Origin of the sequence: Epibacterium sp. MM17-32 (assembly GCF_022348205.1) — a bacterium.
Taxonomy (GTDB): Bacteria; Pseudomonadota; Alphaproteobacteria; order Rhodobacterales; family Rhodobacteraceae; genus Epibacterium.
Genome location: NZ_JAKRFC010000020.1, coordinates 1 through 57,671, shown reverse-complemented (window position 1 = coordinate 57,671; position 57,671 = coordinate 1). Strand labels below are relative to the sequence as shown.

Here is a 57,671-nt window from a genome sequence, read left to right as displayed (position 1 = left end):
ATGGTATAAAGCGCCAGCTCCGACAGCTCATACAACACCAGCTTGCTGGGGCGGCAGGCCAGGATCTGGCGGCAGAGTTCCGAGCCGATCGACCCACCGGCCCCGGACACCAGCACCACCCGGTCGGCATAGGACTGGGCGCAGGCCTGGAGCGGCACATCGCAGGCATCGCGGCTGAGGAACCGCTGCGGCGGCACCGGCGTCAGCTTGTCCACCAGCGCCTCCTCGCCGATCAACTGGGCAAAGGAGGGCAGCGCCTGCACCTCCAGCCCCAGCTTCTGCATGCGCTGGATGATCTGTGTCTGTTTCGGCTGGCTGTGAGAGGGCATCGCCAGCAGCACGCGTTTGATGTTGCGCCCTTTGACCACCTCGGCGATCCGGGTCGGGGCATAGACCGGCAAGCCAACCAGCGTCAGCCCCTGGAGCGATTTGTTGTCGTCGACAAAGGCGACCGGGTCGATCCCGTCATGGGCCTTGAGCGCCTGCGCCAGCTGGGTGCCGGTATTGCCGGCGCCATAGATCAGCACCCGCGCCCGCGGCCGCGCCCGGCGGTAGAGCGCCAGCACCATCTGCAACATCACCGCCCGCGCCGCCACCATCATCAGCAGGTAGCTGAGGCCAAAGACCACATGCACCCCCAACGGCAAGTCCGGGCCGAACAGCGCGCAGAACCCGGCCTCCGCCGCCGCCACCACGGTGGCCAGAAGCGCGGTGAGGCTCACCGCGTGGCGTTCATAGGCGATCAGCTGCACCTGCGGCAGCCCCAGCCAATAGGACAGCCCCGCCGCCAGCAGCAGGATATAGGGCAGCACCGGCAGCATCTGCCCCAGCAGCACCAGGGGAGAGACCGGCATGTCTTGCAGCACCAGGGCAAACAGCAACGCAACCGGAAGCAGCAGCAAGTCCAGCGTCAGAAAGATCGTGGCCTTGTTCTGACGCGTCAGCCGCTCCACGAGTTTCAACATGTTCGTCACCTCAAATCGCGGGCGTCCCACGCCCGTCTTCAATCGCGTTCCTGATCCAATACACGGGTCGAAATCATCACATCCCCCTCACGGTTTTATGCGCGCGGCGGCGCCCGCGCCATAGGTTTCCCACGGAATAAATCCAGAAATACGATGTTTTCGCCCGTTCTGTCGTTAACGCATCCCGATATCGGCAGAGTTGCGCCGGTACTGCCCGAGAAACAGGCACGCGCGCGGGGTGCTCGACGCGACCGCCCGCGCGGATGCGGCAGGGACTGGCGCGGAGACCGCCGGACAGGTAGGTCAGCATCCCTTACGCATTGTTTCGCGCACGAAACAATAGGTCAGCACTACTTACCCAATGTTTCGCACGCGAAACAATAGGTCAATATTATTGACCTATATTGCTACCCCTGGACCACATCGCGCCAAGGGGCCTCCCAGACTCAAAACAGGCGCCCCGGAGGACGCCTGCCTGTCTCGAACAAAGAGGGCACCGGCAGGATCAGCGTTGGGCAAACCAATCTTGCAGGGCCTGCACCAGATCCGGGGTGACGCCATCGCCGCGCAGTTCGATCTTCCGGGTCTCTTCCGTGAAGGTCAACGTCACCCCGGGGGCTGCGTCCAGCGAAACGCGGTTTTGCGCAGGACGGGACGGGCCCGGGGGAGAGGAGGCCTCGGAGGATGGTTCAGAGGGAGATTGCGCGGGCGTCGGGGCAGGGGAGGGCAGGGGATCAGAGTCTAAATACTCATTTAGTCTCGCATCCCAAGCCGCAATATGCCCATGCAAAACCGCCAGCTCTTCAGAGACATGCTGGCAATCCGAGGCAATCAGATTGCCGGCCAGCTCGCGGCCAAAGCGGGGGTTCTCCTCCAGATGGCGGGCGATGGCGAGGCCCAGTTTTTCGGGGATCGCGGTCGGGTAGCGCAGCACATCATCCAGCGCCTCCACCAGCGTCACAAAGCTTGCGATCTTGGAACGCTTGGCGCGGGGGACATTCTGAAACAGCCCCAAAAGCGCCTTGCGCTGATCCGGATAGACCCCCTCTGCCAGCGCCTGCACCGCGATGCGTGCGCGTTCATAATGGCTGAGGTTCACCCGGATCTCGTTTTCCTCGACCATCGCGAGATAGGCGTCCGCCGCGCTTTCGGGGCGCACCACCAGCGCTTTGACAGTGGCGAATTTAGGGTCTGAAGTCTCGTCATAGAGTCTGCGCAGCGCCGTCAGACGCCGCCAGCCGGAAATCAGCCCATGGGTTTTCTCGCCATGGGCGTCTTCGCGTTTGACCACCTCGATCGGGGTGTGCTGACCACGGGCCCGGAGCGACTCCATGAGGCCCAGCATGTCGTCCTCGCCCTGCTCGATGCGGTCGCGCACAAGGTAGGTCTCGTCAATGGCCGACAGCGGCAGCTCTTCGATCATCAGCCCCTTGGTGCGGGCCTGCTCCAGAACACCGGAGAGTTCTTCGAGCGCGGCGGAGGCAGAGGTATCAGAAGCCACCTGCGCAATGGGCGCCGCCCCCATCGAGAGCGGGCCGGGGGCCGCGGCGGAGCTTTTGTCACTGCCGCTCAGATAGGTGGGCTGGGCCGGGGTCAGCCGTTTGCGTTTTGCCATTCTCGTCGTCCTTCCTCATCCCGCCACTCGGAGCCCCAGGCCCAGAGTATCGCAGTCCCATCCTAATGCCGCCTCAGGAGGCCGCGCGCTCGGCCTGCAACGCCAGTTCCTCGCGGCGCCAGACGCCGTTGAGCAACCGCTTGAACGCCGCATAGGTCTCATCAAACGTCTCGCGCCCCCGGGCATAGGTCTCGCGGTTGAAGTCGCGGTAATCCGCCTCGTAGATGCCATTGACCTGCTCGCCCGCCTGACCGATCAACGCGGTGTAATCCTGCCGGTGCGGCGACAGGGTCGGGCCCATATAGGCCTGCACCAGCCCCGCCAGCTCGCCCTGTTGCGCGCCATCGTAGCGGGTGATCACCGCCCGCACCGCATCCCATTCAAAGCCGATCTCGGGCCGCCCCAGAGCACGGGCGGCGAGGTTCTCGCCCTCCTCGATGGAGGCAAAGGTGGAATGCAGCATGTCAAAGAACCGCCCCGTACTGTCGAACTCCAGAAACGACGCGCCCATCGGCACGAGCAGAATGTCGGCGGCCGAAAGCCCGTTGATGGTGAGGTAGCCAAGCGCCGGGGGCGTGTCGATAAAGACCACATCGTATTGATCGAGCACCCCGTCGGCCTCCAGCCGGTCGGTGAGCGCATCCCACAGTTTCCACGCGCGTGCCGCCATCCGCCAGACCGGGATCTGGAACTCGGCCCAATACAAATTCAGCTGCGCGCCAATCAGATCAATGTTGGGCCAATGGGTCGGCTGGATCACATCCGCCGCCGTCATCTCCATCGCGGCGGTGAGGCTCTCGTCCAGCGGCTGCGGTGCGTCGCCCCGATCCAGACGGCGCTGGTTTTCCACCCGCAGATGTTCGCCGTAGTGACGCGCCAGCAGCGGGAATGCGGTCTTCCACTCATCCTCGACCTTGCCGCCAAAGATTGAGGTCATCGAACCTTGGGAATCCAGATCGATCACCAGCACCTTGTAGCCATCCAGCGCCGCCGACATCGCCAGATGCGCGGCGGTCGAGGTCTTGCCAACGCCGCCTTTGAAGTTCGCAACCGCCACCAGTTTGGCGGCCAACCCCTCGGGGCGATAGGGCAGGTAGTTCTTGGCCTTTGATCCTTGCGCGGCAAAAAACGCGCGCAGTCGCAGCACCTCATCCAAAGTGAACCACTTGGCGCCGCCTTCGGTTTCCGACCGCCCCTGCGGCAGATCCGGATTGGCTTTGAGCACCCTGCGAAAATGGGCCTGCGCCACCGGGATCAGATAGCGGGTGATTTCCCAGGTGGAGAACAGACGCAGGTGCTTTGTCCCCTCTTCATTGAGACCGCGGCTGGCGAGATCGGCACGTCCCCGGGCGCAGCCTTCGGCAATCTCGGCAAAGCGGGCAGTGTCGGTGGGCTGGTCCAGCTCCGCCATCGCCGCATCGGGATCAATGTTGAAATAGGGGGGCAGGGCGGTGCCTGCCTTGCTGTGGATATCCTTGGCCATCCTGCGTCCTGCCTCATGTTGGAACAGAGGATGCCCTGCCCGGGTTTGCCCGGATCACCACCCTCGATGTATCGCCTTTTTCACAAGATAGCAGAAAAGGCAGCAGGTGGAAGCATTATGATGACATTGCCATTATTTTCTAAGCAAATCCGTGACTTGCAACAGGCGATATCGCTGGTGTCGGAGATCTGAACAGGAGGGGTGAAAAAAACATGTCCTGTTATTATTGTGTTATTTCTAGTTAAGGCAGAGCAGGGGCATCTGCAAAGTCCTTTTTTTACTGGGCTTTGGCGGTGAAATTCTGAGACGAGCGACTCTGAAACCCCGATGAAATGACTCTGAACCCCCGATCTGCTGACTCTGAACCCCCGTTGTGCGGGGCTGTGGATAACCCTAGGGTGGGTGTAATCAAAACCACGAATGCGAATCCGGCGGCACAGCGGGACGCACATCGTGGAACAGGCAGAGCAGTGAGACTGAATACATGACCAGCGCGGTGAGCGGGGCCGGGGGCTATCCACCCGAAGGGCAGGGGGCATATTTCCTCTGTGACATCTTCGATGCGATGCCGAAGAATGATCTGGCATCGATGGAGCATCCGTTGTTTTCGCTCAGTACGCGGCCTGACCGGCGCATTCTGAACTACGAGCACAACGGCGCCGAAATCACCGTGACGCCGAGCGTCAAGGGGCTGGCGACGATCCACGACAAGGACATCCTGATCTTTTGTGTGAGCCAGCTGATGGCGGCGCTCAATGCGGGCCGTCAGGTGAGCCGCACGCTGCATCTGACGGCGCATGATCTCTTGATGGCCTGCAACCGCGAGACCTCGGGCGATGCCTACCGGCGGCTGCGCGAGGCGTTTGAGCGGTTGGCGGGCACCCGGATCACCACCAATATCATCACCGGCGGACAGGAAATCACCTCGGGCTTTGGCCTCATCGAGAGCTGGGAGATTGTGCGCAAATCCCGGGGCGGGCGCATGGTCTCGGTGGCGGTGACGCTGTCGGACTGGCTGTTTCGGGCGGTGCTGTCGAAATCGGTGCTGACGCTCAGCCGCGATTATTTCCGCCTGCGCAAACCGCTGGAACGGCGCATCTACGAGCTGGCGCGCAAGCACTGCGGACGTCAGGACAGCTGGCAGATCTCGGTGGAGACGCTCCTGAAGAAATCCGGCTCCGCCAGTCCGCGCCGGGTCTTTCGCAAGATGATCCGCGACATGATCGAAAACCAGCCCTTGCCCGATTACGAGATGGCAGAGCTGGAGGGCGACATCATCCGTTTTGCCCAGAAGGACAAGCTGCTGGAGACACCGCCGCCGGTGGTCTCCGAAGCGGCCCGCGACGAGGCGCGTCGCCTGCTGCCGGGGGCGGATGTCTACGCGCTGGAGGCTGACTGGCGCGCGGTCTGGGCCCGCTCGGGGGGGCCACGTCTGAGAAAGCCGGATGCGGCCTTCCTGGGCTGGGTGCGCAAACGGGCAGGTGCCTGAGCGGGCGGGTTTTGAGGGGCGCGCCGATGGCCAGGCGCCGTTGCGGAGGTCACCTTTTAGTGGGGCCCGCCGGGGGCCGCCGCCGCGCGGGAAACGCCATGTCCCGGGGCTGCATGTGGTTTTCGGCTGTCTGTTGTGCAGCTAAGGTGCAAGCGCCGCAGAGCGGCCAATCGCATCGAGAGAGAGCAGGGGAGCAACCGCAATGAAACTGCTGTTTGTGCATCAGAACATGCCGGGTCAGTATCGCGAGCTGGTGAAATGGCTTGTCGCGCAGGGCGGGCATGAGCTGGTGTTCCTGAGCCAGCGGGGCGATGTGAAGATCGCGGGCGTGCGCACGGTGGTCTATGCGCCCTTCCACACGCCGGCAAAGGAGGCCTTTGGCCTGGCCCGGGACTGGGAAGCGGCGGCGGGGGCGGGCTTTGGCGCCGTGCAGGCGATGCAGAAATACGAGGCCGAGACCGGCTTTCGCCCCGACATCATCCTCGGCCATACCGGCTGGGGGGAGTTGTCCTTCTTCAAGGATCTGTGGCCGGATGTGCCGATCCTCGGCTTCTTTGAATATTACTACAATATGGAAGGCGGCATGGTCGGCTTTGACCCCGAACAGCCCGCCGGGGCCCATGCGCCCTATTTCAACCGCGCCCGCAACGTGGTGCCCTGCCTCAACCGCGAGGTGGTGGATCTGGGCCATGTGCCGACCTACTGGCAGCGCGACCGCTTTCCGGCCTCGTTCCATGACATGATGTATGTCTGCCACGATGGCATCCGGGCGGACCGGTTGCAGGCCAATCCGGATGCGCAGATCGCGCTGGGGCGTCTGGGCCATCCGCTGTCGCGCGGCGATGAGGTGGTGACCTATGTGGCCCGCAACATGGAGCGCGCGCGCGGGTTTCACATCATGATGCGGGCGCTGCCGGAGATCCAGGCGGCGCGGCCCAATGCGCGTATCCTGATGATCGGCGGCAACGAGGTCTCCTACGGGCGCGAGAGCGACCACCCCGGCGGCCTGCGCGGCGAGATGGAGGCCGAGGTCGGTGACCGCGTCGACTGGAGCCGGGTGCACTTTCTGGGCCGGGTGCCCTACGGCGATTTGTGCCGCATCATCCAGCTGTCGCGCTGCCACGTCTATCTGACCATGCCCTTTGTCCTCAGCTGGTCGCTTCTGGAGGCGATGGCGATGGAGGCCACCATCGTGGCCGCCGATGTGGCGCCGGTGCGTGAGGCGATCACCCATGGGGACACCGGCCTGCTGGTGGATTTCTTCGACCCGGAGGCGCTGGCCGCGCAGGTGGTGGAGGTGCTGGCCCGCCCGGCGGAACATGCGGAGCTGGGCGCGCGGGCCCGGGCGCGGGTGCTGCGGGACTATGATTTCCTGACCCGCTGCCTGCCGGAGCATCTGCGCCAGATCAACCGGCTGGTCAGCACCGCGCCGCCGATCCGGATCGACTCGGGCTGAGCACGCCCCGACAGGGGGCCGCGCCGCCAGGAACAGGCCGCGCGGCCTGCTTCAGCCATCCACGGCGGCGGCGATGATCTGGTCGATCGTCCCGTCCGCCATCATCGCCGTCAGGGCGCGGTCCAAATCGGCGGCAAATCCTTCGGCCTCGGTGCCCTGCCAGCTGCCGCGAAAGCCGATCATGCTGTCTTCGACCGAGGTATCGAGCACCTGGGTGATGCCGCTGAGCCCAAGTGCTCCCATGGCGATCTGTGCCGTCAGCTGCTCCTGCACGTAGCAATCGATACGGCCGGCGGCGAGTTTCTTCAGGTTGAGATCGGTGGTCGGCGCCTCCTGAAGCGAGATCAGGCCGCTGGCGACCAGGTCAAAAAACTCCGGTCCCGGGGTGCCGAAACCGGCGTTGTTGCCGAATGTGAGCCCCTTGAAGTCCTGCGGGTAGGACCAGTCGGCTTCGGCCACGCCATCGCGGCAGTAGACGGAGACGTTCTCGGTGAAAGGCGCCACCGAATAGGTGCCGATCCAGGGGCGGCTGTCGGGCTTGTGGTAGGTGCCGACCAGGCCATGGGCCTGCCCGCTTTCGACCAGGTTCACGGCGCGCGACCACGGCACCGCCTCCAGAACGACGTCATAGTCGCCCTCGACACGGGTCAGGGCTTCGGTGATCACCTCCGCCCAGATGCCGGTGGGGCGTTTGCCGTCCTTGGTCATATAGGGGGCATAGGCCTCGTCCTGGACCAGGCGGATGGTCTCGGCAAAGGCGGGGGCGGAAAACAGGGAGAGGGCACAGGCGGCGGTGGCCAGGAGCGTGCGACGGGACATGGGTGTTCCTTTCTGCTGCAAGGGGGCTGTCCCGGTTGGCCTAGCAGGCGCGCATTAAGGCCCGCTGAAAATTTTATGCCCAGTTTATGGTCGGGGATCGGGCCAGTTCTGTTGCCCGGGGCCGCTTTGCCGGGGCGGGCAGCACTGGTCTTTCGCCTGTGTGCCGCCTACACAGGAGCCAGATGATGCTCCTTCCTCCATCCCCAGTGCCCGGAGACCGCCACATGACTCCCCGACAGATGACCCTCGACGAGACCCTGGGCGAAATGGCCCGCGTGCTGACGGTGGAGGCGGCCGCGCTGACCCGGATGGCGGGCGACGTGGGCGACGCGCAGCTCAAGGCGATCGAAATCCTCGAGGCCATGGAAGGCCGCGTGATTGTGTCGGGTGTCGGCAAATCCGGCCATATCGGCAACAAGATCGCCGCCACCCTGGCCTCGACGGGGACGCCGGCGCAATTTGTACATGCCACCGAGGCCAGCCACGGCGATCTCGGCATGGTGACGCCGCGCGATGTCTGCCTGGTGATCTCCAATTCCGGCGAGACGTCTGAACTGGCCGATATCGTCACCTACAGCCGCCGCTTTGCGATCCCGCTGATTGCCATCACCCGCAAGGCCGACAGCACCCTCGCGACCCAGGCCGATGTGGTGCTGCTGCTGCCCGACGCGCCCGAGGCCTGCGGCATCGGCATGGCGCCCACCACCTCGACCACGGCGACGCTGGCGATGGGCGATGCGCTGGCGGTGGCCCTGATGAAGCGGCGCGGCTTTGAGCGCGAGGATTTCAAGGTCTTCCACCCCGGCGGCAAGCTGGGCGCGCAATTGATGCTGGTGGACGGGTTGATGCACACGGGCGAGGCCTTGCCGCTGGTGGCGCCGGACACCCCGATGTCCGAGGCGCTTTTGACCATGACCGCCAAGGGCTTTGGCCTGGCCGGTCTGGTCGAGGGGGGGCGGCTGACCGGCATCATCACCGACGGCGATTTGCGCCGCAACATGGACGGGCTGATGGCGCGCACCGCGGGCGAAGTGGCCACCCGCGGCCCCAAGGTGATCCGCCGCGGCTCGCTCGCCTCCGAAGCGCTGCACGAGATGAACAGCCGCAAGATCTCGGCCTTGTTCGTGCTGGATGACGCGGACCGGGTGGCGGGGCTGCTGCACATCCACGACTGCCTGCGCGCGGGCCTGGGCTGAGCGGCGGCGGGCGCCTCTGTCCTGTGCCTGTCAGGCGAAGGCGACGGGGCGCGGGGTCGCAGGTGGGCGGATCGGTCGGACCTTGAGGCCGGGATGACCGTCGCCGCCGTGGCGCGGCGCTACAACACATCTCACCAGGCCGTTCTGCGCATCCGCGACGCAAGGAAACACCCTGATCTCTTTTTGCCGAATGCGGTGTGTCACACGGCAATGCGAGCCGGCGAGCCCGCAATAGACCTCTTTGGGCGCTGTTTTGCTGACAGCTGATATCGGGATTGAGGTTTGCCGTCTCTGGTTCCATATTGTGCACGCATTGGTTGATTTATTTAAGGCGTCTGATGATGCAGGCGGAAGATGATTACTGGCTTGATCTGGGCCGCGCAGCGGATGCGGCTCCAGGCGTTCTCCCCAGCGCAGGCGGAGAAGAAATCTGCGGAGTTGAGCCGCTGGGGGATCAATTCGGTGTCTGGCCTCAGAAGACCGTGCCGGATACTCTGCAAACCCCGTTGTTCGGCCCTCTTGCGGACGGCTGCGAAACGGGGACGGGCTGTTTCGCCATTCTGGACGGAGCCAAAATCGCGAACCTGCCGGACGTTCTAATGGCCTCGGGTTTGCCGCACCGATGCCTGTTCCAGGGGGACGCTTTTGACACCTTGGGTGATGCCGCGCCGTGGATTGTGCAGCTTGACGCTGGCAGCAGCCTGACCCGGCAGCTGTTCACCACAGGGGCGGAACCAACGCAGTTCTGGGATCGTGAGCCGGGGCTTTATCTGCGGTCGCCACAGGACCTTGATGCGCTGTGGCAGCACTTCAGGACCTTTACCCGCGTGCGTAACAGTCAGGGCGACTGGGTCTTTTTCCGCTTTTGGGAGCCGCATGTCGCCCAGGCCTGCCTGGAGGCCGGATATCTGCGTTATTTCCACGGTTCCGAGCAGCAGATGACCGCGACCGTGATCTGCTGCAACGTGCTGGAGCAGTGCACATTGCATCACGCCCCGGAGCATCCCGGCACCGCGCCCGCCTGCCAGCTCAGTCACGCACAGGAACAGGCGATGGCCCAGGCGGGCGCGCGGCGGCGGCGGATCGAGATGGCCCTGGCCCTACGCCGCTCGTTTCCCGAGCAAACCGCCGGCCGGTCCCGCGACGATCTGCACAGCATGGTCGCGCAGGTCGCCCAGCGAATGGGCGCCTACGGCATTCGCAAGCTGCGCAGCATTCATGTTCTGGCCAGCTGGCAGCTGTTCTTCGGTGAGCGCTTTGAACAGCGTGATCCGGCCGGCCAGCTGATCCAAATTCTTGCAGGCCATTTGGACGAAGACGCCAAGCTGGCCCAGCTGGAGCGCCGCATGGATGCGCTGCATGAGACAGGAGCGCTTTGATGGCAGATGGCAGCCCCAAAACCCCGGCACCCAGCGCAGTTGCTGCCCAGGCCCGGGCGGGCGCGCCTGCGGCGCAGGGCGACATGGACCGCATCTGCCTGCCTTGCGCGGGTCTGATCCGGGTTGAAGCCTGTTACCGGGATGCCTGGACCACACCGCTGACCAATGCCTGTGTGCGGGTCGAGGACAGCACGGGCGTTGTTGTGGACGGGGCGGTCCGCACGGAACCCCTGATCGCCCATGGCCTGAAAGACGGGGACGCGCCGACCGCCCCGCTGGCCACAATGGGAACCACCCCGCCCATCGAGGTGGCACAGGGGGTTTCGGAGGTCACGCTGGTGCCGCAGGGGGCCGGAGAGGCTGACGCCGGTATGGGCGACCTGGGCGCGGCACTGGCTGGGTTCCGGGACGATGCGCTGATGAAGTTGCAGCCCTATGTGCTGGAATGGGAAGCCAGGGGCCTCCTCTCCATCCCCGAGGCGCGGTTCCGGGGTGTCGGCAAGGGGCTGTCCGCCTGGTACCAGGGCGAGGCCGATTTCTGGGGTGGTGTCAGCGACCGCGCCATTGCAGCCTATCAAAACGCCCAGAACTGGCATGACGCCTATGTGGCCCGCCAAAGCCCGTTTGAACAGGGCATGATGCAATACGGCGGCCCCTTCGGCGCGATTGCGGTTTACGGGACATCCTTGGTCGAAACTGCCGCCGAAACTGTTTCGGACTGGATCAGCGGCGCGGATGATCTGGCCGCCTACATCGCCACCATCATGGCGGCGATGCGCGATCTGGCCTCGGGCACCGTGGATCTGATGGAGGCGGCGCTCGACAGCCTGCGTGCCCTCCCAGGCGAGACGGGGCGGCTGTTCGCGCAGCTCATCGACAACGGTCAGGACTGGATCGAGCGGCTGGTGCTGATCGCCAGCGAGACCAACGCCTTTGAATACGTCTTCCACGTCTTCATGGCGGTGGCGATGAACATGACGCCCAATTTCTGGGCCGAGATGGCGGGGGTGGTCAGCGGCTTCATCCTGCCGGAGGTGCTGATCGAGATCATCCTGGCGGTCATCGCGGCCCTTACCGGCGGCGGCGGCATCGCGCTGCTGGCAGGCCGCCTGGCCACCTTTGTGGCCAAGCTGCGCGGCCTGGCTGTCAAAGCCAAAAGCCTCGGCATTCTGGCTAGCATCGTCGAGGCCTTCGGCAAGGCCATCACCGCCCTGGGAAAAATCGGCAAGGGCCTGCACGACGAGATCGAAGCCTTCACCCGCGCCGGCGCCAACGGCGTGGCCCGTATCCGTCACCGGGTGAACCAGTACAAGGTGGAGATCGACCCCAACACCCTGGGCATGAACGGCGGCAACATCAGAATTACCCGTAAACGCAGGGCCGGGCTAACGGACGAAAAAATAAAAGAAATTGTAGGCACTCCAAAAGGTCAGAGGCCTGATCCATCGACCTATATGAGCAAGGCTGAAATTGATGAGCATTTGGCCAAGTTTGACGACGGCGCAGTACGCGTGACGCCTGCGAGCGCTATCGATCAATATGGTACAGCAGGCCCTCCGGGCGGTTTTGTCATGCCAAAGTCCGAGTTTGATAACTTGGTGCAAAATTCAGGAGGGAACTTAGCGAATATTGAGAAGCGGCTTGGGTTGGACGCAGGATCATTGTCAAACGGGGAAATGGTCGCGGTGCGTATCGACCCTGAGGATTTCAATGGTCTGAGGATCCCGTCTGGGAACGAACTTGGCGCGAACAGTCATTGGTTACCAGGTGGATATACTTCCGGAGGTGCGCCAGAAGCTGTTATGGACTTCGACGGAGTCCCATTCGAAGTTATGAAGATAGGAAATCAATAATGGTTGAGTTTGGAAAAAAAATTTATCCTCCCAAGAAGGGGGCGACCGTCGAGAAAACCGATACATCAATAAAGGGCCCTCACTGGTCAATCACTCTTATCGACGGCAAATATGTTTATGAATATGTGTCTGGAAGTCACGGAGGCGGGATTAAACGGCACGTTGTTAGCAAGGAAGACTTTGAAGCGGTTCATGCAGACCGCATGACAGACTATGATTTGGCGCTAAAGTACGACTTGAGTTGAAACATTTGAATACTTCGAAACTGAAACCTAAGGCGCACTGCTGCGCCGCGTGAAGTACACGGAGCACCGTCACCGCTGCCGCGGTTTCGGCATCGATCACGATATAGTTGGGCGGACCACCAGTTCCCGTATTCCCTCCACCTTGCCGGAAACGTCATCAGGTCTGCGACTGCCGGGGCCTTCCATTTGAGTTTAGGCATGGCGCTTCCCGTCAATCAGGGTGTGGGCTTCCTGCATCACCTGATCGTGCGGTGTGTCGCTGGGCACGGGGCGGAAAGCGCCTCCTGCAGTTTTGCACGGCCCCAGGCATCATAGGCGTTGAACCGCTTCTTGTTTGCCGGAGACCCAGAAGTAAGGATACTGGGTCATGGTAAAGACGAAGCACGGAACACGTTATCCAGAGGAATTGCGCGCCAGAGCGGTGCGGATGGTTTTGGATCACGAGAGCGAATACGCGAGCAGATCGGCGTCAGTGCGGGGCATCGGTGCTGGTGTAGTCCCGGTACCATTGCACAAAGCGGGCCACGCCCTCGTCGATGCCGGTCTGCGGCACATACCCGGTAAGCCGGTGCAGCAAGGTGGCGTCGGCCCAGGTTGCGGGCACGTCGCCGGGCTGGATCGGCATCAGGTTGCGCTGCGCCACACGGCCGGTGGCCCGTTCGATGGCGGCAATATAATCGGTCAGCGGCACCGGGGTGGAGTTGCCGATATTGACCACACGGAACGGGGCCACCGGCGACAGGCTGTCCCCGGCGGGCACCTGGCCGTCCTCGGGGCGTTCGGGCACCGCGGCCATCAGGCGGCGGATCGCCTCCACCAGATCTTCCACATAGGTGAAATCCCGCTGCATGTTGCCGTGGTTGTAGACGTCGATGGGACGGCCCTCGAGGATCGCCTTGGTGAATTTGAACAGCGCCATGTCGGGCCGGCCCCAGGGTCCGTAGACGGTGAAGAAGCGGAACATGGTCACCGGCAGGTCGAACAGATGGGCATAGGAATGCGCCATATGTTCGGTTGATTTCTTGGTGGCTGCGTAAAAGGACATCTGGTGATCGGCCTTCTGGTCCTCGCGATAGGGCATCTCGGAATTGGCGCCATAGGCCGAGGAGGTGGAGGCCAGCAGCATGTGGCGGGGCGGATGCGCCCGGGCGGCCTCGAGCAGTTCGAAGGTGCCGATGAGATTGCTTTCCAGATAGGCGCGCGGATGCTCGATCGAATGGCGCACCCCGGCCTGGGCGGCCAAATGGATAACATAATCTGGATTATGGGAGGCCAGCAGATTGCCCAGCAAACCGGGCGTCTCGATCCGGCCGGTGACCGGCAGGAACTGCCCCGGCCCGGCAGCGGCGGTCTCGGCCAGCAAGGCGTGGCGCTGCTCTTTCAGGCGGACATCGTAATAGTCGCTGAAGGCATCCAGCCCGATCACCCGCGCCCCCTGCCGGAGCAGCAGCATGCTGAGGTGAAAGCCGATAAAGCCGGCCGAGCCGGTGACGAGAACGGTTTGCATGGCGGCACACTCGCAGTGGGATTGCGTTTGCCTCGTCCTAGAGGTCCGCCGGGGGCGTGACAAGCAGCGGCGGCGCGCCCCTCAGTCCGCCTCGAACAGATCGCGGGTGAAGACCTTGTCGGCGACATCGCGGATTTCGTCGGTCATCCGGTTGGCGACGATCAGATCGGCCTCCGCCTTGAAGGCGGCCAGATCGCGGATCACCCGGCTGTGGAAGAAATGCGCCTCCTCCAGCACCGGCTCGTAGACGATCACCTCGACACCCTTGGCCTTCAGCCGCTTCATGATGCCCTGGATCGAAGACTGGCGGAAATTGTCCGACCCCGCCTTCATCACCAGCCGGTGGATGCCGACCACCTTGGGGCCTTTCATCAGGATCTGATCGCTGAGGAAATCCTTGCGGGTGCGGTTGGCATCGACGATCGCCCGGATCAGGTTCTGCGGCACGTGGTTGTAATTGGCCAAGAGCTGCTTGGTGTCCTTGGGCAGGCAGTAGCCGCCATAGCCAAAGGACGGGTTGTTGTAATGGCCGCCGATGCGCGGATCGAGGCTGATGCCGTCGATGATCTGGCGGGTGTCCATGCCGCCGGCCATGGCATAGCTGTCCAGCTCGTTGAAAAACGCCACCCGCATCGCGAGATAGGTATTGGCAAAGAGCTTGATCGCCTCCGCCTCGTCGGGGTCGGTGAACAGCACCGGCACATCCGTGTCCTCGGCCCCCTCAAGCAGCAGATCGGCAAAGACGCGGGCGCGCTCGGAGCGCTCGCCGACAATGATGCGGGAGGGGTGCAGGTTGTCATAGAGCGCCCGGCCCTCGCGCAGGAACTCGGGGGAAAAGATCACCTGATCCGTCTCCAGCCGCGCCCGGAGGTCCTGCACATAGCCCACGGGAATCGTCGATTTGATGACGATGGTGGCGGCGGGGGTAATGGCGATCACCTCGGCGATCACCGCCTCGACGCTGGAGGTGTCGAAATAATTGGTCTTGGGGTCATAATTCGTCGGCGTCGCCACCACCACATAGTCCGCCCCTGCATAGGCCTCGGCGGCGGTGGTGGTCGCGCTCAGGTTCAGGCTACGGTCGGCGAGAAACGCTTCCAGCTCCGGATCGACGATCGGGCATTGGCGGGCGTTGACCATCTCCACCCGCGGGGCGGAGATATCGGTGGCCACCACCTCATGATGCTGCGCCAGCAGGACAGCATTGGACAGGCCGACGTAGCCGAGGCCAGCAACTGCGATTTTCATCTCTAGGTCCTTGCGTAAGCGTCTTCGTAGCGGACGATGTCATCCTCGCCGACATAGGCGCCGGTCTGCACCTCGATCAGCACCATCGGCACCTTGCCCGGGTTTTCCATCCGGTGCACCGCGCCGACCGGAATGTAGACGGATTGGTTCTCGGTGACCAGCTTGACCTCCTCGTCCACCGTCACCCGTGCGGTGCCCTCGACCACGATCCAGTGTTCGGAGCGGTGGAAATGGCTCTGCAGGCTGAGGCTGGCGCCCGGATGCACCAGAATGCGCTTGACCTGGAAACGGCTGCCCACCACCAGGCTCTCGAACCAGCCCCAGGGACGGTGGTCCTTGGGAAAGCTGGTGGCCTGGGGCGCGCCCTTTTCCTGCAGCGCCTGTACCGCCAGCTTGACGTCCTGGGCGCGGGACTTGTCCGCCACCAGCACCGCGTCGTTCATCGCCACCGCCATGATGCCCTCAAGCCCGATGCCGACCACCTCCAGCCGGTCGCTGTCCGAGCGCAGCAGCGTGTCGGAACAGTCGATCGCCGTGGCACCGCCGCTGGCCACCACGCCGTTTTCGTCGGGCCCCGCCTCGCGCCAGACCGCGTCCCAGCCGCCAAGGTCGGACCAGGCCGCATCAAAAGGCACCACGGAGAGGTTGCGGGCCTGTTCCATCACCGCGTAGTCGATCGAGATATCCGCCGCCGCCGACCAGGGCTCCGGCGCCAGCCGCAAAAAGCCCAGATCCACCTGCGCCTCGCGCAGCGCCGCCTCGACCGGAGCGATCAGGTCGGGGGCATGGGCCTCGAAGGCGGCAATGATGTCCTTGGCGGCAAACAGGAAGATGCCGGCGTTCCATTTGAAATTGCCCGCCGCCAGCATTTCGGCCGCGCGCAGGGCATCGGGTTTTTCGACAAACTGCTTCAGCGCCACCGCGGCGCCCTCGGCCCCCGGCGCCTCGGCCAGTTCGAGATAGCCATAGGCGGTTTCGGCATGGGTGGGCGTGATGCCGAAGGTCACCAGCTGGCCCGCGGCCACGGCCTCCAGCCCGCGGACGACAGCGGCATGAAAGGCCGCCACATCGGGCACCACGTGATCCGACGGCGCGATCAGCAGCACCGCCTCCGGATCCTGGGCCCGGGCGCGCAGGGCCGCCGCCAGCACCGCCGGCGCGGTATTGCGCCCCTCGGGTTCGATCAGGATGGCGCCGGGATCAATGCCCGCGCCCTGAAGCTGCTCGGTGACGATAAAGCGGAAGTCGGAATTGGTCAGCACCATCGGCGGCGCAAAGGACAGCCCCTCGGCCGTTCCCGCCAACCGCTTCGCCGAGGCCTGAAACAGGGTCTCCTCCCCCATCAAGGGCACAAATTGCTTCGGATAGCTCTTGCGCGACAACGGCCAAAGGCGAGTTCCTGAGCCACCACAGAGGAGAACGGGGGTAATCGACATAGGATGCCTCATTCAGTGTGCACACTCTTGTCCTAGTGGAACCACCAGATTTCACAAGCCTGCCAAGGCGCAGAGCCGTAAATCTGCACGTCTGTCTGGTTTGCGCCAGCCGGAGGGGACGAAACCGCCGCCACCTGCACGCTCTTTTGAAAAGAAGTCTCTATTTCACCAATCCCAAAGATAAAAGCCACCCTAAGGTTTTCCCGACAGGGCAGCTGCCGCTGCTTGCTGCTGCTGCAACGGCCGCGCCAAAAACCGCCCGTCGGGGCGATTTCTATCTTGGATCTTAGACAACCGGAGCGATTGCCATTAAAACACCTCATTTAGAGGCACCATGCGCTTTGGTCGGGGGATCGGAGTAAGTGGCCTAGCCTGAGCAGGCAGGCGAGTGGGAACAAAGGTGAGTCAGGAACATGTATGGACGTTTGCGCGCCGGCGTGCAGTCGGGGCTTCTGGTGCTCTGTGGTGGGCTTTGGGCCGGCAGCCCGCAGCCGGGGCAGGCCATGGGAGCTGATCCCGTTCCCGCGACACCGGCGCTGCTGGTGCAATGCCCCGCCGAAGTGCCAGAGCCGGACGCGCTCTGCGCGGCGCTTACAGCGGCGCTGGACACCGCCCTGGACGGGGCTTTCGACATCCGCAGCCGCCAGATCTCCGCCGCCGACCGGAACGCTCCGCTGCTGCTGCCGGAACAGGCCGAGGCCGCCGGCACCGTTCGTCTGGTTCTGGCCGGGATCGGTGAGGATCGGCTGAGCGGCCACCTGGAGTGGCAATCCGGCTCCACCCCGCCGCAACAGGGGCCGGAGGTGGCGCTGGATGTGATGGATGCCAGCCTCTCTGCCAGCATGTACCCAAGTTTTACCCGCGGATTGCTCACGGCAACCCCGGATCTGCCCGCAACCTGGGCGCGAACACCCTAGACGTGCCGTTCCTGTTGACAGCCCGTCATTCTTCAGCTTCCTGACCGTCAAGGTTTTCCAATCAAGAGCTTCAATATGTGTTTCCTGTGTAATGCCACCCAGACCTTTGACCCGCTGCGCCACGGCGAAGACGGGAACGGCGATTTTGCCGCCATTACCGAGGTTGCCGATGCGCCCGCCTCCATCGCGACCGGCTATTCCATGTCGGTGGGGGATACCTTCAGCGGCACGATCAGCAACAGCGGTGACGAGGATTGGGTGGCCATCACCCTGACCGCCGGAGAGACCTACCAGTTTGATCTCACCGGCGCCCCCAGTGGTGACGGGACGCTGTCGGACCCCTATTTGCGGCTCTACAATGGCAGCGGCACCCAGATCGCGGCCAATGATGACGGCGGGGTCGGCTATGAATCCCTGCTGAGCTACACGGCCACCACCAGCGGCACTTACTACCTGGTTGCGGATGCCTATGGGATCAACACCGGCACCTATACCCTGGGCGTGAGCACCCGGGAGCCGGCAGAGCCCGCCACCCTGGACGAGATGGCCGACTTCCTGACCGACGGCTACTGGCAGGGCACGTTTCGCTCCGGGCGCAGCTTCGACACTTCCGCAGACAACCAGATCTCGGTCAATATCACCGGGCTCACCGCCGCCGGGCAGCAACTGGCCCGCTGGGCTTTTGAGGCCTGGGAACGGGTCGCCAATCTGGAATTTGTGGAAACCGCATCGTCCGTTGCTGACATCTCCTTTGATGACAATGCCGACGGCGCCTTTGCCCAGTCCGTGACCAGCGGCGGCACCATCCTGTCGTCGGAAGTGAATGTCTCGACCAGCTGGTTGACCAACTCCGGCACCTCGATCAACAGCTATTCCTTCCAGACCTATGTGCATGAGATCGGCCATGCGCTGGGGCTCGGCCACCAGGGCGCCTATAATGGCAATGCCGTCTACGGCACGCATGAAACCTTCAGCAATGACAGCTGGCAGATGTCGGTGATGTCCTATTTCGACCAGGAGGAAAATTATACCACCAATGCCTCCCGCGGCTTTGTGGTCACCACCATGATGGCTGATATCGTGGCGATCCAGAACCTCTACGGGGCGCCGGATGAGAACAGCGAGACCGCGGGCGATACCACCTGGGGGGCCAATACCACGCTCACCGACAGCTATCTCTATGATATCTTCGGGGTGCTCGAAGGGCGCGACTCTCCGGACCGCGACTCTGACAACAGCATGGCGCTCACCATCTATGACGTCAGCGGCACCGACACGCTTGATCTCAGCAACAACACCACCGCCGACCGCATCGACCTGAACGATGAAAGCTTCTCCGATGTGGCCGGCCTGATCGGCAATGTGGGGATCGCCCGCGGCACCGTGGTCGAGAACCTGATCGCGGGCAGCGGCAATGACAGCATCACCGGCAATGAGGCCAGCAATCAGGTTCAGGCCGGCGCCGGGAATGATGAAATCGCAGCGGGTGCCGGCCATGATTCCATCTGGGGCGAAGCAGGCAACGATAGCATCGATGGCGGGGCCGGAGCAGACAGCCTGGTTGGCCAGAGCGGCGACGACACCTTGTTCGGCAGCAGTTCCACCGACTTGCTGCGTGGCGACGAAGGCAATGACAGCCTGACCGGCGGGACCGGTGACGACACCATCTATGGCGGCAGCGGCAACGACACCATTTTCAGCAATACGGCGCTCGACACCGTTTATGGCGGCGAGGGGCACGACTATATCTCTTCTGGTGACGGCGTCGATTATGTCGACGGTGAAGGTGGCAATGACACCATTTATGGTCGCTCCGGCTGGGACAGCCTGTTTGGCGGGGACGGGGATGACAGCCTGATCGGCAGCGAGGGCGATGACCTGTTGAATGGCGGGGACGGAAACGACTGGTTTTCCGCAGGTTCGGCATGGGACACGGTCTTTGGCAATGATGGCAATGATACGCTGTACGGCAACTTCGGCTCTGACGTGCTCTCTGGCGGTGCGGGGCAGGATATCCTCTATGGTGGCACCGGCGACGACAGCCTGCGCGGGATTGATGGCAACGACACACTCTATGGGAACCAGGGTGTTGACCGGCTGGAAGGCGGCAGCGGCAATGACCTGCTACGTGGCGGCACGCTGCGTGACACCTTTGTCTTTGATACCGGTCATGACAGTGACGAGATCAACGACTTCGAAACGCATCGTGACCGGTTGGAGCTATCGTCAGCGCTGGTTGATGGGCTGAACGACGGGCAGGATGTGCTCGACACGTTTGCCAGCATCCAGAACGGTGTGGTGGTATTTGACTTCGGAGGCGGCGATCAGATCACCCTGTCTAATCTCACCACGCTGGACGGATTGGACGACAATATTTTCATCGTCTGACTCGATGATGTGAGACACCCATTGCGTGTCAACGTTTCAACGCACAGGTGCCGCGTTGCGGTGCCTGTGACACATCGGTGTTGGGTCCATCTCATACCCGCAACCGACACATTCAAAAATTATTGACTGACCCTCGCGCCACCCATTAGCGTCCATGTCGTACAGACGTTAAGGGTCCGGAGCGGGCCCTTTTATGACGATTCATGAAGGGCCTATTGCGATGACCACCTATTCCTTGAGCGGAATCACCGTACTCTTTTCTGATGAGGAGGATGCCGTTGCAAACGGTGTCGAAACCGGTGCTGAGCTGCATTATTATCTCCCCGACGGAGCCCCCAACACCCTGCGCTACACAACCGGCACAGGCATCGATGGGGAAACCGACATCGCCAATATCAACGATCCCAGCGAGGCATTGGTATCCCTCAACGGCGGTGACTACCCGGATCTGAGCGAGGAATTCATTCTCGAGGCCACCTGGAATGACAACGGCACCACCCGGACCACCATCGTTCTCGGGGTGGACGAGCTGTATGACACCGGCAGTGGCGAGGATTACGCCAACCGTATGAGCATCTTTGTGCTGTCTGGCGATGCCTTGCCGTCCATCTCCACCGCGGCCGAATGGCTGGCGTTCGAGGACAGTATCACCAGCATCGGTTACCCGAGCGGCACCTATGCCCCGAACCAGGACATCCTGCTGTCGAACTTTTTCCCAAGCTCCAGCGAGGATGATGAGGTGCATGGCACCTCTGGGGACGACCTGATCGAAACCGGTGCGGGCAATGACAACATCTACGGCAACGGTGGTGACGACACCATCAATGGCGGCGATGACGAGGACTGGATGGTCATCAACCGCCACAATGCCACGCTTGATGGCGGAGAAGGAGGCGAGGACTTCGATGACGCCGTGATCTATGATTATGGCGATACAGATGTGTTGGTCGAGTTCGACGCCGGCAACGAGGAAGGGTCTGTTACAATTCAGGGCCGTACCGATCTCGATGATGCGGGCACCACGGAATACACCGTGACCGGCAGCAATATCGAGCGCGTTGTTCTGGACACGGATGGCGAAGCGCTCATCGAGGGCAATGACAACGACAATCGCATTCGCCTCAACGAAGTCCAGGGCGTCTTTACCTTCAACGGCGGCGGCGGCACAGATCAGGTCGACCTGCATCGCACCTGGGTCGAAGATGATGGCGGCAATCGCATCCGCGGCATCAGTCTTGAGTTCTTTTTGGAAAACACCCGTCTTGAGGGCAGCGCAGACAGTCTCACCATCTATGATGCTGATGATGATAGTCTGGTTGGGGTACTCAATGACGTGGAAGTGCTGCGGTTTAGTGATCGCACGCTCACTGTGGCAGAAGTTCTGGCCATGGATCAGGCTGGCGAAGGTGACGTCATCACAGGTAATGACAGCCGCGAAGACCTGACGGGCACCAGTGACAACGACACCATCACCGGCGGGGGGGGATACGACACCCTTGATGGTGGCGCCGGAAACGACGAGATCGACGGTGGTACCGGTGGCGACAACATCAATGGCGGCTTCGGAGATGATACAATCCACGGCGGCACGTCCACCGACCTCATCTACGGTGATGAAGGCAACGACAGCGTCACAGCCGGCACCGGCGATGACACCGTCTACGGCGGTGACGGCAATGACACCATTTTCAGCAATACCTCTCTCGACACCGTCTATGGCGGTGCCGGGGATGACTACATCTCCTCGGGCGATGGCGTAGACTATGTCGAAGGGGGCGAGGGCAACGACACTGTCTACGGCCGCTCTGGCTGGGATACCCTGTTTGGCGGCGATGGGGATGACAGCATGTACGGCAGCGAGGGCGACGACGAGCTCTCCGGCGGCACCGGCAACGACTGGATTTCTGCCGGATCAGCCTGGGATACGGTCTATGGCAATTCCGGTGACGATACGCTGTACGGCAACTTCGGCTCCGACGTGCTCTCCGGAGGGCTCGGCGAGGACGAAATCTATGGCGGCACCGGCGATGACACGATGCTGGGCGGTGCCGATGACGACACGATCTATGGCATGCAGGGCGTTGACCGCCTAGAGGGCGGCACCGGCAACGACCTGCTGCGTGGCGGCACTCTTGTCGATACCTTCGTCTTCGACACTGGCCATGACGCCGATGAAATCAACGATTTCGAAACCTTCAACGACCGCCTCGAGCTGTCTTCGGCACTCGTCGATGGGCTCACCGAGGCACAGGATGTCATCGACACTTTCGCCAGCATCGAAAACGGCGTTGTTGTCTTCGACTTCGGCGAGGGCGATGCCATCACCATCTCGAACCTGAGCAGCCTCGCCGGCCTAGCGGACAACATCGATATCGTCTGACCCTCCTCACGGGCTGACCATCGGACACGGGCGGTGCTGGACACCGCCCGTTTTGTATCTTCACGACAATGCAAATTGCCTCAAGCCGAGGTCAGGTCGAGGCGCCGCCCGAGAGGTAGAAGCGGAAGGCCACAAGGATGTGATAGAAGGTCGAGGCAGGCATGTTCTCCGACAGGAGCTCCCCTGCGGCAGAACGCTTGTCATACCAGCCCCCCGCCACCGGCGTGTCGAGGTATTGATCCCACATCAGGGCCAGGACCGCCTCGGGGCTCGGAGCCCCGACTGGAGCCTCGCCCCGTCGCGCCATGGCGACAGCCGCTTTCAGCAACTCGGTCTGCGGCCACATCCGGCGGGCCTCAGACGCCGGGTCGGCGCGGTCCGGCAACAGGCCGGTGGCATCGCGCCGCGCCAGTACCGCGCCATAAAGCGTTGCTATCTTCACATCGGCGCAGCGCCCTGTAACCTGCTCGTAGCGGTCGATCAGATAAACCCATTCTGCCATATGACCCGGCTCTACCGCCTGTTCATCAGCCCCCAGCGGGCTCCAGTCCTCGGTAAAATACTCCAGTATCCGGCCATCTTCGGAGAGGAAGGCATCGCGGAACAGGCCCAGGCATTCCTCCGCCATGTCACGAAAGCGGCCTTCGCCGGTGGCAGCAAACAGCGCGGTTGCGGTTTCGAACATATGCATATGCGGATTCTGGCGGCGCGGCAGGTCACGGGCGGCGTTCTCATACCAGCCGCGCGGCGCTTTCAGCTTGGCCAGTTCCGCTTCGAGCCGGTCGAGATCGGCGGCAACATCCGCGCCCATGGCAATCAGCGCCGAAGCCGCCAGCAGCATGAAGGCAAGATCATAGAGATCATGCGGCGCGGTCAGGATCGACGTATCGGGCGCCAGGCGCGCCGCGAGATTGCCGCTGTCCGCATCAAAACCGTGATCCATGGCAAAGCGGAACAGCCTAAGCGCCAGGGCCTGATGCGCGGGGTCTTCGGACATGGCAAAGCAATAGGCCTGACGCACCTGCACCCGCAAACGGCGCTGCATGTCGGCGCAGGGAGCGCCGTCGTGATCGAGCGCCTCCCAGACGGTACCGGTGGCAACATCCACCCCGGCGCCGGTCCACAGCGGTAAAGCTGCGTTTCTCAGCCAGGCTGTGATCCGGTCGCTCATCTCCACCAGAATACCCGCCTCTTGGCTTGCCGTACAACAGCGCTGCCTTTGCGTAGAGCTTTTAATGCCGTGATCGGATAGAGACCGGCCCAAGCCGCCCAATCCACAGGCGGTGCCGTGCGGGGCGCATCCAGCGATGTCCCTCCCCGATTTGGTGCCAGACTGGCAACATCATTCAGCAAGACATTGTCGGTTACGCGCATCAACCTTACGTCACCGCGTTCGGACAGCAGCCGCAGAATCGCATGATCAAGGTCAAGGTCATGAAGATGCTGATCCAGTCCGCGCACCCCCATGTCCTGCCCCATCAGCGCCCTGTAGTGGGGCCCAGGCTCGAACGGATACCGCCGAAGAGCAGCATAAAAGTCCATTCCAGCCAGGATAATTTCCTCGGCCCCCAGACCATGGGCCATCAGCACCGCATAGATTCCCGTTGTGGGGTGGCGTTTGTGCCGGGCGATCAGCCCCTGTACGTCCTGCGCGAGGGCCGCATCCCGATAGCGCATCGGCAAGAAGCACTCCCCAAAACGCCGGCGCCCGGCCCGAATGACCCGCTGGTTATGGCTGCTCCAGTTGCGCAGCTCATAATCTGCACGACAGCGATAGAAGGTTTCGAACATGAAAGGCGCCACTCGCGGGTCGCCGCCCATGAAGGCCAAGTCCACGCGCCGCCCCAGATGAAAGCGCTGTTCGAAAAAGAAATTGTTGGTCCGTATGAAAAAGTCATCCGGCAGGATGGCTCCTGGCGGCAGATGAGCCAAAGAGGCTCCGTTTCCCGCCACGACAACCGGACGATCACGCACCTGCATAAACTTTGCCAACCTAATCCAAAGACCCTGATGCCAAAAGCACATCTGCCATGGCCCGCAGCGCGCCTTTGCCACCGGGCTGCGGCAGTATCCAATCCGCTATCCCCAGGATAGCGGAATGCGCATCTGACGGGCAGGCCGACAGGCCTGCATGTTCCATTGCCCCACCGTCATTGAGGTCATTGCCGACATAGAGGAGATCGCCCCAATCTAGGTCACGGGCAGCGAGCCAGCTCTCGAGCGCGGCCACCTTGTCGTCGACACTGTGATGCACTTCGAGTTGCAGCTTCTCGGCGCGTTTCAGCACCACCGAATTGCGCTCTTTCGACAGGATCATCATCTGGTAACGCCCACTGTCGCGCAACGCGGCAATGCCCATGCCGTCCCCGCGCGACGTGCGTACACTTTCGACGCCATTCTGATCGGTGATCACCAGATTGTCGGTATGAACCCCGTCGAAATCCATCACGATAGCCTTGACCGCCGCTAGCCGTGCCCGCGCGATCTCGCTGCGCCCGCCGGCCTGGGCGATCTGCGAACAGAGGGCAAAATCCTGCAAGCTGTCGATCTCGATCGGCGGATGATCGACGGGATAGAGCGCAACCGAGCCGCAGAAGCGCTGGCCTGTCTCCAGGAACGGCGCAAGCTGCACACAGTAGATCGCGCCGCTCTCGCAATATTGCGGCGGCAGGTCCTGACGTCGTTTCCGCTGTTCGCGTTCGTTGTGGTTGAGACCGACCCCGCGCCCCTCGGCATCGAGCCCCCAGAGGAAGGAGTGATCCTCGGTGACCGATAGCGCACAGTCGGTTTCTCGTGCCGCCATCTCGGCAAGGCAGCCGTCAATATCACTGCCGGTGATGAAGGGCGAAGTACACTGCAGGAACACCAGCTTGTCGAGCGCGGGCAGATCTTCGCGCACCAGCGGCACCGCATGCAGCCAACCGGCCTCAGAGCTGGCGGTGTCCCCCGACAATGCCGCCGGGCGGTCGATGATGCGCGCGCCATGCAGAGCGGCCTCGGCGGCAATCTCTGCATCATCGGTCGAGACATAGACCGCCGCAACCCCTGAGGCTGCGCGCCCGGCGCGGACCGCACGCCCGATCAGCGACACCCCACCCACGGGGCGCAAGTTCTTGCCGGTAACCCCTTTGGAGCCACCACGGGCCAGAATGATACAGGCCGTGTCGGCAGCAGGTTCGGACATGAAATCTTTCCGTGAATGTATTCCGAGTTGTCTTTGCTCACGCGCCCTCTCTGATCGGGGACCGCATACCCAAGGTGGCGCGCATGCCATGTAGCCTCTTCATTTACAAAGCTCGTCTACTTGTGTAAATCCCGCAAAAGAAGTGAGACAGATGTGCCCTAGAGATGATTGCAAAACTGAAGCAAACAGAGTTTGGCAAGATATTGTATCGTCTGTTGCGCAACTCTCCTGATGTATGGGCGCGCATTTTTTCGGCAGTGTTCCAGAATGACGTTATCCGATTGGCCCATCTGTACCCGGCCAACCGTCGCCACAACAAAAAGCAGATCGAAACCTTGGCTCGTTTCGAAACCTTGGTCGAAAGAACCAGATGACACTTCTTCCCACTCGCGACGGGATCGAAGCCCTGAGTCCGGCTGCCCCGCTTCCCTATGATGACCGTCCGGTCCTGCTGCTGTTCAGCGATGACTCCACCCTGTTTTTCGCGCGGCGCATGCGTGCGTGCCTCCAGGCATCAAATCCGGATCAGAAGGTCGAGATGGGGTGGGTGGTTGCAGAGAACGCGCTCTCCTATCGGCAGATGGCACAACTCCTGCCGGAAGGGCCCGACCTGGCCCTGCACGGCAAATCAGCCTTTGAGGATCTCTTTCTGGCGCAGAGCCATAAAGCGATCCTGACCAGCCGTGTCTATAATGCGCTTGGTGGCCAGCTCCGGCGTACTGTAATGCATGTGACTGCTGACCGCCCTTGCGTCATTGCCTTTCTTGGCGGTCTCGATTTCTTTCCGGAAAATGGCTATTATCACCGCCGCCACTGCGATGGTGTTTTCCTCTTTCCGCACTCCGAGTTGCAGGTTTTTGAACAACAGGCCAGTACCTGGCCAAACCGTATGTGGCAGGAAGTCGGCTTTGGTCACCCGGCTTTTTTAACCCCCGAGCCATTGCCTGCAAACGCACTGGAGACCCGGCGTGATATCTATTTCTTCACCCAGGCCCTGTCACCATCCACGCGCCGCGGACGCATGCATATGCTGCAAGCGATGGCCGCACTCGCGCGTGCAAACCCGGATCACACCGTCTGGGTCAAATTGCGTCACCTGCCGGACGAAAACCAACAACACCTGCACCTAGAAAAACACGACTACCCCAGCCTGATGGCGGCGTTGCCCAACAGGCCCGACAATCTGAAAATCACCGCTTGTACCATGGACGAGGCACTGAGCACCGCCGCCCTCGGCATTACCTGCACCTCGACTGCGGCCATTGATGTGGTGCGCTCCGGTGTGCCCTGCATGGTGCATCTGGATTTCGTCGATAGCTACCTCGATCCGCTGGTCGCCCCCATGCGCAAACTGTGGTCCGAAAGTGGGCTAATCACCTCGCTGGAAGATATGCTCCACCGGCGCACCCAGCCGCCCAACCCGCAATGGGTTGAACATATGTTTTGTCCACGGGATCTCGGAACGCGGGTGCTCGAAGTCGTTAAAAAGTTCAAGGACCGCCCGTTTCAGGCTCCCTACTTCCCACCGTCTCATATGGACCGACACCGCTAAGAAAGGCTGTTGATTGGTCGGGCGGATGCAGCCCGGACGCGGTATTTTCCATTTGCGGCATCTCAGACACTCCACGCGTGCAAGCAGAAACGCACAGTATTGCAGCAAGGAACAGGCTATCATGCATATCGCACTCATTCCGGCTCGTGGTGGTAGCAAACGCATCCCGCGCAAGAACATCCGCAGCTTTGCCGGGCGCCCGATGATTGGCTGGCCCATTGAGGCCGCCCTGTCCAGCGGGCTGTTTGATCATGTGGTGGTTTCAACCGATGATCCCGACATTGCCGAGGTGGCCCGGGCGGCCGGGGCAGAGGTGCCTTTTATGCGCACGCCCGAATTGGCAGATGATTTCACCCCAGCCCGGGATGTGATTATCGACGGGATCGAGCGGATGGAAGCCCTGAGCGGACAGCGCGTTGACCGGCTGTGCTGCCTCTTTGCCACCGCGGCCTTTGTGCAGGCCGATGATTTGCAGAAAACCCATGCGCTTTTGGATGATCTGCCGCAGGACGGCTTTGTCTTTGCCGCCGCCAGCTATCCGCATCCGGTGCATCGCGCCATGGTACACAGCCCGCAAAGCGGCATCGAAATGCTGTTTCCCGAACATGCCCGCACCCGAACGCAGGATCTGCCGGAGGCCTTTCATGACGCAGGCATGTTCTATTGGGGACGACGCGATACGTTTGTGGCCCGCACGCCGATGTTCAATCCCGCCTCGCATCCTTATGTGATGCCACGCGACCGGGCGCTGGACATCGACACCCCGCAGGACTGGAGTTTTGCCGAGGCGCTGTTCCGGTCCCGCCAGCCCTGATCTGCCGCGCTTTGGTCAGTTTGCGCGACTTAAGCGTCTTTCAGTTTGGCGAGAAATGCACGGTAGTGTTTATTGCCCGGCTCACGCCGCAGCGCCGCTTCGGCATAGGCGCGCGCTTTGCTCTCAAGCCCATTGGCTTTTGCAAGCAGCGCCAGATTGTAATGGGCACGGGCATTGCCGGGATTTTGCGTTAGTATGCGCATCGACAGCTGTGCTGACCGCTCAAGCGCGCCTGCACGCCGCCATGCTGTCGCCAGCAGAATCCGAGCTTCGGGATCGGTGGGCGGGTCGGAAATCGCAGCAGAGGTCAAAGGAGCCACGGCCCCCGCATAATCCCCGAGCTTGATCCGCGCACGTCCCAGCAGCACTTCCGCCGCCTCCCCATGGGGGGCATGTTCCAGCGCGACCTCTGCCTGGTCTGCCACCCGCTGCCATTCACCGCGCTCAACCGCCTTTTGGGCGGCATAGATGGCCGAAACATAGGCTCTATTATGGGCCAAGTTCCCCCGATCCGGTGCCACCGGCAACGCCGCGCCTGCAATAAAGCTGCGCAGAAGGGGCCCCAGCCGCCCCTCCCGTGACAGATGAGGCGGCACAAAATGCCCACATCCAACCAGCGAAATCACCTCGGCGCCTGCACATTCGGTCAGCAAAGACGCCGCATAGAGATCAACCGGGTCACGCTCTCCGATCACAAAGGTCACCTGCGCCTCACTCTCGTTCAGCACCTCGCGCAAATCGGCGCAGGCCACAGGGTGCGATCCGGTGAAATGGGCCCGGCTGCGGCTGGCCTCATCGCAGAAGATCACATCTGAAGAAAACGCCAGCACCCTTGCACCCAGCGCAGCGCCATAACGCATCGCGCCCCATCCTCCCATGGATGTGCCCACGCAACAGATCTTGCTGACCCCAAGCACCTCGGCCCAGCTGCGAAATACCTCGACACAGGCCTCAAAAGTCTCGCCCAGGTTCGGGATTCCGTATTGGTACCAGTCGTTCACCCCGTTGTTCACAAAGATCACATGCTCTGGAAGCTCCCGGCCCAGCTGGAAGAAATTGAAACTGTAATCCCCCAGATCTTTGGCTCCAAAGAAGATCACTAGCGTATCTGACGCCGCCTCTTCCCGTGGCAGGATGTGAAAACTGGCCGATGAGAGGGGCGTCGGATATGGTTTTGGTGCATTCACGATTGCGGCTTTGATCCTGTATGAGGCGCGCCCTGCAACCGGGCACGCGATATTTATATGTCAGCCATACCCTATACTGCTCTCTCCAGTTTCAGAGACGATATATGAATGTCAGGATAAAAAATCGCAATTAGCTGTCTGGGGCGTCGAGTAAATCCCAGCTCATTGGGGTGCCGCGTTTGACATCCCGGCCCACCCGGCGGCCCAGCAGCACCTCATAATGACGCGGCGCAAGGCCCAGCCCCGGACGAATGCGACGCAGGTTCTGCGCAGTGAGCTCATCGCCGGCTTTCAGATCCTCGGCAATATAAAGGGAACGGCGCTTTTTACGCCCCGCCTGCTCCGAGGCCGTGCCCCCGAACCAGATCTGCCCCATCGCCTGCGCCGCGCGGCGGCATTCGGTCACCAGCGCGGTGAACTCGTCAGGCTCCAGTGAAAACGCACTGTCCACCCCCCCTTCCGAGCGATCGAGAATGAAGTGTTTCTCAATCACCGATCCGCCAAGCGCAGTCGCGGCCACCGCAACCCCATTGCCCATGGTATGATCAGACAGGCCAAAATTGACGCCAAAGGTCTGACCGATCACTGGCATGGTCACCAGATTGGTGTTCTCCGGGCTGGCGGGATAGGAGGAGGTACATTTCAGCAGCGACAGATTGGTGCAGCCCGCCTCGCGCGCGGCTTCGACCGCCTCACCGATTTCGACCACGCTGGCCATGCCGGTGGAAATAATCATCGGCTTACCGGTCTGCGCCACGCGCCGGATCAGCGGCAGGTCAATCGCCTCAAAGGAGGCGATCTTGTAAAGCGGCGCATCAAGGCTTTCGAGCAGGTCCACCGCATCCTCGGAAAACGGCGTGGACATAAACAACAGCCCATGTTCCTTGGCCCGGTCCGCAATCGGCTTGTGCCATTCGGCGGGGGTATGGGCCTCTTGATAGAGATCATAGAGCGTGCGCCCGTACCACAGCGACTTGGGGTCGGTGATGGTGAATTCCCCGTCCGACAGATCCAGCGTCATGCTGTCGGCGGTAAAGGTCTGGATCTTGATCGCATCGGCCCCGGTGGCGGCAGCGGCATCCACAATGTCCAGCGCCCGGTCGAGCGACTGGTTATGATTGCCGGACATCTCCGCGATGATGAAGGGGCTGCCGTCATTGGCAATACCGTGGGTCTTGCTGAGTTCTTCGCGCAGTGTGAGCATCTTGTGTCCTTAATCTGTGTCTGACCGCAAACCCGCATCCCGGGTGCGGCGAAAATCTTCCAGCCCCGCCCGCAGGTCGAAAGCCGGTTGCCAGCCAAGATCCAGAGCGGCCCTATCGAGGGCCATCATGGTCTCGGGCATTGGCTGGTCGCTGTCGGTTGCGTAACGGATGTTGCCGTCATTGCCAAAGACGTCATTCACCGTCTCGGCAATTTCACCCACCGCAAGGGCACGGCCACCGCCGATGTTATAGGCCCCTTCTGCCTTCGACGAGAGCGCCGCCAGAATGGCAGAAACCGCATCGCGCACATAAAGCTGATCAATACGGTAATCGGCGTTTCCGGTCAGCGTGATCGTCTCTCCCGCAAGGGCCTGATCGACGAATTTCATCAACGCCGGCGTGCCTTTTTCCCCATGCCCATAGACCGCAGCAAAGCGCAGCGCCACCGAGGACGGCCCTGCCCTGCGTGTCAGCATTTCCAGATGCGCCTCCGCCATCAGCTTGGACAGCGCATAGGCATTGACCGGCCGCAAAGGCGCCGTCTCGACATAGGGCAACCCCGACGCTGGCGAATAAAGCGCAATGGTCGAGGCCAGCACGATGCGCTCGACCCCTTGTGTCTGGGCCGCCGCCACAAGATCCGCGATCCCTGCAACATTAGAAGGCCAGAACGGTGCCACATCCATCGGCGCATCCTCCCGCGTCATGCGACGGCCCGCCAGATGCACCACCGCATCGGCACCTTCCAACGCCCGGGTCAGACTGTCCCGACTGTAGTCGGTCTGGCGCGCATCCGGCGCCGCGGCCGCGCCACGTCCCAGACGCAGTACCCGATGGCCCGCCGCCTCCAGCGCCGGACAGAGGTAACGACCGATAAAACCCGAAGCTCCGGTGACAGCGACAGTCCGGCTCATGTGACCTCCCGAATGTAATAACCCACAACCTCAAGCGTGCCATTCACAGCGCGCACATCCTCACCGGAGGCATAGCGGTATTCGTGATAGACCGCACCTTCGGGGATCGGGAACGCCTGCGGATCAAACGGCTTGCCCGGTGGCATCTGTTGGAACATCAGCTCTTGCAGAGGTGCTGCGCGATGTCCTTCACCGCCATGAGCAAGCATCGCTGGCTGGCCCTCTCCCGTGAGGCAATCCATGGTCATTGCGATCAGATCGGCCCCTTCGGCCGCGCGGATCAGGCGCCACATGTGACAGCCATCCAGCCGGGGCGCGATTTCCACCACCCGTGGGCCCTGCGCGGTCACGATCATCTGGAAATACAGCACCCCATCGCGCCTCCCCAGCGCCGCGGTGATCCCATCGACCAGCGCCAGCGCCGCACGCTGATTGTCCTCGCTGACATCCCGGCAGGGCACCAGATGCCCCCGTGGCACCCCCAGCGCATGGGGGCCGTGCACCAGCCTTTCGGACAGCACCTTCATCTTGATCTCGCCCCCGCACACCATGACGTTGCAGGAGATTTCAACCCCATCGAGGAACCCCTCGACGATCGCCTGGCTGCTGCGCGAAAACCCAACGGCGGCCTCAATGGCCGGAGCCAGATCCTCGGCCCGGTCCACCCGCACCACCCCGCGCTGACCCTGCGCATCGGTGGGTTTGACCATGCAGGGGAAATGCTCCCATCCAAGCGCCTCGGACGCCTGCCCCACTTTGACAAAGGGCACCGGCCCCAGATCGTGCGCGGCAAGAAAGCTGCGCAGCGCCGCCTTGTCGTCCAGCAGTTCAATAAAGGCGCTGTCGTAGAAATGCGGCAGGCCCACACGTTCCGACAGGGCCACCACCGATTTCATCGCCACATCGGATGAGATCGAATAGATCAGGTCCGGACGGTGGCGTTCAACCACCACCTCCAGCGCTTCAAGATCGACGATATTGACTGCCTCCACCACATCGCAGAACGCCTGACCAGGCTCGCCCGCAACCGGCGATGCGCCGATCACCCGCCAGCCGCGATCCTTCATATGTCGGATCAGATCGGCCTGGCCTGCATTGGTGCCAAGCACGAGGATGGTTTTTTGTGCACTCATAGCCTGTCTCTTTTCCGTTCCAGCAGCGCTTCGACCAGCCGCTGCGTTCCTTTTCCATCCACCAATTCACGGCCCCGTGCCGCCATGTCGCGTCGCCGGTCTGTATCCTCAATCAGCGAGGAAACCGCCGCATAGAGCTGTGCATCCTCCACCGTGCCGACAAGCCCCAGAAACAGCGCCCCGGCCAGCGCCTGCCAGCCCAGACAGGGCCGTTCCTGATTGGGTGCCAGACCGACAAAGACCATGGGCAGCCCGCAGATGGCCGCCTCATAGCTCATGGTGCCCCCCCCGATCAGGGCCAGATCACAATCGCGCATCAATGCGGTCATGTCAGGTGGGTTGACGTGAAATTCCGCCTGCCCTGCGGGCAATTGCGCCACGCTGCGCGCGATGTCGTCGCGCTGGGGGTTGGCCCCCCCGGAGACGATAACCAGCGTGACAGACGGCCCCAACCGCCCGGCCAGCACCCGCAACGCCTGCGCGATGGCGCCGCGATCGTCGCCTCCGCCAAAGGCCACCAGCACCCGGCGCACCTCTCGCCCATCCACACGGGGAGGGCTGTCAGCCCCCGCCAGCGCCGCAAAGGCCGGGCGCAAAACCGCATAGGAGGGGCCAAACAGCGTACGGGTGCGCTCTGGCGTTTCAAGCCAGGGCAGGTAATCTTCGCGCCGCTCAAAGGGGCTGGCATTGACCAGCAGATCGGGCTGGAACATCCATGGATTGGAGGCATCAAATTGCTGCAGCCACCGCAGACCGGCCCGGCGCAGCATCGCCTGATAGGGTGGATCGATCCGGTAGTCGTCCATCACCACATGCCGCGCCCCTTCTGTGTCACACAGAGCCAGCACCCGCGCGGCGTCCTCTTCAGAGCTGCCGCGCCTTTCCACGTCGCACCAGCGATCAAAGAGCATCTCATCTTGCGGTTGGCGCAGGCTCTCGGGCGGCCCCAAAAGCACCGTGCGCCAGCCAATCTCTTTGAGGTAACGCGCCATCTCCCGGCACCGCATCAAATGCCCGATGCCGACGCTGGCTGAAACGTTACAGCGAAAAAGAACCGTGCCGCTCATCGGTGTTTTCTCTTCAAGTGATCAGCCACAGATCCGGATTTGCCGGGCAGAAGAAAATGCAGACATTCTCCCCTGCCTTGAAGCTCAGTCTTTCAACAAGCTGAAAGGAGTAGGAATGCGGCCAGCCAGCTCACCATCAGCAACCGCTTTACAAATACGATCCTCATAGGTGTTATAAATCAGGTGGAGATGCTCCGGGCGCCAGTCTGCGCCAATCCAGATCTTTCCTGATGTTTTCTGTGGCTGGCCAAGCGGCAGGTCACCCTCAAGCGTCTTGGCCAACAAGGCGGGGATTTCATCAGCATAGGCCCTGACCGTACGTGCCGCCAGATCGTGCAACCCATCATCGGCATGCATTTCAAGAGCCGCATTCTGGTGAATAATAGCACCGCCATCAATATGGGACGTCGTCTCGTGCATCGTGACGCCGGTCATCTGCGGCTCCAGCATGTAGCTCGGCCAGAAGTGTGTCGTGACCCCCCGATATTGGGGAGAAAACCCGCCATGAGTGTTCCAAAATGTGCAACCGCTTGCCTGTATCAGCGCATCAGACAGCTTATGACAACCATAGGACAAAACCAACCGAGGGTCTGCCTGCTTGATAAACTCCAAGGTGGCTTGATCGTTCAATGTGTCAGGTGTAACCGATAGATTCGGCACATCCGAAGGTGTGGTAGGTTGTCCAAAAAAGCGCTCTTCAGCCTCCTCACGACGCTGGAAGTGCAGATTGAACAACCGTGTCAGCTCAGGCGTGAGGCCTGCAGGCGCTTCTGGCATGAAAGGTTTGCGTTTTTCGATGATCCACCCGGAGAGCAAACCGCATTCCGCCAGCTTTGTCGCGAGGTATCTATGTCGGGGGTGATCCCCCGTAATAACTACCATCTTCATGTTATGAAGCCCTTTCGGTTACGATGATATCTTGTGCACGCAATTCTTGCAGAATGGGCAAAATGGCATCCGCGCCACAGCCGATATGTGCGGCGATCTGATTTATATCCTTGGTCCCATCCGCAAGTGACAGGATCATGAGAAGTCGATTCAATGTCTGGCGCTGATCCACCGCTGCATCATTGGAACTACTGCGATTCATCGGCGAGTTCATGGTCGGATACAACCCTCGCCGCCCCAATTGGGGCTCGCCAAAGGGTTGGGTGCTACGCAACAACAGACCATCATAGTCGAACACCTGCATGAACTCCGCCAGCGTATCAGCGGCGCGTTCCACTTGCTCGATGCGCATCAGACGCTTGTCATCCGCAGAGGTGTGATATTCCACGAATTGCCCATAAACGGTGCGCGCTGCCTGAATGACCGGAAAATTGAACCCAGGCGAGCAGAATTGCCGCTCATCCGACCCGGAGGTTGGCGTGAAAGGGCGAATTTCGAACTGATCTGGATAAGTTTCAGCAAAGCGACGGGCCAATCGGTCGATACTGCTGGGTTCTTCCAGCCAGTCCCGCCGCGACATCTTGAAACTGAGCGTGTCACGATGCCCGCCCAGACATGTCAGCACCAGTCCGCCCCGGATCTTTTGCGCCAGATCCTGTCCAAAACGGGACAGGAACGCAATCGAGCCCAGCGTCTCCGGGCAAAGCAGGAACAGATAGGTATAATTGCGCCGCGGCAACGCCTTGAGATGTTCATACATGCGCAACAGACCCAGCGGTCCGGACAATTCGTTATTGGCCATGCTCGGATGACACAGATAAGAGCTGATCAGCACCACCTCATCGCTGTCTCCGGGCAGTTCGCAAGTGGCGAAATTCACCTCACCGTCATAATGTGACGTGCGGATATCGACGGTGTACTCTCCCTCCTTGAGCGCCATTCTCTGACGGTGGGGCAGACAAAACCCCCAGCGCGGGTTGTAATAGCTTGTCACATAGGGAATGGCATCGGGCAGATGCGGCAGCGAATGCAAATGCGGCTGCAACTCTTCCAGTGACATCTTGCCTTGATAAGGACAGGAGTAGTTGACCAGATGTAGGTTGTGATCGGCAAAATCACATACCACCTCCCCCTCTGGTCCGATCAGGCGCGCACTTTGTACGGACCATTCCGGTGGCACGGTCCAATCCAGCACCGGTGTGCCGCTGGCAATTCCATGGATTTGTAGCGGCATAACTTCTGCAAACATCTCAAGGCTTTCACGCAGCCCCGGCCCCGTGATGCTGCGACACAGGGGAAAGAGCCTGTCATAAAGCGTCGAGAGATCTGTAAACATGTGGGTAACCCCTTAGTGCAAATGTCAAAGCGACGCGGCTGCCATGACCGGAGCCGCCCCTGGCTCGGATCGCTCTCCCAATGCCCGCCCGATCAGCTCGGCCACAGCCGGTGACTGACCGGCGCGGTAGCTGTCCAGATCTTCCTTGAACCAATAGGGCGGATAGAGAACCTTGTTGGTGACCGGACGCGCGTGAAAGCGATAGGACTGGGTGAAGTTGTCATTGGCCATATAGTCCAGCCAGACTGCAGCCCGCTCAACCAGATCGGGCGCCACTTCGACCGTTTTTTCAAAGCGCAGGCAGGCCTCGAATTCTTCCCGGTTGGCAGGCTGAAAATGACCGATCGGATAATCGATGGGTGCATAATGCCCTGCCAAAACGCACGGGATACCCAAAAGCCCCAGCTCAACCGTGGTGGTGCCATTGTAGATCAGCCCCAGATCCATACGATCTTTCATGTCATGGATATCGAACCAGCGATGGCCGAGAAAGACGGCATTATCCCCCAACGGCTCATCAATCAGATCCCGGAAATACTCCGTTGGAAAGGTCGCGATCTGATTGTTCAACTCATGCGGATGCGGCTTGATCAGCAGCAGCGTGTCAGTGCCTTGGACCGCTCTAACACAGTGATTGATCCAGTCCTTCATATCCGCATGTGCAGGCCCTCCATCAAAAGGCACGCCACTATCGCAAACAACCTTTCCAAACGCACAAACGACTTTACCGCCCCGGGCCCGCCAAGAACGGATCCGCTGATCCAGTTCATCCGCCTCAACAGGTCGCCCCGAAGTTCCCTCAGTCGACCGCTTCACCTTTGTAATCGGAGCAAAGCGCTGTAATATTTCAGGAATTTCAGCCTGTTTTTCGTGATAATATTTCTCGAAGTTCTCTGGCAGAGGAAAACTCGCAGAGCGTACATGTGGATTTTCGGTCATGTTCCTCAAAACAAAACGTTGAGAAACATTCGTCGAAAAGTTGGTGAAGTAATTCTGATAGCCATTTGCTGCTGCTAAGTAGAAAAAACTCTCTGCATCCCCATGCTTATCACAAAAAAACCGGAACAAAGCATCTGGAAGCCGGTAGCTAAACAAGGAAATGCATGCTGTTTTCCGTCCAGACTGGCGCTGATGCGCACGTGCATATTGCAACACCCGTGCCATCGATCGGGTCCAATCCGCCAGCCCGCCCAGATAGCGCTGCAACTCGGGGCAGTCGTAATTAATGGAATAGCGGCGCCGGTTGATGGCCGCATCTTCCCAAACCGGATGCGACAGATCGATATCGCCCCAGCGGAGCAAGCCAGACCGGATATCCACGTGGAAATCGGTCACATCCGGCATCACCTCGCGGGCTTTCTTGCGCAGTCGGATCGTCGGGCTGATCGCCCCGTTCATCACGTCGATCGATGCATCCCCGGTCAGTTCCCGCGGCAACAGCCCCTCCACAAGCGGCACCACCGCCCAGCCACGTTTTTTGAATTCCAGCAGCACCATAAGCGGATAGCGGCGCAGGTGGTCGATATTGCGCGGCGCAATAAGCACCACCCCTTTGGGGTCGCGCGGCTGTGGCACGCTGGTAAAGATCTTCGCCGTCTCGATCAGGAAGCGAAGTTCTCCAGCCCGCTTGATCAGGCTGTAGTTGGTGTATCCATTCAACGCACTCGGGTTGGACAAGATTTGCCCATGCACTTCTCCGACGATCTCCAGCGCTTCCTTGAAACGCCCCTGCCGCTGCAGAATATTGGCGTAGTAAAGCAGCCCGTGCCGCCGCCGCATGGATTTGGGCAGAGCTGCAAAAAACGCATCTGCCTTGTCATAGGCCCGCGCAATCATCGCCCAGCGGAAATAGAACTGCATGTCGCGGTTGATCTTGGGGGGCAATCGCTCAAGCTTGCCGGCGATCTGTGCCGCGCAGTCAATATAGCCGTCACTACGGGCGATCGCCGCTGGCGCAGGCCACAATGCCGGCAACAGTTCATCCCGTTCGGACAAGCCCTTCAACTGCGCGATGATACGGGCTTCTGTGTCCACAATGCCCAGCCTCCTCGCGAGGTTGAGCCAACTGCACAGCGCCAAAACCGTCGCGACCATATCCTTCTGCAGAGCATCCTCGGAAAACAGGTTTTCCAGCTCCGGAGCCAGATCGTGCAAGCGGGTCCGCGCCAAGTCATAGCTGGACGTATAATCCGGCACGTGGCGAATGCCCGTCCGCATCATGTCTTCCACTGCCTGCAATTTCCCCCCCAGAGCGCGCGCTGCGGCAAACTCAGCGTCGCATATCTTCAGGTACCCTTCCCGGTCCCGACCTTGCAGGGCGTATTCCTTGAAGGACAAAAATTGCTTTTCCGCCTTCGAATCCGTTTCGATATCAGAGGCTGTGACGACCTGTCCCGAGACGTTCGGCGCCTTGGCGGAAAAAATGCGCCGATAGGCACCGCCCTCATCAGCCCAATCCATTTGCTCCCTGGCGATCTGATCGACCGCCCGCCAGGTGCTTTGCAGCAGTTTGAACCGACGTGACACCAACGCTTCCGGAGCATCAAACGGATGTGCAATTGCATGTACCAGAGACCGGTTGGCCGCATGGTAATTGTTGTCCATCGCACGACACAGCGCGATCAGATGGGTGAGGAAGGCGCTTTCCTTGAAGCGTTTCCGTGCCTTCAGCGCACACCGCAACAGGCGCTTGCGGCCAGGCTCACTCACAAGTTGCTGCGCAATCAGGCGCCCGGCCTGATACTGTCCCGCACGATAAGTACGCTCGAGTTCTGCCATGATTTCGAGGATCGCGACAAAGTCCTTGCGCTTGACATGTTTGGGCAGCAGCTCTCGCAACCGCCGAGCCCGCAGTTCGGCTCCGCGGTCGTATTCACCACGGCTTTCGTGAACCTTGGCCCGCGTATGCAGCACACGTGGGTCCTTGGGGTAGAAAAAGGTGGGGATCGACAGGCCGTGCAGTGCAGCGCCGGTCCAGCCGCATCTCAGACAAAGGCGGCTCAGCTTCAGAGGCAATTTTAGAAAGATTTTACGCCCAAGCCTGCTGTTCTTGAGCCGATTATAACTCCACCTAGAAATTGTTTTGCTCCTCTTCGCCGCGGCGCGCATTCCGCAGACTTGAAATATTCAAAATACGTCCCCACCAAGGGCTGATCACAGCACCCGGCCCCTTGTAAAAAGCCCCGCGCAGCTTGCCTAAGTCTGCTGAAAGCGCTCCTGTTCGCAGCGATTGACATATCTCAATCTGAACAAACAGGGCAAGTAATCCCGCCGTTAAGCGCCAATCCGCCGGAGGATTACATAAACACATCATGCAGACGCTCAATCACCGTTGCCTGATCATCCTCTGTCAAAGAGGCATACATCGGAATGGTAAGCATGCGGCTGTAATATGCCTCTGCATTCGGGCAATGCCCCGGCTCGAATCCAAGCCCCTGATACCAGGGCTGCAAGTAGACCGGGATATAAAGCACATTGACCCCGATCCCCAGCTGCCGCAGGCGATCAAAGGCGGCGGCGCGGTCCATCGGCGCATCATCGCCCACCAGCACCGGGTAAAGATGCAGGCCGGAGCGCTGATAGTCGGCCTGATGCGGCAGTTTCAGCGGCAACTCCGCCAAGGCCCAATCATAGGTCTCGCGGCGGGTATGACGGGCATCAATATAGCTGTCGAGCCGGGTCAGCTGGCTGCGGCCAAGCGCGGCCTGCATATCGGTGATGCGATAGTTATAGCCCAGCATGGTCTGCTGATAATACCACGGCCCGTCGCTCTCGCCCTGCATCCGCGCAGGGTCACGGGTGATCCCATGGGTGCGCAGCATCTGCATCCGCGCTGCCAGCTCATCATCATTGGTCATCGCCATGCCACCTTCGGCGGTGGTGATGATCTTGACCGGGTGAAAAGAGAAAATCGTGATGTCGGAATGGGCGCAATTGCCAACCGGCGCATCCCGATAGCGCCCGCCAACCGCATGGCTGGCATCCTCAACCACTGCAAACCCATAGCGCTCCCGCAGGGCTCCCAGCCGCTGCATGTCGCAGGACTGCCCGGCAAAATGCACCGGGACGACAACCTTCGGCAGCCGTCCGGCTTTGTCGGCCTCCACGAGCTTTTCTTCCAGCCGATCCAGGCACATATTATATGTGTCGGGATCAATATCGATAAAATCGACATCGGCACCGCAATAAAGCGCCGCATTGGAGGTCGCCACAAATGTATTGGGCGAGGTCCACAGCAGATCGCCCTGCCCCAGTCCCAGCGCCATATAGGCCACATGCAAAGCCGAGGTTGCGGAATTCATCGCAACCCCGTGCTTGACGTTGCAATAGCGCGCCAGATCCGCCTCGAAGGCCGCGATTTCGGGACCTTGAGTGATAAAATCACTCGTAAGCACCTCTCGCACCGCGGCCAGATCCGCCTCGGAGATGTCCTGACGGCCGTATGGGATCATAGCATGGCAGCCTTGTTGAACGCGACGATCTCATCAACAGAGAGGAAGTGCTCATTGGAGCCGGAATTATATTCAAACCCGGCCGGAACCTCTTTGCCCTCTTCCCCAAGCGCATTGGTGTTGAAAGCGTTTTCGCGGTCAAAGAATTTGATCGTGGGCTGCAGCACATAGTGATCGCCAAATTCCAGCGTCAGGTGGCTGTCATCTGCGGGGCACATGATTTCATGCAGTTTCTCACCGGGGCGAATGCCGACGATATGCTGCTCCAGTTCCGGCGCGATGGCGCGGGCCAGATCGGGGATCCGCACCGAGGGGATCTTGGGCACAAAGATCTCACCGCCATACATGCGCTCAAAGTTCTTCAGAACAAAATCCACACCCTGCTGCAGCGAGATCCAGAACCGGGTCATGCTGGCATCGGTGATCGGCAGCGAGGTCGCCCCCTGTGCCTTGAGGTTCTCAAAAAACGGCACAACAGAGCCGCGCGAACCCACCACATTGCCGTAGCGCGCAACCGAGAAGCGCGTGGGCTTGGAGCCCACCATATTGTTGGCGGCGACAAACAGCTTGTCAGAGGCCAGTTTGGTCGCCCCATAAAGATTGATCGGATTGGCCGCCTTGTCGGTCGACAGCGCCACAACCTTCTGTACGTTGTTGGCGATCGCCGCGTGGATGACGTTTTCAGCACCGTGGATATTGGTCTTGATACATTCCATCGGATTGTATTCTGCCGCCGGGACCTGTTTCAGCGCGGCGGCATGGATTACATAATCCACCCCTTCCATCGCGGACACCATCCGGTCACGGTCACGCACATCACCGATAAAGTAGCGCATTTGCGGTGCGTTGAAGGTCTGAGACATTTCAAACTGCTTCAACTCATCGCGGGAGTAGACGATAATCTTCTTCACCGAGTAACGCTCAAGAAGAGTCTTTACATACTTCTTACCGAAGCTGCCGGTGCCACCGGTGATAAAAATCGTCTTGTTGTTGAACATCTCGCCGTGCTCCTAAAGAATTTTGTGCTCGCTAGCCTGTTTGCCCGAATTTGACAACCTGCACACCACCGCAAAAACAGGACCTGTGGCACGCCTGCCGAACCGGTCTGTCGCGACATCATTCCATATCACTTCTGGCGCTCCGGCCACACGAACCGCCACATCGCACGGGCGCTTCCGAGGTTTCTACGATGCCGCACCGCATAGGCCAGCCGCACGGCCAGCGCGCCCCCCCTGAAAACGCGCCATATCACCGCCTGGCGCGCCCGCATAACGTCCGGATCGTCCCATTTATCCCCGGTACTGGCATGCGGATGTGCCCCAGTCTCGACCGGAAATGCCTGCCCCTTTCCCCCGGCGCGTAGCAGATCGCAGACAAAAATGTAGTCTTCCCCCAGACCATATGTCGCACCAAGGCCAAACTCCGAGTCGAACTGCACTCCAAGCGCCTGCACCCGCCCTTTATGTACCATGAACTCCGGGGCGCAGATCCGACCGCTGTTGAAACGCGTCAGAACAGTCGCACGAGCGCCCCGCGGCAATCGTCCAACACGCCAGCCGGCCGCCAAAACCAGGTCAGGATCATCAGAAAAACGATCACGCAACGCGAGAACTCCCTCCGGCACAAGAGCTACGTCATCGTCAGAAAAGAGGACCAGATCGCTTTGCGCCCGCAACAGCCCCGCATTCCGGCTATGGGACAGCCCGGAGCCTGGCAGAGGAACCACCGTCACATCGTCACGTCCCCTACAAAGCGCGGCCACGGCCTCGTGCGACGCCTCCGCTGGTGCCTGGTGCAGGACCAGATATTCCAGCCCCTGCCGAGGCGACGGCAGGACAATTCGCCCAATGCCCGCGCCCAGAGTGGAAATCGCCACCGTCACCAAGCGTAGAGATGCCTTGTCTGCAATCGCAGGCGCAGTATGCATATCTGCATCCCCCGGTTTCATTCCGCTCCCTATCCGCGCAAGAGCCGGCGCAGGAGATGACAGAACATATACCCTCCCGCGCGCCCCACAGACAGCCCCAGATGATGGCGGTACATAGACCAGGTCGCTTGCATCGCCCGTCCCCGTGCAGCCGTCAAGGACATCGGATTGACCACATGAACAGCCAAAGGATCCGTCAGCCCCAGCGCGGCATCACATCGCGACAGCAGCAAGAGCCAAAAGGCAAAGTCCTGCCGCATCCGAAGCGGTGGAAACGCCACGGTACCGAAATAGTCCCGGTCGTAGACCACCGTCAGACAGCCGATGACATTTCCATACAGCAATTGCGACCGGGTCACACGCGACGGGGGCCGTACCTGGTGTCTATGCCCCGTGCGCTGGCGCCAGAAGCCCGTGTAGGAAAAGACCGCTCCCGTCTCCTGCATGAAGGCAATCTGCCGCTGGAGCTTGTCTTCGAGCCAGAGGTCATCTGCGTCGAGAAACGCAATGTATTGCCCCTTCGCCTGGGCCAGGCCCGCATTGCGCGCGGCAGCTGCACCACTGTTCGCCGACTGGCACAATAGCCGAATCCGTGGATCTGTCCGGGCAAGCTGCGCGCAGAGTTCCGCTGATCCGTCTTGCGACCCGTCGTCAATCAGGATCAGTTCCCAATCCGCAAAGACCTGCGCCATGACCGAGGCAACCGATTGTTCCAAAGTCATTCTTGCATTGAAAACCGGCATGATGACAGAAACCGTCGGCACGCGTTCTGGCTGCATGTTAGCGCATGTCATCTGATGTCTTTTGTCGTTTGCCCGAGGTCGCCTGTGCGTTTACAAGTCTTTCATACAGAGACCCTCACCGGCCCGCAACACGGGCAACAGTATTCTCCAACGCATTGGACGACAGAACATGAACGAACACAAAATGCCCGTCAAAGTTATTGCCGAGATTGGGTGCAACCACAAAGGCGACCTGGAGATTGCCAAGGAACTGATCCGTGTGGCGGCCCATGTCTGCAAGGCGGATATTGCCAAATTCCAGAAGCGCCACAATCGTGAATTGCTGACCCCGGAGCAATATGACACCCCGCACCCGGTGCCGGAAAATGCCTATGGCAACACCTACGGCGCGCATCGCGAGTTTCTCGAACTGGACACCGACCAGCACAAGGAACTGATCCAGTGCTGCGCCGACAATGGCATCGCCTATTCCACCAGCGTCTGGGACCTGACCTCGGCCAAGGAAATGGCCGTCCTGAACCCGCCGCTGCTGAAGATCCCCTCGGCGACCAACCAGCACTATGATCTGCAAGGCTACCTCTGCGAAAACTACGCAGGCGAGATCCATGTCTCCACCGGCATGTCGACCGGCCAGGAAATCGTCGATCTGGTGAATTTCTACGCCGAGCGGGGCCGCGCCAAGGACCTCGTGGTCTATTCCTGCACCTCCGGCTATCCGGTCGCCTTTGAGGACATCTGCCTCTTTGAAATCCGCAACCTGATGGAAAAATTCGGCGCCACCGTCAAAGGGATCGGCTTCTCCGGGCACCACTTGGGCATTTCCGCCGATGTGGCGGCACTGGCCGTGGGCCGCGCCATGGAAGCCGACGGCAAGGGCAAATTCACCCATATCGAACGTCACTTCACCCTTGATCGCACCTGGAAAGGCACCGACCACGCCGCCAGCCTCGAACCCGACGGGCTGCGGCGCCTGTGCCGCGACCTGAAGAATGTCGACATGGCGTTGGCTTACAAAGGCCAGGACATCCTGCCGGTCGAACAGGTTCAACGCGACAAGCTGAAATGGGTCAAGGAGCAGCACGCTTCTGCTGCGGAGTAATCCGTAGCACCTATGCGCATAGAACAAAGTCAGGGCCGTCGGTTGTAGCCGGCAGCCCTTTTCAAATGGCGCATGTTGCAGGCCAGCTGTCGCTCCGCCTGCCCCGCGACACGAGACCGCTCTTCAAGGATCACTTGTAAAGGATATCCTTGCTGAAGCGACGCAATAACAGGATGCCAAAGAACATCGGGATCACGCCCCAGAGGCATACATAGGTCACAGAGATATAGGTCGGATCATAGCTGGCATAAAACCCGGTGCGCATCAGGCCGGTCAGATGCACCAACGGATTAAACCACAGCAACTCCTGCGCGAATCTGGGCAGGTCATCGTAGATATAAAAAACAGCAGAGATCAGCAGCAATGGGCGGGTGAGGATGTTCCAGACCGTCTTGTAGACCGGAAAGGAAAAACTTGCATACGCATTGAAGGTCCCCACGCCAGCTGCCAGCAAGACAACCAAGGCAAAGGTTTGCAGGAGAGGTTTGAAATCCATGATGACACGGATGTCCTCAATGGCAAAAACAGTTCCAAAGACAATCGCACTCACCATGAGCTGTGTCAGAACCGCAAGCACTCCCCGTGCCACAAGCGTGTCCACATAGGTCACCCGTGGATAGGCGAGCAAAGCCTGATTGAATCCGATCGCCCAGCCGACCGCACCGGACACTTCCTGAAACATCCGCAAGACCAGGAAACCGGTGGCATAGAACAAAAGAAAGCTCGTCCCGAGCGATGGCGACCGCAGCAGCATCGAAAATGCCAGGGTCAATACGGCAATCATCGCAAGCGGCTGCAAAACCGCCCACAAGTATCCTCCTGGACTACGCCCGTAGCTGGTGGACATCTCGCGCAAAATCAGCGCAACGATGGATCGCACGCCCCGGTAGCGCAGCTGAGGCCGGGCCGCCGGGCGGATCTCCTCAAGAACGGGCGCCTGTGTCATTTGAACTGGTACTTTCTTTTGTCGTGTGAAATCAGATAGGACGTTTTCAGAGCAACAGTTTGGACCATAGTCTTGGCGGACGATCAAACAAATCCCGTTTCTCCCGACAAGGCCGCGCCCACGGCGCCGGCAAAGGATGGTGCGGCCAAAGCCGCGGGGGATGCGAAAGCCCCCCCCAAGCCAAAGCCCGATCAGAAACCGGCGACGAAACCCGCGACCGCGGATAAGCCAAAGCCGAAGCCAGCCGCCAAAGCCGAAACTGCGGACAAGCCGAAACCGAAACCGGCCGCCAAAGCCGAAAACGCGGCCAAGCCAAAGCCCGATCAGAAGCCGGCGACAAAACCCGCAAGCGCGGATAAGCCAAAGCCGAAACCGGCCGCCAAAGCCGCAAATCCGGACAAGCCGAAACCGAAACCACCGGCCGATCCGATCTATGCTCCAGCGCGGGCGGCACAGACGAAGCCTCGACATTGGCTGTTGTTGCTGTCGTTCCTCATCTTCGTTTGCGCCCCATTGCTTCTGACTGCCGGCTATCTCTGGACCCGAGCTGTGGATCAATACACCTCAGAGCTCGGTTTTACAGTCCGGCGTGAGGAAGCCCCCTCCGCTGTCGACATTCTCGGTGGACTTACAAAACTGTCCAGCAACTCGTCTTCTGACAGCGACATTCTCTATGAATACATCCAGTCCCAGGAACTGGTGGAAAAGGTCGACGCCACGATCGACCTGCGGACGCGTTTCAGCCGCCATGCTGCGATCGATCCGATCTTCTCGCTGTCCAGGAACAGTTCCATCGAAGATTTGGTCGAGTATTGGCACAAGATGGTTTTGATTTCTTACGCCCCAGGCACCGGCCTTATAGAAGTGAAGGTAAAGGCCTTCACCCCGGAAGAAGCCCATGAGATCGCGCAGGTCATCTTTGCCGAGAGCTCTCGAATGATCAACGAGCTCTCCGCTATCGCCCGCGAGGATGCGATGCGCTACGCCCGGGAGGAACTGGACACTGCGGTCGAACAGCTAAAGACAGCCCGTCAGGCTCTGACGGCCTTCCGCTCACGCACCCAGATCGTGGACCCAAACGCCGACATCCAGCTGCAAATGGGCCTGCTGAACACGCTCCAACAGCAACTCGGATCCGAGCTGGTCGATTACGATCTGTTGCTGACCAGCGTGCGGGAGGATGATCCCCGTCTGCAACAATCCCAACAGCGCATCAATGCGATCCGCGAACGCATCCGCCAAGAACGCGAGAAATTCGGCGGCGGCGGCGCGGCATCCAGAGGCGACGGCGAGGACTACGCCACCCTCGTGTCGGAATTTGAACGACTCAGCGTGGACCGGGAATTCGCCGAACAGAAATACACCGGAGCCCTGCAGAACTACGACGCCGCACAGGCAGAAGCGCAGCGTCAGAGCCGCTATCTGGCAGCCTACCTGAACCCAACATTGGCACAGAGCCCGCAATACCCGCGCCGCGCCCTGCTGCTCGGGCTGACAGCGCTGTTCCTTTTGGTGGTCTGGGCAACTCTGGTGCTGATTCTCTACTCGCTTCGGGATCGCCGCTGAGGCCGACACCATGATCGTCCTGGAAAACCTCACCAAGAGCTTCATCACCCCAAACGGGCGTAAATACGTGGCCCGTGACATTAACCTTGCGATTCCAATGGGCAAAGCAATCGCCCTGCTGGGGCGAAACGGAGCCGGCAAGTCCACCATCCTGCGCATGATTTCCGGCAATATGAATCCGGACTCAGGGCGCATTCTGTCAAGCGGGTCGGTCTCTTTTCCAGTCGGATTTGCCGGCTCCTTCCACCGTGATCTGACCGGTGCGCAGAATGCCCGTTTCGTCGCGCGCATTTACGGGGTGGATACGGATGAGATGTTGGATTTCGTTGACGATTTCGCCTCTCTCGGTGGACATTTGCACATGCCAGTACGCAGCTATTCCTCGGGCATGCGTTCACGGCTCGCTTTCGGGATCTCCATGGCATTGCATTTTGACACCTACCTGGTCGACGAGGTGACCTCGGTCGGCGACAGTGCCTTTCGGCGCAAGAGTGCCGCCATTTTTAAGGCTCGCATGAAACATGCCTCGGCCATCGTGGTGACCCACTCTCTGGCCGAGGTGCGCAACCTTTGCAATGCGGGGGCCGTGCTCGAAAACGGCGAGGTCACCTACTTTGACGATGTCGAAAAAGCCATCGCCCAACATCTCTACAACATGAAGAACAGTAAATAGAATCTGCCGGTCTCCTCGACTGCGATCTCCGTTTTTCCATCGCAAAATCTGGAAACAATCCGCAACACTGTCCCTGCTTTGGCCACATATCGGACACAGCCGGCCCACCCCAGACCGTCAAGTTAGCCCTCGGGTTCAACGACAGGCCGGGGTGGGCCGACATGACGACATTCACGACAACAGGATACATCCAGACGGCAGCCAAGCTGCATGCAGCCACTGCGCCGCGGCTGGTGCTGGAGCAGGCCTCGGACCAGATCGGGATCGCCCTGCATATGGGAGCAGGCGACACCGTTCATCACTTCCGCCTTTCCGGCGAGGCCCTCCGCTATCATCAGAATGCGACGGAGAGCGCCGACGAAACCTCCTTCTCCCTCGGTATGGAGCGGGTGTCTTTGCGCAGCGATGCGCTGACTGCCCTGGTCGAGGGCAGCGGCGGCCTGTCGCGCAGCCAGGCCTTTTATGATGATGAAACCGGGTTTTCCGGGGATCGTTTCAGCCTCATGGCCACCACCGGCACCGGCCGTGAGATCCTGGTGGCGGCAGGCCTTGACCGGCCGGGGCTTGTGACCCTCGCCTGGAACAACGGCACGCCCACCCCGCTGGCCAGTCGCGGTGATACCAGCAGCACCTATCTCGGCGATGTGCAGATGATGGCGGGCGCCGCCCTGGGCGGCCAGCAATATGTCTTTGCCGCCTCGGGGCTGGAAGCGGGCATCAGCGCCTACCGCCTCGACAGCGCCGGGCGGCTCTCCCATGTGGACAGCCTCGGGGCCCGGGACGGGGTTGGTATCCATGCGCCGACCGCGCTGCTGGCAACCGAAGCCGGCGGCCAGCCGGTCCTGCTTCTGGCCGCGGCGGGCAGCAGCTCGATCTCGGTCATCGGCCTGGGCAGCACAGGTCAACTCAGCCTGCTGGATCATCAGACCGACACGCTCAGCACCCGCTTTGGGGCCGTCACAGTGATGGAGGCCATCACCCATGGCGGCCAGACCTATGTGGTGGCGGGCGGGGGCGACGACGGGCTCACACTCTTTGCCCTTCTTGAGGGCGGTCAGTTGCTGGCGCTCGACAGCCTGGCCGACAGCACCGGTCTCGGGCTCGACAATGTGAACGGGCTGGCGCTGCGGATGATGGGCGACACATTGCATGTCTTTGCCACCTCCGAAACCGAAGCAGGCCTCACGCATGCCGCTGTGCCCCTCGCCGCCACTGCCGTGCAGGCGGGCGGCAGTGGCAATGACACATTGACCGCCGACGTCAGCGGGGGCGTCCTCCTTGACGGGCACGGCGACGACCGGCTGGTGGGGGCTGCGGGTGCCGATGTCTTTGTTCTGGCAGCCGATGGCGACCACGACGAGATCCATGCCTTTGATCCGGAGGCTGATCGCATCGACCTCAGCGCCTGGAGTGGCCTCACCTCGGTGACCCAGCTGGAGATCACCTCACAAGACGATGGCGCTCAACTGCGCTATGGCTCCGAGAGCCTGCGCCTTTACACCCAGGATGGCAGCGCACTGGCGCTGGAGGATTTCCTGCGTCAGGATCTGCTCGGTCTATACCGACCGCAGCCGGAAACGGACGCACCGGTGATCATGACCGGCTCTGGTCAACTGGTCGGCGGCAGCGGCGAGGATCGTCTGACCGGGCGCAATAGCAACGACGATCTCTTTGGCCAGGACGGCGATGATCACCTGCTGGGCGGGGCCGGACGCGACACGCTCTGGGGCGGGGCCGGCCACGACAGCCTGCAAGGAGGGGACGACAGTGACCTGCTCTATGGCGAGGATGGCAATGACATGATGGAAGGCGGCGGCGGCCATGACCAGTTCTACGGCGGCTTTGGCGACGATCACCTGGTCGGCGGGACCGGGGCCGACAGCCTGATGGGCGAAGAGGGCAATGACACGCTGGAGGGCGAGAGCTCCACCGATCTCCTCTATGGCGGCGCAGGCAATGACAGCCTCTCCGGCGGTACTGGCGATGACACGCTCTATGGCGGAGAGGGGCATGACCGGCTGTTCGGCAACACCGCGCTCGACACCATCTACGGCGAGGGCGGCAACGACTATATCTCCTCCGGCGATGGCGTGGATTACGTCGAGGGCGGCAGCGGCAACGACACCATCCATGGCCGCTCCGGCTGGGACAGCCTGTTTGGTGGCGACGGCGACGATCTTCTTTATGGCAGCGCCGGTGACGATCTGCTGCACGGCGGCATTGGCAATGACTGGATCTCTGCCGGATCGGCCTGGGACAGCCTCTATGGCAACTCCGGAAATGACACGCTGTATGGCAACTTCGGCTCCGATGTGATGTCAGGCGGAGACGATGATGACGTTCTTTATGGCGGCACCGGAGACGACACGCTGCGCGGTGGCAATGACAACGACACACTCTACGGCAACCAAGGGGTCGATCATCTCGAAGGCGGTCGCGGCAACGACCTTCTGCGTGGCGGCACCTTGGCCGACACTTTCATCTTTGCACGGGGCCATGACCGGGACGAGATCGAGGACTTCGCCCTTGGTGAGGATATTCTTCAGTTGGCCACCTCGCTCCTCGACGGGCAGGACACCGGTGCCGCTGTTCTCGCAGCCTATGGCGAGGTTACGTCCGGCGGCGTGCTGCTGGATTTTGGCAGCGGAGACCAGATCCTGATGTCCAACCTCTCCCGTCTCGACGGGCTGGCATCGGATATCGAGATTTTTTGACTCCTCAGCGCCCGCGCCGGAATAGGTTGCCGATGGTCTGGAACACCAGATCAAAGTCGTAGCACATGTTCCGGTGACGCTGGTAAATCAGGTCCAGCCGCGCCTTGGCCGGCACGCAGGTGCGGGAATAGACCGCATCGGTCTCCTCGCGCGTGGCGCAGCGCTCCAGCAGCATCGCCTCGTGCTTGTGATAGGTGATCGAGGCCAGCCCGGTCACCCCCGGGCGCGACTTCAGCACCTCGGCGTAAATTTCCGGGTGCGCCTCCACATATTGCCGCAGCGGCGGGCGCGGGCCGACAAAGCTCAGGTCGCCTTTGAGGATGTTCCAGAGCTGCGGAAACTCATCCAGCCGCTTTGAGCGCAGCCAGGCGCCGGTTTTGGTGACCCGCGCCGCCTTGTCGCCGCCAGAGACGCCGCTGTCCTCGTCCACAACGGTCATGGTGCGCAGTTTCCAGAGTCTAAATGGGCGATTCACGCCTTTCATCCGCTCTGCCACGTAAAAGACCGGACGGCCTTCCTTCAGCAAGAGCCAGGCCAGAAGGCCGAGCAGGATCGGACCCAGGATCACGATCAGCAGCGTCACAAAAAACAGATCGAACAGGCGTTTGTCCCAGGTCATGGGCGGAGGGTTTCCTTCATATGTGGCTCTAACAAGGCCATTTCCGCCACCATCCGCGCCGGATCGGCCCCCGGCAGCGACATCCGTGGCGCCAGAAACCCGCTGAGGCGGGAGAGGTCAAGCGCCACCTCCGGGATTGCGCTCGGCGGCGCGGGCACTGTTGCAAAATCCCGCCCCGCCGCCTGCAACAGCGCTCCCATCTCGATCAGGCCGGGCTGGGCGATGTTCAGCACCCCGGGCAGGTCGGGAACGTCCAGGACGGCGGCGATCACATCGGCCAGTGTCAGCACCCCGATGTAGCTGCGCCTAGGGGTGCGCCCGTCGGTGAACCGGTCCAGCCGGAATCCCGGCCGCCAGCCGCCAAGGATCGCATCAAAACCTGCAATGTTGCCGATGCGCAGCACGGCAACCTCCACCCCCAACTCTGTGGCCAGGGCGCAGGCCCGCGCCTCCATCTCGGCCTTGGCCACGCCATAGGGATTGGCCGGGGTCAGCGGAGTCTCTTCCGTCAATGGCCCCTGCCCCGCGCCATAGACCGCCGACGACGACACAAGCACCACCCGCACGCCCGCCGCCGCCCCGGCCCGCACCGCCGCCTCCGCCAACCGGGTGTTGTCCGCCAGATCGCCTCCGCGCCCCGGCACGGATCCGGCCAGGCAGAGGATCTGCCCCGCGGCCTGTGCGGTGGACACCAGCACATCCGGCTGTCCAAGCGGATCACACAGACGCCACTGTGCCCCCGGTTGCCGGTGCCGTGTCTGCCAGAGCGCCGCCTCCACCCCCCAACGGTACCGCAGCACCCGCCCGATGCGGCCGGTGGCCCCGAGCACAAGGGGCGTTAGCAGGAATGTCACAGGCGCGCGGGTCATTGCTCTTGGATCCTGTTTGCAAGGGGGCAATCATTGACGATACTCCCCCCACCAGTATGGTGCCTGCAACATATTCACAAACACGCCCCGACTGCCATCGGGACAAGGACTTCATGCTGAAACTTCCGCTTCTGGTTGCCGCCCTCGCCACCGCCTTTCTCCCCGCTGCCTGTGCCCGCCTGCCCGGCGGCGCCCCTGCCAGCGAGGAAATACTGGCATCGGCCAGCGATGCGGATGCGGATTTTGCCCTCTACACGGTCAATCGGGCCTTCCTGCCCACGGTGGCGCATTGGCCGCCCACCGGCAAACAGGAAACCCTGCCCTGGATCAATGCCAGCCGGGGCCCCAAGACCCAGATCATCCGGCCAGGTGATCGTCTGTCGATGCAGATCTGGGACAACAACACCAGTTCTCTTTTGACGTCAAACGGACAGAAGATGGTGCAGTTGCAGGACGTGCGTGTGGCGGCCAACGGGTCGGTCTTCCTGCCCTATGTGGGGGATGTGAACGTCAACGGCATGACCCCGGAGCTGGCGCGCGAAAAGCTGCAGCAGGAGCTGGAAAGCATCGTGCCCTCCGCCCAGCTGCAACTCGACATGACCGAGGGGCGCAACAATTCGGTCGATCTGGTCTCCGGCGTGATCACCCCCGGCACCTATCCGATGCCGGATCGAAATTATTCGGTGATGGGGCTGATTGCTGCCGGCGGCGGCATTGCCGCCGGGCTCAACAATCCACAGATCCGCCTGATGCGCGGCGGGCAGCTTTATGGCACCTCGGTGGACAGCCTGCTCAATCATCCACAAAAGGACACGCTGCTGCGGGGCGGCGACCGGGTCTTTGTCGAGGAGGATGCGCGCTATTTCCTCTCGTTCGGGGCCACCGGTACCGAGGATCTGCATATCTTCACCAAGGATGAGGTCTCGGCGATGGATGCGCTGTCGATCTCCGGCGGGTTCCAGGACAGCAAGGCCGATCCCAAGGGGCTGCTCATTTTACGGGAATACCCGGCCTCCGCGGTGGCACCGGGTGTGCGGGGACCACGGCAGACGAGGGTGGTCTTCACCCTGGACCTGACCTCGGCGGACGGGCTGTTCTCGGCCCGCAACTTCCAGATCAACCCCGGCGACCTGGTCATGGCCACCGAAAGCCCGATCAACGACGCGCTGACGATCTCCAATCTGGTCGGCAATATCTTCGGGGTGTTCAGCCGCGCCGGTCTCTGATCGGCGCGACTTGCGCTAGCCCCAGCGTCCCACCGCCAAACAGGCCACACCGTCACCCGGTTGTGCGACCCCGGCCGCGTCATAGCTCTCCGGGGTCACGCTGCTGGTGCTGAGCGCGGTGGCAGCCAGCATGCGCGGTGCGCTCTCGGTCGACGTCAGGCTCACCACCGGGGCGGCATCAAAAGCCTGCGGAAAGCTCCAGCTGCTGCCGGCACTGCGCGCCGCCCAGCAGATCTGGGTGCCGTCGGCCAGCCGCAGCCAGTCGCCACCGCCATTGCTGCCCTGCTCCAGCACCGCCCCGGTCGGCACCCCGCCCGACAGCGCCACTGCCCCCAAGAGATTGCCCGGCCCATAGCCCCAGTCCGCCCGCATCAGCCGCCCGGCGGTGGTATCGCTGGCCGAAGCCTGCACCGCCGCCCCGCTCAGGTGCCCGCTGGCAGGATCGGCGCGCAGGGCTTCGGTCCAGGAGCTGCCATCCGGGCTGACCTTGAGGGAAAAGGCAGTCTCCCCCGCCAGCCCCATCTCCGCATGGCCGCTCCAGCCGGACTGGAACAGCAGACTGGCCGTATCGCTGGCGCTGGCCTTGTTGATCTTCAACTGATGGCCCGCGCCGACATGGGTCAGCAGCGTGGCGGGACCGGCAACCGCCAGCGGGTTCTGCGCATCCGGGCTGGTGCCCACACCAAGCCGGTCGCGCACCTCGGCCTCCACGGCGCTCCAACTGCCGCCCTGTCGCACCACCAGTTGCGCGCTGTCGCGCGCCCAGGCCCGCCAGCCCTCGGCGGCATCGAAGAACAGCCAGGCGCCATCGCTCCAGGCGGCCAGCCGCCCGCCCTGCCCGGCCCAGGCGCCGACGGGGCTGGCGCCGATGGCATAGATGTCGCCCGGCCCGGGATCCGCCGGCGGCGTCTCGCACGCCAGTTCTTCAAGCACCAGCTGCACCACCAGATCGAGCCTGTGCAGCGCGTCATTGTGAGTCACATGTTTCTGCGCCTGCGCGGGCATCAGATAGGGCAGGTCAAGACGGTCGGAACACTGGGGCGAGGTCGGAGACATGAGGCAGAATCCTTCGGTTGCAGGCAATCTGCCCCGATCCTGCAGGTTTCCTCTGAAAACGCACCCAACAGGGCGCACGCCCGATTAACCGGCCCGCTGGCCCAGGCCACAGACAGAATCACCCCAAAAAAAAACGGGCCCCCTCCGACGGGGACCCGTTTCGATTTTATTCTGCATGACAGCCTCTCGGGGAGCGACCCCGGGGGCTGCCGCAAATCAGTTGGTGGTGGTGGTGGTGGAAGTGTCGTCGTCATTGACAACAACAGCCACGACGGCCGCTGCGGCAACAGCAGCAGCAGCAATGCCCGCTGCGCCCAGACCGCCAACACCCAGACCTGCGCCCGCTGCGGCGCCTGCGCCGGCGCCTGCACCTGCTGCGCCACCGGCACCACCGGCGCCGGAACCGCCAGCAGCAGCACCCTGCTGCTGGGCAACAACACCGGTTGCGGCCATGATGGCCAGCGCGGAAACTGCGATAATGTTCTTCATGTCTTCAAAACTCCTGTGGAGATATGGGATATCCTCGCAGGGACCCTAAGTCAGGCCCCGTTTCTTTTCAACGCCCTGACTAGCATCAAGATCCTTGCTTTTTCGTTTTTATTTCGCCGTTGCCAAAAAAACGCGACATCCTGCGGCCAGATCGGCAAGGTTTTGCCCCCGGCGGCTCAGATCACGACCTGACGCAGCCGGATATAGCCCACCTCCGGCCCGGCCCATTGCCGCGACTGCCACAGACGACCACTGCGGGAATCAACCCAGTAGTCATTGACGATATGCCCGCCCTGCGGCCCGGTGCAGCGTTCCTGCACATGGCGGGTGGCATAGCGGAGCCCCACGATCTCCAACTCATGCGCGCCAAGGTCTTTCACCTCGCAGGCCAGACGCACCCGGTAGGAGGCACTGTCATCGCCGCGGAACTCATAGCTACGCTGGCCCCCGCCTGCCGGTCCCATGGGCCCCTGCCCGTCCGCCGGCACGTCGGCGGACAGCAGCGTGCCGCGCAGCCCGCGGGTGGAGATCAACAGCCCGTCGCGAAACCCGAAGGTGATATTGTCCACCGTGCGCCAGACCTCGATTCGCCCGGGCAGGTCGTCCTGGCGCGCCAGTTGCAGCGTCACGTAGTCCCGCAGATCCTCCGACTCGATCACCACCTCCAGATGTGGCTCCTCGATACTATTCAAAAGCGCCCGCGTCAGGGTGGGCGGCTGCGGCTTTTCCTTGCCCCAGGGCAGCTGCTCCCGCAGCACCTGGCCGATTTCCAGCTCCAGCGGCGTGTCTTCCGGCCCGCGGGCGCAGCCGACCAGCACGGCCAGCCCCAGCAGCGCCGCCGGGATGTGGCGCAGCAGATGTCTCATTCCCAGAACCTCGCGCGTTGTTCCTGCAGGCTCTTGCGGTGGGCACTGCGCACCTGGCCATAAAGCCGCCCCGGCACCGACACCCGCTGCCCCCCGTCCCGCTGCACCGGACGGATGGTCAGCCCGTAGGCGTTGCGGGAGGGCTGGCCGAGCAGCCAGCCAAGCGGGATCGACAGCTTGATCCCCTTGTCAAAGGAGCCCTCGCCGAAGTCCTCCGCCGAGACATCGGTCAGGGTGAAAAAGCCCCCCAGCTGCCAGCCATTGTTGAAAGTCCGGGTCAGCGACACGGTGCCGCCGATGTCACCGGCCAGATAGCGGCCCGCATCCACCTGCAGCAGGTAGTTCTTCGGCAGTTCCAGATAGGCCGAGGCATGCCCCGTCAGCACATCATAGTCCCGAAAGCCGAACCGCTGGTTGAAATCGCGCTGGCGCACATAGTTCAGCTCCGCCCCCAGGCCAAGCCGGCTGTTCGGCGGCTTCCACAGGAGTTCCCCGGACAGCCCGCCATACATGCTTTCGAAATACCCCACCGAGGCGCGCGCATAGAGGTTGCGGCCCGGCGTCCAGCGCCGCTCCGCATAGAGCTGCTCCAGCGTGGTGTCGAACTGAGCGTATTCATACTGATCGGTGCGCACCGCCGGCAGCTTCGAGCTGCCCGGACGGCCATCGGCCACATTGCCCCAGACCCGCTGCCGCAGCGCCCCGGCAAATTTCCAGCCCGGCGCCGGGCTGTAGCTGGCCTTCAGATCGACGCCGAAATCGATCCGGAAGGGCACCGACGGATCAAAATAGGAGGGCGAGGTATAGGGGGTGAAGGAAGTGGAAAACGCCGGGTAGAGCTCTTCCGAGACCAGGGCCTCGGAGGCAACCGGACCGGCATCCTTGACCGCGGCCACCGCCCAGATCGCATCCGCCGCCTCTGGCGAGAACTCCAGCGCCTCCAGGTCGGAACGGCGGATCTCCACCGCAGACAGCCCCAGGCCCCCGGAGGTGGGCACGATCCGGAAGGTCTCGACCGAGGGCGGCAGGCTGCGCGCCATCGCCCGCGCCGTGCGCCCCACCGCCAGCGATTGCGACAGGTAGCGGGTGTTGCGAATGCGGGCCTCGGCGCGGGTGCCCTCCAGCGTCACGCTTTCCAGGATCAGCCCGTCCTGCTGGAGCGCTTCGGCCAGGAGGTCGCGGGTCTTGACGCGCGCGGTACGGCTGCCGGCCCAGCTCTCGGTCCACAGCGCCTCATCCTGCGCCCAGACGCTGCGGGGCACCACCGGCGTCGGCGCCGGAAGCTGCATGCGCGTGGCCGGATGGCGCGGGTTCATCTGGATCTGGGCGGTGATGCCGAATTCCGACCCATAGAGGTAATAGGCCCCCAGCCGCAGCTGCCGGCTGGCCTGGTATTCCACCCCGAAATTGAAATCCGACTTGCGCTCGAACACACTGGCCTGTTGCGTCTCCTGCACATACGCATCCGAGGAATACTCCGCCTTCACCCCCCATTTTCCATAGGTCCATTCCACCCCGGCAAAGGGCGCGACATCGCCGCGGAACCACTGGTCAGTGGACAATTCGCCGCCGGTATCCCCGGCGGTAAAGCTGCCCCGATCACCCAGCGTGGCGATGCTGCCGCTGGAGCCGAGACGCCCCCAGCCCAACCCTGCGGTAACCTTGAGCCGCCCCGGCAGCGACTGGGGGGTCAGGTGCTTTGTCGCAACCAGATACTCCCCACTGTAAATCCCCGTGCCGGCAAAATCCTGCAACCCCACCGCAACAGCAGGGCGATAGCGCCCTTCGTCCCAGAGGCGGAACCGCACATCGAAATTGCGGTCGTAGTAATCCCCGAACCCAAAGAGATTTCGATCCTTGGTTTCCGTATAGCGAAACCCCACCATAACGCCCGGCAAGGCCTGCGCCAGCAAGTTGATCCGCGTGATACCGGCAAAACTGGCAACCGAAGGCGCAAATTGTGCATCCGGCATCATCTCGGCACTGGGCATGTCGATCAGCCCCGGCATCCCGTAGAAATTAAGGCTCGGGGTCTCCGGCCAAGCAAAGCCCTGCGGCGTGTCGGTGTCGGCCATCAGCGGTGCCGCGAGGCCACCGCCGAACGCGAGGACCATCCAGAAAGGCGCGGCGCGCTGGGGCGTCCGGGGGCTGCGGCGTGTCACGGGCGGGGGTATCCTTGGTCCGTCATCTGTCCTGTCGTCCGGCCCGTCGGTGGCACCGGTGTTTCCTGCTTACTGCCCCAGTTGCCCGCCCCGTTCAACGGGCGGGAGCCGCTTTCTGGGCCGCTGTGGCTTTTCAGGACATCTTGCGGTCCTCCTGCGGCTGCACATAGCCCTCGACCCAGCGCGCGATCACCCGCCGCGCACCGGCGCCATCGCCCGCCGCCACCACCTGGCGCAGCGCCCGCATCAGGGCGGCCACCTCGATTTCCGACAGCACCGCCTCGCGGGCGCAGAAGATCTTGGGATGGGCGGTGGTGGTCAGTTCGGTGGAGAGCGTCAGCTCCTCCTCCATCTTCTCGCCGGGGCGCAGCCCGATGATGTCGATGGCAATATCCCCGTCGGGGTTCGCCGCATCGCGCACATGATATCCGGCGGCCTCGATCACCTGGCGGGCCAGTTGCAGGATCGACACCGGCTCGCCCATGTCGAGCACAAAGACCTCGCCCCCCGTCGCCTCGGCCCCAGCCTGGAGCACCAGCTGCACCGCCTCGCGGATGGTCATGAAGTAGCGTTTGACCCGCGGATCGGTGACGGTGACCGGCCCCCCCC

General features: G+C 61.7%; 47 protein-coding genes (1 of these 47 running past the window's edge). 17 read left to right on the top strand and 30 right to left on the bottom strand.

Annotated features, from left to right (window positions below):
* The 3 genes from MHM88_RS21365 to MHM88_RS21355 form a co-directional block, all read right to left on the bottom strand.
* Nucleotides 1-965: part of a polysaccharide biosynthesis protein coding region (locus MHM88_RS21365; protein ID WP_239368844.1), annotated on the bottom strand (this coding region is incomplete at its 3' end). Its footprint begins 557 nt before the window's first position; the window shows 965 of its 1,522 annotated nt.
* Between the two features lie 505 nt (nucleotides 966-1,470).
* Entirely contained in the window at nucleotides 1,471-2,580 is a 1,110-nt protein-coding gene (locus MHM88_RS21360; protein ID WP_239368842.1) for a ParB N-terminal domain-containing protein, read from the bottom strand.
* Nucleotides 2,581-2,653: 73 nt separating this feature from the next.
* Nucleotides 2,654-4,063, bottom strand: a complete 1,410-nt coding sequence (locus tag MHM88_RS21355) for an AAA family ATPase (protein WP_239368840.1) — start codon at nucleotides 4,061-4,063, stop codon at nucleotides 2,654-2,656.
* 484 nt (nucleotides 4,064-4,547) lie between these two features.
* Here MHM88_RS21355 and MHM88_RS21350 point away from each other — a divergent pair, with 484 nt between their 5' ends.
* Nucleotides 4,548-5,552, top strand: coding sequence for a replication initiator protein A (locus MHM88_RS21350; protein ID WP_239368838.1), 1,005 nt, complete (start codon nucleotides 4,548-4,550; stop codon nucleotides 5,550-5,552).
* A gap of 202 nt (nucleotides 5,553-5,754) precedes the next feature.
* Nucleotides 5,755-7,008, top strand: a complete 1,254-nt coding sequence (locus tag MHM88_RS21345) for a glycosyltransferase family 4 protein (protein ID WP_239368836.1) — start codon at nucleotides 5,755-5,757, stop codon at nucleotides 7,006-7,008.
* A 51-nt stretch (nucleotides 7,009-7,059) separates the two neighbouring features.
* Here the strand turns inward: MHM88_RS21345 and MHM88_RS21340 are convergent, their stop codons facing one another.
* A complete protein-coding gene (locus MHM88_RS21340; RefSeq protein ID WP_239368834.1) occupies nucleotides 7,060-7,827 on the bottom strand; it encodes an ABC transporter substrate-binding protein in 768 nt (255 codons plus the stop codon).
* Nucleotides 7,828-8,051: 224 nt separating this feature from the next.
* Between MHM88_RS21340 and MHM88_RS21335 the strand changes: the two genes are divergently transcribed.
* The 4 genes from MHM88_RS21335 to MHM88_RS21320 all read left to right on the top strand — a co-directional run bounded on the left by MHM88_RS21335 (nucleotide 8,052) and on the right by MHM88_RS21320 (nucleotide 12,500).
* Nucleotides 8,052-9,023: an SIS domain-containing protein gene (locus MHM88_RS21335; protein ID WP_239368832.1), complete on the top strand. Its 972-nt coding sequence runs from the start codon at nucleotides 8,052-8,054 to the stop codon at nucleotides 9,021-9,023.
* A 275-nt stretch (nucleotides 9,024-9,298) separates the two neighbouring features.
* A complete protein-coding gene (locus MHM88_RS21330; RefSeq protein ID WP_239368830.1) occupies nucleotides 9,299-10,402 on the top strand; it encodes a DUF4123 domain-containing protein in 1,104 nt (367 codons plus the stop codon).
* 173 nt (nucleotides 10,403-10,575) lie between these two features.
* Complete coding sequence (locus MHM88_RS21325) at nucleotides 10,576-12,255, top strand: hypothetical protein (RefSeq protein WP_239368828.1); 1,680 nt, start codon at nucleotides 10,576-10,578, stop codon at nucleotides 12,253-12,255.
* Entirely contained in the window at nucleotides 12,255-12,500 is a 246-nt protein-coding gene (locus MHM88_RS21320) for a hypothetical protein (protein ID WP_239368826.1), read from the top strand. Before MHM88_RS21325 ends, MHM88_RS21320 begins: the two co-directional genes overlap by 1 nt.
* Before the next feature lie 469 nt (nucleotides 12,501-12,969).
* Here MHM88_RS21320 and MHM88_RS21315 read toward each other — a convergent pair whose 3' ends face one another.
* The 3 genes from MHM88_RS21315 to MHM88_RS21305 form a co-directional block, all read right to left on the bottom strand.
* On the bottom strand, nucleotides 12,970-14,007 hold the full coding sequence (locus MHM88_RS21315; RefSeq protein WP_239368824.1) for an NAD-dependent epimerase/dehydratase family protein: 1,038 nt from the start codon (nucleotides 14,005-14,007) through the stop codon (nucleotides 12,970-12,972).
* An 81-nt stretch (nucleotides 14,008-14,088) separates the two neighbouring features.
* Nucleotides 14,089-15,255 (bottom strand): nucleotide sugar dehydrogenase, encoded by a 1,167-nt coding sequence (locus MHM88_RS21310; RefSeq protein ID WP_239368822.1) that lies wholly within the window; start codon nucleotides 15,253-15,255, stop codon nucleotides 14,089-14,091.
* Nucleotides 15,256-15,257: 2 nt separating this feature from the next.
* Nucleotides 15,258-16,691, bottom strand: a complete 1,434-nt coding sequence (locus MHM88_RS21305) for a mannose-1-phosphate guanylyltransferase/mannose-6-phosphate isomerase (protein ID WP_239368820.1) — start codon at nucleotides 16,689-16,691, stop codon at nucleotides 15,258-15,260.
* 413 nt (nucleotides 16,692-17,104) lie between these two features.
* On the opposite strand from MHM88_RS21305, the gene MHM88_RS21300 reads away from it, so the two are divergent.
* The 3 genes from MHM88_RS21300 to MHM88_RS21290 all read left to right on the top strand — a co-directional run bounded on the left by MHM88_RS21300 (nucleotide 17,105) and on the right by MHM88_RS21290 (nucleotide 22,376).
* The gene (locus MHM88_RS21300) at nucleotides 17,105-17,608 is read left to right on the top strand and encodes a hypothetical protein (RefSeq protein WP_239368818.1); all 504 of its coding nucleotides are present in this window, start codon (nucleotides 17,105-17,107) and stop codon (nucleotides 17,606-17,608) included.
* Nucleotides 17,609-17,683: 75 nt separating this feature from the next.
* Nucleotides 17,684-19,996, top strand: a complete 2,313-nt coding sequence (locus MHM88_RS21295) for a M10 family metallopeptidase C-terminal domain-containing protein (RefSeq protein WP_239368816.1) — start codon at nucleotides 17,684-17,686, stop codon at nucleotides 19,994-19,996.
* 220 nt (nucleotides 19,997-20,216) lie between these two features.
* A complete protein-coding gene (locus MHM88_RS21290) occupies nucleotides 20,217-22,376 on the top strand; it encodes a calcium-binding protein (RefSeq protein WP_239368814.1) in 2,160 nt (719 codons plus the stop codon).
* Between the two features lie 91 nt (nucleotides 22,377-22,467).
* Here the strand turns inward: MHM88_RS21290 and MHM88_RS21285 are convergent, their stop codons facing one another.
* The 3 genes from MHM88_RS21285 to MHM88_RS21275 are packed head-to-tail and all read right to left on the bottom strand — an operon-like array spanning nucleotide 22,468 to nucleotide 25,560.
* Nucleotides 22,468-23,547 carry an AGE family epimerase/isomerase gene (locus MHM88_RS21285; protein ID WP_239368812.1) on the bottom strand — a complete coding sequence of 360 codons (1,080 nt, stop codon included), beginning with the start codon at nucleotides 23,545-23,547 and terminating at the stop codon, nucleotides 22,468-22,470.
* Complete coding sequence (locus MHM88_RS21280; protein WP_239368810.1) at nucleotides 23,544-24,356, bottom strand: hypothetical protein; 813 nt, start codon at nucleotides 24,354-24,356, stop codon at nucleotides 23,544-23,546. Before MHM88_RS21280 ends, MHM88_RS21285 begins: the two co-directional genes overlap by 4 nt.
* A gap of 13 nt (nucleotides 24,357-24,369) precedes the next feature.
* Complete coding sequence (locus MHM88_RS21275) at nucleotides 24,370-25,560, bottom strand: acylneuraminate cytidylyltransferase (RefSeq protein ID WP_239368809.1); 1,191 nt, start codon at nucleotides 25,558-25,560, stop codon at nucleotides 24,370-24,372.
* Nucleotides 25,561-25,724: 164 nt separating this feature from the next.
* On the opposite strand from MHM88_RS21275, the gene MHM88_RS21270 reads away from it, so the two are divergent.
* The 3 genes from MHM88_RS21270 (at nucleotide 25,725) to pseF (ending at nucleotide 27,926) form a co-directional block, all read left to right on the top strand.
* Nucleotides 25,725-25,934, top strand: a complete 210-nt coding sequence (locus MHM88_RS21270; RefSeq protein WP_239368807.1) for a hypothetical protein — start codon at nucleotides 25,725-25,727, stop codon at nucleotides 25,932-25,934.
* Nucleotides 25,931-27,112, top strand: a complete 1,182-nt coding sequence (locus tag MHM88_RS21265) for a DUF6716 putative glycosyltransferase (protein ID WP_239368805.1) — start codon at nucleotides 25,931-25,933, stop codon at nucleotides 27,110-27,112. Before MHM88_RS21270 ends, MHM88_RS21265 begins: the two co-directional genes overlap by 4 nt.
* Before the next feature lie 121 nt (nucleotides 27,113-27,233).
* Nucleotides 27,234-27,926, top strand: coding sequence for a pseudaminic acid cytidylyltransferase (gene pseF / locus MHM88_RS21260; protein ID WP_239368803.1), 693 nt, complete (start codon nucleotides 27,234-27,236; stop codon nucleotides 27,924-27,926).
* Between the two features lie 29 nt (nucleotides 27,927-27,955).
* On the opposite strand, the gene MHM88_RS21255 is transcribed toward pseF, so the two are convergent.
* From MHM88_RS21255 to MHM88_RS21200, 12 genes are all read right to left on the bottom strand, one after another.
* Complete coding sequence (locus MHM88_RS21255) at nucleotides 27,956-29,113, bottom strand: hypothetical protein (protein WP_239368801.1); 1,158 nt, start codon at nucleotides 29,111-29,113, stop codon at nucleotides 27,956-27,958.
* 130 nt (nucleotides 29,114-29,243) lie between these two features.
* Nucleotides 29,244-30,317, bottom strand: coding sequence for a pseudaminic acid synthase (pseI, locus tag MHM88_RS21250; protein WP_239368799.1), 1,074 nt, complete (start codon nucleotides 30,315-30,317; stop codon nucleotides 29,244-29,246).
* Between the two features lie 9 nt (nucleotides 30,318-30,326).
* Complete coding sequence (locus tag MHM88_RS21245) at nucleotides 30,327-31,232, bottom strand: NAD(P)-dependent oxidoreductase (RefSeq protein ID WP_239368797.1); 906 nt, start codon at nucleotides 31,230-31,232, stop codon at nucleotides 30,327-30,329.
* Complete coding sequence (locus MHM88_RS21240) at nucleotides 31,229-32,365, bottom strand: acetyl-CoA carboxylase biotin carboxylase subunit family protein (RefSeq protein WP_239368795.1); 1,137 nt, start codon at nucleotides 32,363-32,365, stop codon at nucleotides 31,229-31,231. Before MHM88_RS21240 ends, MHM88_RS21245 begins: the two co-directional genes overlap by 4 nt.
* Nucleotides 32,362-33,357 carry a PseG/SpsG family protein gene (locus tag MHM88_RS21235; RefSeq protein WP_239368793.1) on the bottom strand — a complete coding sequence of 332 codons (996 nt, stop codon included), beginning with the start codon at nucleotides 33,355-33,357 and terminating at the stop codon, nucleotides 32,362-32,364. The genes MHM88_RS21240 and MHM88_RS21235 overlap by 4 nt, the downstream gene beginning before the upstream one ends.
* Before the next feature lie 159 nt (nucleotides 33,358-33,516).
* Nucleotides 33,517-34,320 carry a formyl transferase gene (locus MHM88_RS21230; RefSeq protein WP_239368791.1) on the bottom strand — a complete coding sequence of 268 codons (804 nt, stop codon included), beginning with the start codon at nucleotides 34,318-34,320 and terminating at the stop codon, nucleotides 33,517-33,519.
* A 1-nt stretch (nucleotide 34,321) separates the two neighbouring features.
* Nucleotides 34,322-35,656, bottom strand: a complete 1,335-nt coding sequence (locus MHM88_RS21225; protein WP_239368789.1) for a DUF4910 domain-containing protein — start codon at nucleotides 35,654-35,656, stop codon at nucleotides 34,322-34,324.
* Nucleotides 35,657-35,680: 24 nt separating this feature from the next.
* The gene (locus MHM88_RS21220; protein WP_239368787.1) at nucleotides 35,681-38,569 is read right to left on the bottom strand and encodes a hypothetical protein; all 2,889 of its coding nucleotides are present in this window, start codon (nucleotides 38,567-38,569) and stop codon (nucleotides 35,681-35,683) included.
* A gap of 383 nt (nucleotides 38,570-38,952) precedes the next feature.
* The gene (gene pseC, locus MHM88_RS21215) at nucleotides 38,953-40,107 is read right to left on the bottom strand and encodes a UDP-4-amino-4,6-dideoxy-N-acetyl-beta-L-altrosamine transaminase (RefSeq protein ID WP_239368785.1); all 1,155 of its coding nucleotides are present in this window, start codon (nucleotides 40,105-40,107) and stop codon (nucleotides 38,953-38,955) included.
* Entirely contained in the window at nucleotides 40,104-41,105 is a 1,002-nt protein-coding gene (gene pseB, locus MHM88_RS21210; protein WP_239368783.1) for a UDP-N-acetylglucosamine 4,6-dehydratase (inverting), read from the bottom strand. Before pseB ends, pseC begins: the two co-directional genes overlap by 4 nt.
* Nucleotides 41,106-41,233: 128 nt before the next feature.
* Entirely contained in the window at nucleotides 41,234-42,055 is an 822-nt protein-coding gene (locus MHM88_RS21205) for a glycosyltransferase family A protein (protein ID WP_239368781.1), read from the bottom strand.
* Between the two features lie 8 nt (nucleotides 42,056-42,063).
* Nucleotides 42,064-42,813, bottom strand: coding sequence for a glycosyltransferase family 2 protein (locus tag MHM88_RS21200; protein ID WP_255734830.1), 750 nt, complete (start codon nucleotides 42,811-42,813; stop codon nucleotides 42,064-42,066).
* Between the two features lie 133 nt (nucleotides 42,814-42,946).
* On the opposite strand from MHM88_RS21200, the gene MHM88_RS21195 reads away from it, so the two are divergent.
* Complete coding sequence (locus MHM88_RS21195) at nucleotides 42,947-43,876, top strand: N-acetylneuraminate synthase family protein (RefSeq protein ID WP_239368777.1); 930 nt, start codon at nucleotides 42,947-42,949, stop codon at nucleotides 43,874-43,876.
* A gap of 130 nt (nucleotides 43,877-44,006) precedes the next feature.
* On the opposite strand, the gene MHM88_RS21190 is transcribed toward MHM88_RS21195, so the two are convergent.
* Entirely contained in the window at nucleotides 44,007-44,909 is a 903-nt protein-coding gene (locus MHM88_RS21190; RefSeq protein WP_239368775.1) for an ABC transporter permease, read from the bottom strand.
* Here MHM88_RS21190 and MHM88_RS21185 point away from each other — a divergent pair.
* From MHM88_RS21185 to MHM88_RS21175, 3 genes are all read left to right on the top strand, one after another.
* Nucleotides 44,895-46,388 (top strand): sugar transporter, encoded by a 1,494-nt coding sequence (locus MHM88_RS21185; protein WP_239368773.1) that lies wholly within the window; start codon nucleotides 44,895-44,897, stop codon nucleotides 46,386-46,388. The two genes, MHM88_RS21190 and MHM88_RS21185, sit on opposite strands and share 15 nt — an antisense overlap.
* A 10-nt stretch (nucleotides 46,389-46,398) precedes the next feature.
* Entirely contained in the window at nucleotides 46,399-47,061 is a 663-nt protein-coding gene (locus MHM88_RS21180) for an ABC transporter ATP-binding protein (RefSeq protein ID WP_239368771.1), read from the top strand.
* Nucleotides 47,062-47,222: 161 nt separating this feature from the next.
* Nucleotides 47,223-49,775, top strand: coding sequence for a calcium-binding protein (locus MHM88_RS21175; RefSeq protein WP_239368769.1), 2,553 nt, complete (start codon nucleotides 47,223-47,225; stop codon nucleotides 49,773-49,775).
* A 4-nt stretch (nucleotides 49,776-49,779) separates the two neighbouring features.
* Here MHM88_RS21175 and MHM88_RS21170 read toward each other — a convergent pair whose 3' ends face one another.
* Together MHM88_RS21170 and MHM88_RS21165 are read right to left on the bottom strand one after the other, a co-directional pair.
* On the bottom strand, nucleotides 49,780-50,394 hold the full coding sequence (locus MHM88_RS21170; RefSeq protein WP_239368767.1) for a sugar transferase: 615 nt from the start codon (nucleotides 50,392-50,394) through the stop codon (nucleotides 49,780-49,782).
* A complete protein-coding gene (locus MHM88_RS21165; RefSeq protein ID WP_239368765.1) occupies nucleotides 50,391-51,263 on the bottom strand; it encodes an NAD-dependent epimerase/dehydratase family protein in 873 nt (290 codons plus the stop codon). Before MHM88_RS21165 ends, MHM88_RS21170 begins: the two co-directional genes overlap by 4 nt.
* A gap of 113 nt (nucleotides 51,264-51,376) precedes the next feature.
* On the opposite strand from MHM88_RS21165, the gene MHM88_RS21160 reads away from it, so the two are divergent.
* A complete protein-coding gene (locus tag MHM88_RS21160; protein WP_239368763.1) occupies nucleotides 51,377-52,489 on the top strand; it encodes a polysaccharide biosynthesis/export family protein in 1,113 nt (370 codons plus the stop codon).
* 15 nt (nucleotides 52,490-52,504) lie between these two features.
* On the opposite strand, the gene MHM88_RS21155 is transcribed toward MHM88_RS21160, so the two are convergent.
* From MHM88_RS21155 to MHM88_RS21135, 5 genes are all read right to left on the bottom strand, one after another.
* A complete protein-coding gene (locus tag MHM88_RS21155; RefSeq protein WP_239368761.1) occupies nucleotides 52,505-53,545 on the bottom strand; it encodes a DUF2793 domain-containing protein in 1,041 nt (346 codons plus the stop codon).
* Between the two features lie 216 nt (nucleotides 53,546-53,761).
* On the bottom strand, nucleotides 53,762-54,034 hold the full coding sequence (locus MHM88_RS21150; RefSeq protein ID WP_239368846.1) for a hypothetical protein: 273 nt from the start codon (nucleotides 54,032-54,034) through the stop codon (nucleotides 53,762-53,764).
* Nucleotides 54,035-54,210: 176 nt separating this feature from the next.
* Complete coding sequence (locus tag MHM88_RS21145) at nucleotides 54,211-54,900, bottom strand: YjbF family lipoprotein (protein WP_239368759.1); 690 nt, start codon at nucleotides 54,898-54,900, stop codon at nucleotides 54,211-54,213.
* Nucleotides 54,897-57,062: a YjbH domain-containing protein gene (locus MHM88_RS21140; protein WP_239368757.1), complete on the bottom strand. Its 2,166-nt coding sequence runs from the start codon at nucleotides 57,060-57,062 to the stop codon at nucleotides 54,897-54,899. The genes MHM88_RS21145 and MHM88_RS21140 overlap by 4 nt, the downstream gene beginning before the upstream one ends.
* 133 nt (nucleotides 57,063-57,195) lie before the next feature.
* A partial coding sequence (locus MHM88_RS21135; protein ID WP_239368755.1) for a polysaccharide biosynthesis protein occupies nucleotides 57,196-57,671 on the bottom strand: 476 nt, incomplete at its 5' end.

Coding starts and splice junctions, on each gene's coding strand:
- MHM88_RS21245 (WP_239368797.1), bottom strand. CDS start 31,232: ATGAGCCGGACTGTCGCTGTCACCGGAGCTTCGGGTTTTATCGGTCGT.
- MHM88_RS21160 (WP_239368763.1), top strand. CDS start 51,377: ATGCTGAAACTTCCGCTTCTGGTTGCCGCCCTCGCCACCGCCTTTCTC.
- MHM88_RS21195 (WP_239368777.1), top strand. CDS start 42,947: ATGAACGAACACAAAATGCCCGTCAAAGTTATTGCCGAGATTGGGTGC.
- MHM88_RS21360 (WP_239368842.1), bottom strand. CDS start 2,580: ATGGCAAAACGCAAACGGCTGACCCCGGCCCAGCCCACCTATCTGAGC.
- MHM88_RS21165 (WP_239368765.1), bottom strand. CDS start 51,263: ATGACCCGCGCGCCTGTGACATTCCTGCTAACGCCCCTTGTGCTCGGG.
- MHM88_RS21335 (WP_239368832.1), top strand. CDS start 8,052: ATGACTCCCCGACAGATGACCCTCGACGAGACCCTGGGCGAAATGGCC.
- MHM88_RS21240 (WP_239368795.1), bottom strand. CDS start 32,365: ATGAGTGCACAAAAAACCATCCTCGTGCTTGGCACCAATGCAGGCCAG.
- MHM88_RS21295 (WP_239368816.1), top strand. CDS start 17,684: ATGTGTTTCCTGTGTAATGCCACCCAGACCTTTGACCCGCTGCGCCAC.
- MHM88_RS21285 (WP_239368812.1), bottom strand. CDS start 23,547: ATGAGCGACCGGATCACAGCCTGGCTGAGAAACGCAGCTTTACCGCTG.
- MHM88_RS21310 (WP_239368822.1), bottom strand. CDS start 15,255: ATGAAAATCGCAGTTGCTGGCCTCGGCTACGTCGGCCTGTCCAATGCT.
- pseC (WP_239368785.1), bottom strand. CDS start 40,107: ATGATCCCATACGGCCGTCAGGACATCTCCGAGGCGGATCTGGCCGCG.
- MHM88_RS21225 (WP_239368789.1), bottom strand. CDS start 35,656: ATGTTTACAGATCTCTCGACGCTTTATGACAGGCTCTTTCCCCTGTGT.
- MHM88_RS21270 (WP_239368807.1), top strand. CDS start 25,725: ATGATTGCAAAACTGAAGCAAACAGAGTTTGGCAAGATATTGTATCGT.
- MHM88_RS21350 (WP_239368838.1), top strand. CDS start 4,548: ATGACCAGCGCGGTGAGCGGGGCCGGGGGCTATCCACCCGAAGGGCAG.
- MHM88_RS21315 (WP_239368824.1), bottom strand. CDS start 14,007: ATGCAAACCGTTCTCGTCACCGGCTCGGCCGGCTTTATCGGCTTTCAC.
- MHM88_RS21280 (WP_239368810.1), bottom strand. CDS start 24,356: ATGCAGGTGCGTGATCGTCCGGTTGTCGTGGCGGGAAACGGAGCCTCT.
- pseF (WP_239368803.1), top strand. CDS start 27,234: ATGCATATCGCACTCATTCCGGCTCGTGGTGGTAGCAAACGCATCCCG.
- MHM88_RS21200 (WP_255734830.1), bottom strand. CDS start 42,813: ATGCAGCCAGAACGCGTGCCGACGGTTTCTGTCATCATGCCGGTTTTC.
- MHM88_RS21275 (WP_239368809.1), bottom strand. CDS start 25,560: ATGTCCGAACCTGCTGCCGACACGGCCTGTATCATTCTGGCCCGTGGT.
- MHM88_RS21175 (WP_239368769.1), top strand. CDS start 47,223: ATGACGACATTCACGACAACAGGATACATCCAGACGGCAGCCAAGCTG.
- MHM88_RS21150 (WP_239368846.1), bottom strand. CDS start 54,034: ATGAAGAACATTATCGCAGTTTCCGCGCTGGCCATCATGGCCGCAACC.
- MHM88_RS21180 (WP_239368771.1), top strand. CDS start 46,399: ATGATCGTCCTGGAAAACCTCACCAAGAGCTTCATCACCCCAAACGGG.
- MHM88_RS21290 (WP_239368814.1), top strand. CDS start 20,217: ATGACCACCTATTCCTTGAGCGGAATCACCGTACTCTTTTCTGATGAG.
- MHM88_RS21235 (WP_239368793.1), bottom strand. CDS start 33,357: ATGGCGCGTTACCTCAAAGAGATTGGCTGGCGCACGGTGCTTTTGGGG.
- MHM88_RS21205 (WP_239368781.1), bottom strand. CDS start 42,055: ATGAAACCGGGGGATGCAGATATGCATACTGCGCCTGCGATTGCAGAC.
- MHM88_RS21345 (WP_239368836.1), top strand. CDS start 5,755: ATGAAACTGCTGTTTGTGCATCAGAACATGCCGGGTCAGTATCGCGAG.
- MHM88_RS21230 (WP_239368791.1), bottom strand. CDS start 34,320: ATGAAGATGGTAGTTATTACGGGGGATCACCCCCGACATAGATACCTC.
- MHM88_RS21145 (WP_239368759.1), bottom strand. CDS start 54,900: ATGAGACATCTGCTGCGCCACATCCCGGCGGCGCTGCTGGGGCTGGCC.
- MHM88_RS21340 (WP_239368834.1), bottom strand. CDS start 7,827: ATGTCCCGTCGCACGCTCCTGGCCACCGCCGCCTGTGCCCTCTCCCTG.
- MHM88_RS21170 (WP_239368767.1), bottom strand. CDS start 50,394: ATGACCTGGGACAAACGCCTGTTCGATCTGTTTTTTGTGACGCTGCTG.
- MHM88_RS21305 (WP_239368820.1), bottom strand. CDS start 16,691: ATGTCGATTACCCCCGTTCTCCTCTGTGGTGGCTCAGGAACTCGCCTT.
- MHM88_RS21265 (WP_239368805.1), top strand. CDS start 25,931: ATGACACTTCTTCCCACTCGCGACGGGATCGAAGCCCTGAGTCCGGCT.
- pseB (WP_239368783.1), bottom strand. CDS start 41,105: ATGTTCAACAACAAGACGATTTTTATCACCGGTGGCACCGGCAGCTTC.
- pseI (WP_239368799.1), bottom strand. CDS start 30,317: ATGCTCACACTGCGCGAAGAACTCAGCAAGACCCACGGTATTGCCAAT.
- MHM88_RS21355 (WP_239368840.1), bottom strand. CDS start 4,063: ATGGCCAAGGATATCCACAGCAAGGCAGGCACCGCCCTGCCCCCCTAT.
- MHM88_RS21155 (WP_239368761.1), bottom strand. CDS start 53,545: ATGTCTCCGACCTCGCCCCAGTGTTCCGACCGTCTTGACCTGCCCTAT.
- MHM88_RS21300 (WP_239368818.1), top strand. CDS start 17,105: ATGTATGGACGTTTGCGCGCCGGCGTGCAGTCGGGGCTTCTGGTGCTC.
- MHM88_RS21320 (WP_239368826.1), top strand. CDS start 12,255: ATGGTTGAGTTTGGAAAAAAAATTTATCCTCCCAAGAAGGGGGCGACC.